The organism is Pseudoxanthomonas sp. SL93, from assembly GCF_026625825.1.
Taxonomy (GTDB): domain Bacteria; phylum Pseudomonadota; class Gammaproteobacteria; order Xanthomonadales; family Xanthomonadaceae; genus Pseudoxanthomonas_A.
In genome coordinates, this window is record NZ_CP113065.1 from 3,053,756 (window position 1) to 3,110,028 (window position 56,273).

At 67.8% G+C, this 56,273-nt stretch carries 50 protein-coding genes (2 of these 50 running past the window's edge); 28 read left to right on the forward strand and 22 right to left on the reverse strand.

Annotated elements, in window-relative coordinates; translation table 11 throughout:
* Positions 1-797, reverse strand: the 5' portion of a protein-coding gene (locus OVA13_RS14310) for a hypothetical protein (RefSeq protein WP_267791136.1). The gene continues 91 nt to the left of window position 1, outside the view; 797 of the gene's 888 nt are visible here — the first part of the coding sequence; its start codon is at positions 795-797; its stop codon lies beyond the left edge, outside the window.
* A 97-nt stretch (positions 798-894) separates the two neighbouring features.
* Here OVA13_RS14310 and OVA13_RS14315 point away from each other — a divergent pair, with 97 nt between their 5' ends.
* A complete protein-coding gene (locus OVA13_RS14315) occupies positions 895-2,175 on the forward strand; it encodes an acetyl-CoA C-acetyltransferase (RefSeq protein WP_267791137.1) in 1,281 nt (426 codons plus the stop codon).
* A 64-nt stretch (positions 2,176-2,239) separates the two neighbouring features.
* On the opposite strand, the gene ggt is transcribed toward OVA13_RS14315, so the two are convergent.
* The gene (gene ggt, locus OVA13_RS14320; RefSeq protein WP_267791138.1) at positions 2,240-3,985 is read right to left on the reverse strand and encodes a gamma-glutamyltransferase; all 1,746 of its coding nucleotides are present in this window, start codon (positions 3,983-3,985) and stop codon (positions 2,240-2,242) included.
* Positions 3,986-4,172: 187 nt separating this feature from the next.
* Between ggt and OVA13_RS14325 the strand changes: the two genes are divergently transcribed.
* Entirely contained in the window at positions 4,173-5,183 is a 1,011-nt protein-coding gene (locus tag OVA13_RS14325; RefSeq protein ID WP_267791139.1) for a DUF4349 domain-containing protein, read from the forward strand.
* A gap of 70 nt (positions 5,184-5,253) precedes the next feature.
* Here the strand turns inward: OVA13_RS14325 and OVA13_RS14330 are convergent, their stop codons facing one another.
* The 3 genes from OVA13_RS14330 to OVA13_RS14340 are packed head-to-tail and all read right to left on the reverse strand — an operon-like array spanning position 5,254 to position 8,368.
* Positions 5,254-6,513, reverse strand: coding sequence for a heme biosynthesis HemY N-terminal domain-containing protein (locus OVA13_RS14330; RefSeq protein ID WP_267791140.1), 1,260 nt, complete (start codon positions 6,511-6,513; stop codon positions 5,254-5,256).
* Positions 6,510-7,550 carry a hypothetical protein gene (locus tag OVA13_RS14335; protein WP_267791141.1) on the reverse strand — a complete coding sequence of 347 codons (1,041 nt, stop codon included), beginning with the start codon at positions 7,548-7,550 and terminating at the stop codon, positions 6,510-6,512. Before OVA13_RS14335 ends, OVA13_RS14330 begins: the two co-directional genes overlap by 4 nt.
* 47 nt (positions 7,551-7,597) lie before the next feature.
* On the reverse strand, positions 7,598-8,368 hold the full coding sequence (locus tag OVA13_RS14340) for a uroporphyrinogen-III synthase (protein WP_267791142.1): 771 nt from the start codon (positions 8,366-8,368) through the stop codon (positions 7,598-7,600).
* Positions 8,369-8,384: 16 nt separating this feature from the next.
* Here OVA13_RS14340 and OVA13_RS14345 point away from each other — a divergent pair, with 16 nt between their 5' ends.
* The 5 genes from OVA13_RS14345 (at position 8,385) to OVA13_RS14365 (ending at position 11,521) form a co-directional block, all read left to right on the forward strand.
* Positions 8,385-8,843 carry a YiiD C-terminal domain-containing protein gene (locus tag OVA13_RS14345; protein WP_267791143.1) on the forward strand — a complete coding sequence of 153 codons (459 nt, stop codon included), beginning with the start codon at positions 8,385-8,387 and terminating at the stop codon, positions 8,841-8,843.
* A gap of 27 nt (positions 8,844-8,870) precedes the next feature.
* Positions 8,871-9,293, forward strand: a complete 423-nt coding sequence (locus OVA13_RS14350) for a hypothetical protein (protein ID WP_267791144.1) — start codon at positions 8,871-8,873, stop codon at positions 9,291-9,293.
* Positions 9,294-9,372: 79 nt separating this feature from the next.
* On the forward strand, positions 9,373-9,816 hold the full coding sequence (locus OVA13_RS14355; protein ID WP_267793542.1) for a rhodanese-like domain-containing protein: 444 nt from the start codon (positions 9,373-9,375) through the stop codon (positions 9,814-9,816).
* Positions 9,817-9,913: 97 nt separating this feature from the next.
* Positions 9,914-10,435 (forward strand): protein-export chaperone SecB, encoded by a 522-nt coding sequence (gene secB, locus OVA13_RS14360; RefSeq protein WP_267791145.1) that lies wholly within the window; start codon positions 9,914-9,916, stop codon positions 10,433-10,435.
* A gap of 48 nt (positions 10,436-10,483) precedes the next feature.
* Positions 10,484-11,521, forward strand: a complete 1,038-nt coding sequence (locus OVA13_RS14365; protein ID WP_267791146.1) for an NAD(P)H-dependent glycerol-3-phosphate dehydrogenase — start codon at positions 10,484-10,486, stop codon at positions 11,519-11,521.
* A 154-nt stretch (positions 11,522-11,675) separates the two neighbouring features.
* Here the strand turns inward: OVA13_RS14365 and OVA13_RS14370 are convergent, their stop codons facing one another.
* Positions 11,676-12,233 (reverse strand): OmpO family porin, encoded by a 558-nt coding sequence (locus tag OVA13_RS14370; RefSeq protein ID WP_267791147.1) that lies wholly within the window; start codon positions 12,231-12,233, stop codon positions 11,676-11,678.
* 326 nt (positions 12,234-12,559) lie between these two features.
* On the opposite strand from OVA13_RS14370, the gene OVA13_RS14375 reads away from it, so the two are divergent.
* Positions 12,560-12,970, forward strand: a complete 411-nt coding sequence (locus OVA13_RS14375; protein ID WP_267791148.1) for a transposase — start codon at positions 12,560-12,562, stop codon at positions 12,968-12,970.
* A 144-nt stretch (positions 12,971-13,114) separates the two neighbouring features.
* Here OVA13_RS14375 and OVA13_RS14380 read toward each other — a convergent pair whose 3' ends face one another.
* From OVA13_RS14380 to OVA13_RS14400, 5 genes are all read right to left on the reverse strand, one after another.
* Positions 13,115-14,422: an APC family permease gene (locus tag OVA13_RS14380; RefSeq protein ID WP_267791149.1), complete on the reverse strand. Its 1,308-nt coding sequence runs from the start codon at positions 14,420-14,422 to the stop codon at positions 13,115-13,117.
* Positions 14,419-15,126 (reverse strand): L,D-transpeptidase family protein, encoded by a 708-nt coding sequence (locus OVA13_RS14385; protein ID WP_267793543.1) that lies wholly within the window; start codon positions 15,124-15,126, stop codon positions 14,419-14,421. The genes OVA13_RS14380 and OVA13_RS14385 overlap by 4 nt, the downstream gene beginning before the upstream one ends.
* A gap of 161 nt (positions 15,127-15,287) precedes the next feature.
* Entirely contained in the window at positions 15,288-16,136 is an 849-nt protein-coding gene (locus tag OVA13_RS14390; protein WP_267791150.1) for a MurR/RpiR family transcriptional regulator, read from the reverse strand.
* Positions 16,137-16,151: 15 nt separating this feature from the next.
* Positions 16,152-17,249, reverse strand: coding sequence for a dipeptide epimerase (locus OVA13_RS14395; RefSeq protein ID WP_267791151.1), 1,098 nt, complete (start codon positions 17,247-17,249; stop codon positions 16,152-16,154).
* A 7-nt stretch (positions 17,250-17,256) separates the two neighbouring features.
* Entirely contained in the window at positions 17,257-18,684 is a 1,428-nt protein-coding gene (locus tag OVA13_RS14400) for a C40 family peptidase (RefSeq protein WP_267791152.1), read from the reverse strand.
* A 278-nt stretch (positions 18,685-18,962) separates the two neighbouring features.
* On the opposite strand from OVA13_RS14400, the gene OVA13_RS14405 reads away from it, so the two are divergent.
* The 7 genes from OVA13_RS14405 (at position 18,963) to OVA13_RS14435 (ending at position 31,433) form a co-directional block, all read left to right on the forward strand.
* A complete protein-coding gene (locus OVA13_RS14405) occupies positions 18,963-20,384 on the forward strand; it encodes a transglutaminase domain-containing protein (RefSeq protein ID WP_267791153.1) in 1,422 nt (473 codons plus the stop codon).
* Between the two features lie 46 nt (positions 20,385-20,430).
* Complete coding sequence (locus tag OVA13_RS14410; protein WP_267791154.1) at positions 20,431-23,466, forward strand: TonB-dependent receptor; 3,036 nt, start codon at positions 20,431-20,433, stop codon at positions 23,464-23,466.
* 193 nt (positions 23,467-23,659) lie between these two features.
* Positions 23,660-24,484, forward strand: a complete 825-nt coding sequence (locus OVA13_RS14415) for an N-acetylmuramoyl-L-alanine amidase (RefSeq protein ID WP_267791155.1) — start codon at positions 23,660-23,662, stop codon at positions 24,482-24,484.
* A 336-nt stretch (positions 24,485-24,820) separates the two neighbouring features.
* Positions 24,821-27,745, forward strand: coding sequence for a TonB-dependent receptor domain-containing protein (locus OVA13_RS14420; RefSeq protein WP_267791156.1), 2,925 nt, complete (start codon positions 24,821-24,823; stop codon positions 27,743-27,745).
* A 94-nt stretch (positions 27,746-27,839) separates the two neighbouring features.
* Positions 27,840-29,459 carry a serine hydrolase gene (locus OVA13_RS14425; RefSeq protein ID WP_267791157.1) on the forward strand — a complete coding sequence of 540 codons (1,620 nt, stop codon included), beginning with the start codon at positions 27,840-27,842 and terminating at the stop codon, positions 29,457-29,459.
* 1 nt (position 29,460) lies between these two features.
* The gene (locus tag OVA13_RS14430) at positions 29,461-30,171 is read left to right on the forward strand and encodes a M15 family metallopeptidase (RefSeq protein ID WP_267791158.1); all 711 of its coding nucleotides are present in this window, start codon (positions 29,461-29,463) and stop codon (positions 30,169-30,171) included.
* Positions 30,168-31,433, forward strand: a complete 1,266-nt coding sequence (locus OVA13_RS14435) for an NAD(P)/FAD-dependent oxidoreductase (protein WP_267791159.1) — start codon at positions 30,168-30,170, stop codon at positions 31,431-31,433. The genes OVA13_RS14430 and OVA13_RS14435 overlap by 4 nt, the downstream gene beginning before the upstream one ends.
* A 15-nt stretch (positions 31,434-31,448) precedes the next feature.
* Here the strand turns inward: OVA13_RS14435 and OVA13_RS14440 are convergent, their stop codons facing one another.
* The 5 genes from OVA13_RS14440 to OVA13_RS14460 all read right to left on the reverse strand — a co-directional run bounded on the left by OVA13_RS14440 (position 31,449) and on the right by OVA13_RS14460 (position 34,614).
* Complete coding sequence (locus OVA13_RS14440) at positions 31,449-31,589, reverse strand: hypothetical protein (RefSeq protein ID WP_267791160.1); 141 nt, start codon at positions 31,587-31,589, stop codon at positions 31,449-31,451.
* Between the two features lie 96 nt (positions 31,590-31,685).
* The gene (locus tag OVA13_RS14445) at positions 31,686-32,531 is read right to left on the reverse strand and encodes a helix-turn-helix transcriptional regulator (RefSeq protein ID WP_267791161.1); all 846 of its coding nucleotides are present in this window, start codon (positions 32,529-32,531) and stop codon (positions 31,686-31,688) included.
* 19 nt (positions 32,532-32,550) lie between these two features.
* Positions 32,551-33,030: a tRNA (uridine(34)/cytosine(34)/5-carboxymethylaminomethyluridine(34)-2'-O)-methyltransferase TrmL gene (gene trmL, locus OVA13_RS14450; protein ID WP_267791162.1), complete on the reverse strand. Its 480-nt coding sequence runs from the start codon at positions 33,028-33,030 to the stop codon at positions 32,551-32,553.
* A 104-nt stretch (positions 33,031-33,134) separates the two neighbouring features.
* Positions 33,135-33,512, reverse strand: a complete 378-nt coding sequence (locus OVA13_RS14455) for a hypothetical protein (RefSeq protein WP_267791163.1) — start codon at positions 33,510-33,512, stop codon at positions 33,135-33,137.
* 397 nt (positions 33,513-33,909) lie between these two features.
* Positions 33,910-34,614: an SDR family oxidoreductase gene (locus OVA13_RS14460; protein WP_267791164.1), complete on the reverse strand. Its 705-nt coding sequence runs from the start codon at positions 34,612-34,614 to the stop codon at positions 33,910-33,912.
* Between the two features lie 156 nt (positions 34,615-34,770).
* Here OVA13_RS14460 and OVA13_RS14465 point away from each other — a divergent pair, with 156 nt between their 5' ends.
* The 4 genes from OVA13_RS14465 to OVA13_RS14480 all read left to right on the forward strand — a co-directional run bounded on the left by OVA13_RS14465 (position 34,771) and on the right by OVA13_RS14480 (position 40,181).
* Positions 34,771-37,641 carry a M16 family metallopeptidase gene (locus OVA13_RS14465; protein ID WP_267791165.1) on the forward strand — a complete coding sequence of 957 codons (2,871 nt, stop codon included), beginning with the start codon at positions 34,771-34,773 and terminating at the stop codon, positions 37,639-37,641.
* A gap of 104 nt (positions 37,642-37,745) precedes the next feature.
* A complete protein-coding gene (locus OVA13_RS14470) occupies positions 37,746-38,063 on the forward strand; it encodes a DUF4156 domain-containing protein (RefSeq protein WP_267791166.1) in 318 nt (105 codons plus the stop codon).
* Between the two features lie 131 nt (positions 38,064-38,194).
* Positions 38,195-39,211, forward strand: coding sequence for a 3-oxoacyl-ACP synthase III (locus OVA13_RS14475; protein WP_267791167.1), 1,017 nt, complete (start codon positions 38,195-38,197; stop codon positions 39,209-39,211).
* Positions 39,212-39,278: 67 nt separating this feature from the next.
* Positions 39,279-40,181, forward strand: coding sequence for an alpha/beta fold hydrolase (locus tag OVA13_RS14480; protein ID WP_267791168.1), 903 nt, complete (start codon positions 39,279-39,281; stop codon positions 40,179-40,181).
* 15 nt (positions 40,182-40,196) lie between these two features.
* Here OVA13_RS14480 and OVA13_RS14485 read toward each other — a convergent pair whose 3' ends face one another.
* Positions 40,197-40,532 (reverse strand): YkgJ family cysteine cluster protein, encoded by a 336-nt coding sequence (locus OVA13_RS14485; protein WP_267791169.1) that lies wholly within the window; start codon positions 40,530-40,532, stop codon positions 40,197-40,199.
* 89 nt (positions 40,533-40,621) lie between these two features.
* Between OVA13_RS14485 and oleC the strand changes: the two genes are divergently transcribed.
* From oleC to OVA13_RS14515, 6 genes are all read left to right on the forward strand, one after another.
* Positions 40,622-42,268 (forward strand): olefin beta-lactone synthetase, encoded by a 1,647-nt coding sequence (gene oleC, locus OVA13_RS14490; RefSeq protein ID WP_267791170.1) that lies wholly within the window; start codon positions 40,622-40,624, stop codon positions 42,266-42,268.
* The gene (oleD, locus tag OVA13_RS14495) at positions 42,265-43,266 is read left to right on the forward strand and encodes a 2-alkyl-3-oxoalkanoate reductase (protein WP_267791171.1); all 1,002 of its coding nucleotides are present in this window, start codon (positions 42,265-42,267) and stop codon (positions 43,264-43,266) included. The genes oleC and oleD overlap by 4 nt, the downstream gene beginning before the upstream one ends.
* 205 nt (positions 43,267-43,471) lie before the next feature.
* Entirely contained in the window at positions 43,472-43,630 is a 159-nt protein-coding gene (locus tag OVA13_RS14500; RefSeq protein ID WP_082563134.1) for a DUF1328 domain-containing protein, read from the forward strand.
* A gap of 82 nt (positions 43,631-43,712) precedes the next feature.
* Complete coding sequence (locus OVA13_RS14505; RefSeq protein ID WP_267791172.1) at positions 43,713-44,369, forward strand: ubiquinone biosynthesis accessory factor UbiJ; 657 nt, start codon at positions 43,713-43,715, stop codon at positions 44,367-44,369.
* Entirely contained in the window at positions 44,366-46,024 is a 1,659-nt protein-coding gene (gene ubiB, locus OVA13_RS14510; protein WP_267791173.1) for a ubiquinone biosynthesis regulatory protein kinase UbiB, read from the forward strand. Before OVA13_RS14505 ends, ubiB begins: the two co-directional genes overlap by 4 nt.
* Positions 46,025-46,135: 111 nt before the next feature.
* A complete protein-coding gene (locus OVA13_RS14515) occupies positions 46,136-46,702 on the forward strand; it encodes a type 1 glutamine amidotransferase domain-containing protein (protein WP_267791174.1) in 567 nt (188 codons plus the stop codon).
* 21 nt (positions 46,703-46,723) lie between these two features.
* On the opposite strand, the gene OVA13_RS14520 is transcribed toward OVA13_RS14515, so the two are convergent.
* The gene (locus OVA13_RS14520) at positions 46,724-47,125 is read right to left on the reverse strand and encodes a hypothetical protein (protein WP_267791175.1); all 402 of its coding nucleotides are present in this window, start codon (positions 47,123-47,125) and stop codon (positions 46,724-46,726) included.
* A gap of 85 nt (positions 47,126-47,210) precedes the next feature.
* On the opposite strand from OVA13_RS14520, the gene OVA13_RS14525 reads away from it, so the two are divergent.
* Positions 47,211-48,062, forward strand: coding sequence for an endonuclease/exonuclease/phosphatase family protein (locus tag OVA13_RS14525; RefSeq protein WP_267791176.1), 852 nt, complete (start codon positions 47,211-47,213; stop codon positions 48,060-48,062).
* Between the two features lie 842 nt (positions 48,063-48,904).
* On the opposite strand, the gene OVA13_RS14530 is transcribed toward OVA13_RS14525, so the two are convergent.
* Positions 48,905-51,691: a M16 family metallopeptidase gene (locus OVA13_RS14530; RefSeq protein WP_267791177.1), complete on the reverse strand. Its 2,787-nt coding sequence runs from the start codon at positions 51,689-51,691 to the stop codon at positions 48,905-48,907.
* A gap of 83 nt (positions 51,692-51,774) precedes the next feature.
* Here OVA13_RS14530 and OVA13_RS14535 point away from each other — a divergent pair, with 83 nt between their 5' ends.
* Positions 51,775-52,506 (forward strand): pseudouridine synthase, encoded by a 732-nt coding sequence (locus OVA13_RS14535; RefSeq protein ID WP_267791178.1) that lies wholly within the window; start codon positions 51,775-51,777, stop codon positions 52,504-52,506.
* Positions 52,507-52,667: 161 nt separating this feature from the next.
* Here OVA13_RS14535 and OVA13_RS14540 read toward each other — a convergent pair whose 3' ends face one another.
* The 3 genes from OVA13_RS14540 to OVA13_RS14550 form a co-directional block, all read right to left on the reverse strand.
* On the reverse strand, positions 52,668-53,060 hold the full coding sequence (locus OVA13_RS14540; RefSeq protein ID WP_267791179.1) for an MAPEG family protein: 393 nt from the start codon (positions 53,058-53,060) through the stop codon (positions 52,668-52,670).
* Between the two features lie 182 nt (positions 53,061-53,242).
* Positions 53,243-54,958, reverse strand: coding sequence for a M28 family metallopeptidase (locus OVA13_RS14545; RefSeq protein WP_267791180.1), 1,716 nt, complete (start codon positions 54,956-54,958; stop codon positions 53,243-53,245).
* A 79-nt stretch (positions 54,959-55,037) separates the two neighbouring features.
* Positions 55,038-55,703: a DUF4097 family beta strand repeat-containing protein gene (locus tag OVA13_RS14550; protein WP_267791181.1), complete on the reverse strand. Its 666-nt coding sequence runs from the start codon at positions 55,701-55,703 to the stop codon at positions 55,038-55,040.
* 160 nt (positions 55,704-55,863) lie between these two features.
* Between OVA13_RS14550 and gpmI the strand changes: the two genes are divergently transcribed.
* A protein-coding gene (gene gpmI / locus OVA13_RS14555) for a 2,3-bisphosphoglycerate-independent phosphoglycerate mutase (protein ID WP_267791182.1) crosses the window boundary here: on the forward strand, positions 55,864-56,273 show its 5' end (the start). Its footprint extends 1,132 nt past the window's final position; 410 of the gene's 1,542 nt are visible here — the first part of the coding sequence; the start codon lies at positions 55,864-55,866; its stop codon lies off the right edge, out of view.

Below are 56,273 nucleotides of genomic sequence, written 5' to 3' on the forward strand. Positions count from 1 at the left end.
TGCTGCTGCCGTGCCTGGAAGTGGCCGTAGGCGCGTTCGAGCCGTTCGTCGGTCGCGTCCTGCGGTGCGTAGCGCGCACGCCAGGCGGCGGGTTCGAACAGGGCGATATGCGCTTCACCATCGGCGTAGCGCACCAGCGGTTCCGGCGGCGCATCCAGCCACTGCTCCGATGCCGGTGCCAGCAGCGCGGTCTCGATAAGCGGCCATAGCGCGCCGAGGCCGCCGTGTTCGTATTGCAGCGCGGTCATCGCGGCCAGGTCGTGCAGGGTCAGGTAGCGCGCGTGTTCGATGTCCGCACCGAAGGCCTGCTGCGCCAGCAGGGCGGTGTCGGGCGCGGCCATGCCGGTTTCCAGCAGCACGGCCTCCAACCGTTCGGCAACCTCGCCAACCGTATGGGCATCCTCACCGCTCAGCAGGAACGGCAGCACGCGCAGCTGGCCGCCGCCCAGCGTCGCGTCGGCCTGGAACGGCAGCGGCACGTCACCCGCCTCATCCGCCCCGAAGGCGATCACGCGCGCGCCCTCATTGCGGCCCGGCGCACGCAGCTGCAACTCGCGCAGGCGCTGGTGCAGCGGCCAGCCGGGGCGCAGGGCCTCGGCCGGATCGAAATGCGCCGCGACGAATACCAGGTCCAGCCCGCGCACCTGCGGCACCAGCCTGGCCAGATCGCGGCCCAGCCGTTCGGCCAGTTCGCTGGCCTGTGAAGGCCGCAGCGCCGCGTGCTGCGGCGGGCGGCCTGCCGACAGTTCCAGCGCCATCACGCCCATCACCGTGGTGTCTGTTGTGGATCGAGTCATGTCAGCGTTTGGCGGTCGTGGAGGGTGGCATTACACTGGCATTATGCCTGCCGCCGCGGCGGCGACTCATCCGTCCCACCCCCAGAGAGGTTCCCTCATGCCAGCAGCCCGCCCCGTCGCCATCCTCGGCGGCGTCCGCATTCCGTTTTGTCGGCAGAACACGGCCTACGCGGATGTCGGCAACCTGGGCATGTCGGTGCGCACGCTGGGTGCGCTGGTCGAGCGCTTCGGCCTGCATGGGCAGCAGCTGGGTGAAGTGGCCATGGGTGCGGTGATCAAGCATTCGTCCGACTGGAACCTGGGCCGCGAAGCCGCCCTGTCGTCGGGGCTGTCGCCGCTCACGCCGGGCATCACCCTGCAGCGCGCCTGCGGCACCAGCCTGGATTCCATCATCACCATCGCCAACAAGATCGCGCTGGGCCAGATCGATTCCGGCATCGGCGGCGGTTCCGACACGACGTCGGAGGTGCCGATCGTCTATGGCAAGAAGCTGCGCGCGCGCCTGCTGGCGGCCAATCGCGCCAAGACCACGCAGGACAAGTTGAAGGCGCTGGTCAGCGGCTTCAAGTTCGGCGAGCTCAAGCCCGAATTCCCCGGCGTAGCCGAACCGCGCACTGGCAAGAGCATGGGCGATCACTGTGAGGACATGGCCAAGCAGTGGAACATTTCCCGCGATTCGCAGGACGAACTGGCCGTGGCCTCGCACAAGAAACTGGCCGCTGCCTACGAGCGCGGTTTCTTCAACGACCTGATCGCGCCGTTCCGCGGCCTGGAACGCGACAACATCCTGCGTCCCGATACGTCGCTTGAGAAACTGGCCACGCTGAAGCCGGCCTTCGACAAGACCTCCGGCCGCGGCACGCTGACGGCCGCCAACTCCACGCCGCTGACCGATGGCGCCGCCGCGGTGCTGCTTGCCTCGGACGCGTGGGCGCAGGCGCACGGCCATGAACCGCTGGCGTACCTGCGCGATGCGCAGGTGTCGGCGGTGGACTTTGTGCATGGCGAAGGCCTGCTGATGGCGCCGACCATCGCGGTGCCGGAGATGCTCAAGCGCCACGGCCTGACCCTGCAGGACTTCGACATCTACGAAATCCACGAGGCCTTCGCCGCGCAGGTGCTGTGCACGCTGCGTGCCTGGGAAAGCGAAGACTACTGCCGCAATCGCCTGGGGCTGGACGCCCCGCTGGGTCGGATCGATCCGGACAAGATGAACCCCAACGGCTCCTCGCTGGCAACGGGCCACCCGTTCGCCGCCACCGGCGCGCGCATCGTCGCCACCGTCGCCAAGGAACTGAAGGAGCGCGGCGGCGGCCGTGCACTGGTGTCGATCTGCACCGCCGGCGGCATGGGCGTGGTGGCGATCATCGAGCGTTGAGCCGTCGCGGCGTGGATGCCGCGATGCGTGCCTTCATCGTTTTCTTCCCGTAGCAGGCGCCGCTTCACCGCGACGGCGTCTGCACCTGCGCGCTTCCGATGCCGTGGCGGCGGCCTTCACTGACCGCCGTCACCGTGCCGTCCGGGTTGAATACCAGCGCGTTGGCGGCGCCGATTTCCTCCGCACGGGCCGACCAGCGTTGCCCGCGCTGCGCAAGCGCGTCCGCCTGCGCGCTGTCCGCATAGCCAGGCTCGATGTCCGTCGTGGCGCCGTTGCGCTGCGACAGCCGCGGCGCATCCACGGCCTGGTCCATGCGCATGCCCAGGTCCACGTGGTTGACGATCGTCTGCAGCACCGTGGTGATGATGGTGGACCCGCCCGGGCTGCCGATCGAGAACGCTGGCTTGCCGTCCTTCAGCGCGAGCGTCGGCGTCATGCTGCTGCGCGGCCGCTTGCCGGCCTCGGGCACATTGGGGTGCGGTCCGGTGAAGTCGAAATCGGTCAGCTCGTTGTTGAGCAGGAAACCGTAACCCGGCACGACCATGCCGCTGCCGCCCCAGTCCTCGATGGTGAAGGTGTAGGCGACGACATTGCCGTCCTTGTCGGAGACGGTCAGGTGCGTGGTGTGCGTGCTCTCGGGCTGCAACGCGCGGGGGGCGGGGCGCAGCGGGTAGCTGGCATCCTGCTGGAAGGCGAAGGGATCACCGGCGGCGACCGGGCCCTGGGCGGCGCGTGCGGGGTCGATCAGCGCGCGTCGCCGGGCTGCGTAGTCCTTGTCGAGCAGGCCCATGACGGGCGCGTCCACGTACTCGGGATCGGCCAGGTAGGCGTCGCGATCGGCGAAGGCGAGGCGGCTCGCCTCCAGATAGAGATGCTCCACCTGCGCGCGCGGCAGCGACTTCAGCTCGTAGCCTTCAAGGATGTTCAGCGCTTCGAACACGGTCACGCCGCCGCTGCTCGGCAGTGGCATGCCATACAGCGCGTAGCCGCGATACGTGGAGCGCAAAGGCGCGCGCACGCGGGCTTCGTAATCGGCCAGGTCCGTCAGCGTCATGCGTCCGCCGCGCACGGAAATGCCGGTGGCCGTCGGTGGACGGTTGACCGCCTCGACGATCGCGTGCGCCAGCGGGCCTTCGTAGAACGCGTCCACGCCCCCGCGCGCCAGCAGGCGATACGTTTGTGCGAGGTCGGGATTGCGCAACGTCGTACCTGCAGGAACTGCCCTGCCTTCCCGCAGGTATAGCGCAGCGGTAGCGGGGAAGCGACGGAACTTGCCTTCATTCCGTGTCACCAGGCTCGAGAAGTTCGCATCCACCGTGAAGCCCTGCTCCGCTACCGCGATCGCCGGCGCCAGGACCTGTTCGAACGACATCGTGCCGTAGCGCTGCAACGCCTCGTGCCAGCCGCGCACGGTGCCCGGCACGCCGACCGACAGGCCGCTGGCGACGGCGGTATCGAAGTCCATCGCGTGTCCGTCTTCGCTGAAGAGCGTGGACGTGACCGCGGCGGGCGCCGTCTCGCGATGGTCGAGCGCGACCACGCGTTTCTCTTTCGCCAGGTACACCACCATGAAGCCGCCCCCGCCGATCCCGCAGCTGAAGGGATCGGTGATGCCCAGCGTGGCCGCCGCCGCGACGGCGGCATCGACCGCATTGCCGCCGCGGTCGAGGACCGCGATCGCGGATTGCGTGGCCTGTTCGCTGATCGTCGCGGCCCCCCCACCAGTGCCCGTGGCGACCGGCGTCCCGGCATTCGCCGCTGATGCGGTCAGCAGGACGAGGAGCAAAGCGACTTGCAGGAGTCGGGTCATCGCGGATCACCGAGGGCAGGCGATCCGATTGTCACATGGTCCAGGCGGGTCTCGGCGGGCCACGCCGAGACCTGCGCCACACTGCATCCAGGCGTGGAATGATGCCGGCCAACCCCGGTGGGCCGCGCCATGCGTTGGTAGTCGGGCCGGCCCCCCGGCCACCGCCCTCCCTGCCCTTGGAGTTTTCATGCGCTTGCACAGGATGTACTGCGTCATTCCGTTGTTGGCCTTCTCGATCCTCATCGTTGCCTGCAGCAAGCGCGAGATAGCCGAAGCCGATGCCACCGCTGCGGCCGAGTCGAGTGCCGACGCCGGCGTTGCGATCATGGCCGAAGCGGCGTCGGACAATGCCGCCGCGGCTGCACCTCAGAAGAGTGTCGAGGCCCCCGCGATGCAGGGGCCCGGCGTCGACCCTTCGCAGATGGCCTCGGAGGTGGCGAGCCAGGTCGATCCGCAGCGTCGCTTCATCCGCACTGCGCAGGCGCAGTTCCAGGTGGTGGACGTCTACCGCACGGCGCTGGCGATCGAGGACGAGGTCGCCGCGCAGGGCGGGTTCGTCGTCGACAACGAGATCGCCTCGCAGGTGCAGCGCGTGCTGAGCCGTCCGCTGGGGCAGGGCAAGCGGCTGGAGCTGGCCGAGTACACGCTGCACGGCGAGCTGACCGTGCGCGTGCCCAGTGAACGCACGCAGGCGTTCCTGCGTGCCGTCGCCGCGCAGATGGAATTCCTGGACCGACGCAGCTTCTCGGCACGCGATGCGCAGTTCGACCTGCTGCGGCAGCAGCTGGCGCGCCAGCGCGCGCAGGACGAACAGCGGGAACTGGGCGACGCCGTGCAGGCGGGCGGCAAGCTGGGCGACAAGACCGATGCGATCCAGTCGCGCGGCACGGCGCGCGCCAGCCGCGACGAAGCGCTGATCGCGCAGAAGGAGTTCGAGGATCGTGTCGCCTTCAGCACCATCACGCTGTCGTTGCGGCAGGATGCGCAGGTGCGCCGGGCCGAGCGGGTGGACGTGGACGCCGTGTTCCGCGACAACGGGCCTGGCTTCTTCAGCCGCGTGGGCGAGGCCTTGCAGGCGGGCTGGCGGGGTTGCCTGGAGCTGGTCATCGCATTGATGACGGTATGGCCGCTGTGGCTGCTGGTGCTGGGCGCGGCCATCCTGTGGCGACGCTGGCGGAAGAAGCCCGCGAATCCGTGACGCCGAGGTTCACGCGCGACGGCAAACCCTTCCGTTTGCCGGCCGCGCGCTGATCTCCTGCACTGCCCTCTTATCCGCGCAGGCGCGGCAGTCCATGTTCGTCGCGCTCTTCCACGACGGCTTCGTCGTGGATCTTCTGCCTGAGGTCGCGGCCGGGCAGCGCACGGGTGCTTTCGCCACGGGCGGCCTTCAACGCATTGCCGTAGCACTGCTGTGCGAGCGCATCGTCGCCCGCAGCGGCGAAGCCATCGCCCATTTCCTCCCAGGCCTCCGCGCCCGCACCCTGCGCCAGGGCACGATGCAGGAATTCCTGTGCCTGCATCCACTGCCCCTGCTGCCGGGCCAGGCGGGCTAGCGTGACGAGCACCGCCGGGCTGGCGGGATGGGTCTGCAGCCAGCGCTGCGCGCTGGCGCGACGGGAATCGAGCTTGCCGATCGGCAGGCGCCCGTAGAGCGCCGCCAGCGACTCGTCCCAGTGCACGTCAAGCGCATTCTCGATGCTGCGCGCGGCGGCATCTTCCCAGCGCAGCGACGCGGCGCGTTCGGCATACGCGGCGACCACGGGGGGCTGGTTGCGCAAGGGCTTGGTCAGGGTTTCCCAGCGATCGGCCAGCACGTTCGCATCGGCCGCCTCGCGCAACGACTGCGTGGCGAGACGTATCTCCAGCGCGTCCAGTGCCGGCGCGGTTAGCGCCTGCTGCTGCCTGAGCGCACCCAGCAGGCCATAGGCCTCGCCCGCGTGCGCGGTGGCGGCAAGCGCTTCGGCGCGCAGCGCCAGGCCGCGTGGCGGAAGCGGCTGCACGGCGGGGGCGTCCAGCACGGACAAGGCCTGCGCCGGCTGCCCCGAGGCCAGCGCGCGCTCGGCCACGACCAGCGCATGCGACGCCGGTGCGCGCACCGCCAGGGCATCCAGGTGGCGTGTCGCGGTGGCGGTGTCACCGGCCGCGTCGGCCGCGCGGATGGCCGCCACCCGCGCGATGGTGCCGACTTCCTCGTCTTCGGCTGCACGTTCCAACACCTTGCCCGCCTTCTGCCAGTGGCCGGCATGCAGGGCTTCCAGGCCTTCGATCAATCGCGCACGCGCCTGCTTGCGGCGATACCGGCCCCATGCGCGGAACGGCAGGGACAGCAGCCGCCACGCCACCCAGAAGGCCGCGCCCAGCAGGGCCAGCGACAGCAGCGCGCGCGGCACGTTGGTGTGCAGGTCGTAGCCGGCGAAACGGACGAACACTTCGCCAAGATCGCGGTTGGTGGTGGCCAGCCATTGCGAGGCCAACACGCCCAGCAACAGCAGCACCAGCAGGATCACCACGGTGCGGAAGGGTTTCATGGCATCACCTCCGTGCTTTCAGGGCCGGGCGCGGACGGGGCCGGCAGTGGGCGAAGCTGCAGGCCCGCACTGCGCAGCGCGCGCAACTGCTGCAAGGTGCTGCCGAGGACCGCCGGCTCCGCGACAGCGTCCGTCCGCCCAAGGGCCTGCAGCTGCACCCGACCTTGGCGCAGTGCGGGTGAATCCGGCCACAACCGCGTCATCCAGCCATCGATGCGGCCCAGCGCGGCGCGGAAACCGGCCGCATCGCCGCGTTCCAGTGCGGCCCGCGCCAGCGATAGCTCGATCTGCAGCGCTGCCTCCGCTGCCGTGCGTTCGCTGGGCGCGATGATCGTGCTGTCGCGCGAGGGCGTTACGTCCACCAGCGGCGACAGTAGGCGCTGCCAGCGGGTGCGTTCGCCAGTGGCGGGGGCCACGGGGCGTTCGCGTCCGAGGGCTGCCAGCGAGGTGGCGAACTTGTCCAGTTGCGCGATCTTCGCGGCCTGCGGTCCGGTTCCCAGTGCATCCAGCGCGATGCGTTCCTGCGCCAGTGTCTGCTTCAGGTTGAGCAGGCGGTGGTCGTCCACGCCATCCAGCGCACCGGCGGCAAGTGCGTAGGCGCGTCGCGCGCCTTCCAAGTCGCGGGCGATGTCGAGGCGTTGCGAGGCCTGCGACAGCAGCAGTTCCACTTCGTCCAGACGCAGGGCCTGCGCGCCATGGCGGTTGGGGTCGGTCAGCTTGGCGACGCTCTCTTCCAGCAGCGCGCCGCGCTGGCCCAGGCCGAGCACTTCATCGCGCAGCACGCGGTTGGTGGCAGCGGCATCCTGCAGGCGCTGGGTCTGTGCACGCTGGTCGCGACGCAGGGCTTCCACGCGCGCTTCCAGTGCGGCGACACGTTGTTCCGCATCGTCGACCACGGCCTGCTCCTGCGCGTGCCGGGCCTGCCACCACACCCAGCCACGCCAGCCCACCAGCGACGCGACGGCGACTGCCAGCAGCAGGATGACCAGCCCGCGGCGGCGGCCGGAGCGGGGGGTGGAAGGGTGTTCCTGATTCACGCAAGCATCCTTGTCGACAGGCAGAACCGTGATGGGTTGCGCAAATGCTAACGGATGCGCGTGGCGATGGCCGTGCACGCCGCGTTCACCAGCTGCGCCGGGCGTGGACCAGCGGCTTCGACGACATGCTCGAAACCGGCACGGCGCGCGGCCTCTGCCAGTCTGGGGCTGGCGGCCACGACGGTGGCCTGTCGCAGGCGGTCGGCCAGGTCGGCGGGCAGCTGCGACATGACAAGGTCCAGCGCGCCGCCACTGCTGAGCAGCAGGCATGCGGGTGCATCCAGTGCGCGCAGCCGCTGCAGGGCACGGGACGGCAACGGCAGCGTTTCGCGTCGATAGACCTCGGCGCGGAGCACGGTCGCTCCCCGCGCCTCCAGCGTTGGCGCCAGCAGGTTGCGGCCATCGGGCGCGGTGACGAAACCGATGCGTGTGCCCGCTACGTCCTGCAGCGCGGGCAACGCCAGCAGGCCTTCGCTGTCCATGCGGGCGGGCGCATCGACCCCGGCAATGCCGGCGCGCCGCAACGCCGCGGCAGTACCGCTGCCGACCGCCAGCCACGTCTGCCCGGGCAACGCCGCCAGCGGCTGCAGGCGCGCTGCGGCGTCTACGGCGGCAGGACTGGTGAACAGGACGCTTTCGGCCGACAGCGCGGCACGCAGATCGGCGCGCGTGCCGGCATCCGCGTTGTCGCGGATGCGCCACGGGGACAGCGCCAACAGCGCCGCGCCGTGTCGTCGCGCCGCACCGCGCAGGCCGGCGTGGCCGCCTTGTGGCCGCAACGAGATGACGTACCATGCCGGCGGCGTTGGATGTCCCATGCGCGGATTATGAGTGATGAGTCTGGAAGAAGCCCTGCAGGAACTGCGCGACTATTGCCGCGGCATGCCACCGGTCGCCGCCATGCAGGTGGACGTGGACGGCTACAGCGACGGTACCCTGCAGCTGTCCGCGCCGCTGTCGGCCAACGTCAACGACAAGGGCACCGCTTTCGGCGGCAGCCTGACCTCGCTGATGACGGTCGCGGGCTGGGGACTGGTCACGCTGAACCTGCGCCTGGCCGGGTTGAAGGCCGACGTCTTCGTCGCCGACAGCCAGGTCCGCTACCTTGCTCCACTCTATGCGGACCTGGTGGCCGGGGCCGCGTTTGCCGAGGGCCAGTCCTGGGATACGTTCCTCGACACCCTGCGGCAGCGCGGCCGGGCACGCATCCAGGTCGATGCCCGGGTGCAGCTGCCTGAAGGCGGGCTGGCGACGACGCTCAGCGGGCGCTACGTCGCCCTGCTGAAACAGTAGGATGCCGGGACGAACAGGGGAACGACGATGCGCGTACTACTCAAGATGCTGGTCCTGGTGGGGCTGATGACCGCATGGCTGTCGGCGGATGCGCAGAGCTTCCGCCAGCGCGGCAAGCTGACCGAAGTGCAGGACGCCTATGCCGCGTCCGTCCGCTGGGGCGATTTCGAGAACGCGTGGCAGGCGGTCGATCCCGCCTACCGCCAAGAGCACCCCATGACCGACCTGGAGTTCGAGCGCTACCAGCAGGTGAAGATCTCCGGCTATCGCGACATCAGCCGGCGGAGCGGCCCCGAGGGCACCGTCGAGCGCCAGATCGAACTGCGCGTGATCAACAAGCACACCATGGCGGAACGGACGCTGCGCTACCTGGAGCGCTGGCGCTGGGACCCGGAAGCCAAGCGCTGGTGGCTGGTGGTGGGGCTGCCGGACCTGTGGAACGGCGAATAAGGCGTCGGCCCGGCATGCCGGGCGCCCGCAACGGCGTCCTGTGCGACAATCGCCGCCCGCTCCAACGCTGCCAATGCCTGTGAACTTCGACGAATTGCTGGCCTTCGCCGGCCGCAACCAATTCAACACGATCCTGCTGGTGGCACTGGCCGGCCTGACCGTCGCCATCCTCTACACCGAGATCGCCCGTCTGTTCCGTGGCTACAAGGCCCTGCGCCCGGCCGAACTGACCCATCTCATCAACAGCGAGAACGCACTGGTCATCGACCTGTCGGCCAGCAACGACTTCGAGAAAGGCCACATCGCCGGCAGCCGCAACGTGCTGCCCAGCAGCTTCGACCCCGAGAACAAGCTGGTCGCCCAGGCCAAGTCGCTGCCGGTCGTGATGGTCTGCCGCAACGGCCAGGCCTCGGCATCCGCCGCCAAGCGCCTGAAGAAGGCCGGCTTCGAGAAGGTCTACTGGCTGGACGGCGGCATTGCCGCCTGGCAGCAGGCCGACCTGCCGCTGGTCAAGGGCCGCTGATCCCATCAGGCCGCCGCGCTGCCCTTGAACAGGGCCGCGCGCGCCGCCATGACATAATCCTCCATTCACCGAAACAACCCAGATTCCGGAGTTCGAAATGTCCGACGAAACCACCAACGGCGCGGTCGCGCCTGCCGCCGAAGCCGCTGGCCCCGCTTTCACCGTCGAGAAGATCTACGTCAAGGATGTTTCCTTCGAGGTCCCCGGCGCACCCGGCATCTTTGCCGAGAACGTGCAGCCGGAACTGCAGCTCAACCTCAACCAGCGCGTGCAGCGCCTGGGCGAGAACGCGTTCGAAGTGGTCCTGGGCGTGACCCTGACCTGCAAGGCCGGCGACAAGACCGCGTACGTGGCGGAAGTGCAGCAGGCCGGCATCTTCGGCCTGATGGGCCTGGAGCCGCAGGCGATCGACGTGCTGCTCGGCACGCAGTGCCCGAACATCCTGTTTCCGTACGTGCGCCAGCTGGTCAGCGACCTGGTCCAGGCCGGCGGTTTCCCGCCGTTCTTCCTGCAGCCGATCAACTTCGAAGCGCTGTACTCGGAATCGCTGCGCCAGCGCGCCGCGCAGGCCGGTGCCGAAGGCCAGCTGGCCAATTCGGAACCCGTCGGCAACGCCTGATTGGCCGTGCAACCGCCGGACACGGCGACGCAACACGCAGGGGGACGGATGGCCGAGTCAACGCCGGATAATCCACTGAAGATCGCGGTCCTCGGTGCCGGTTCCTGGGGCACCGCGCTGGCGGCACTGATGGCCCGTCACGGGCACGCGGTCACCCTGTGGGGCCGCGATCCCGTGGTGTCCGCCGCCATCGACCGGCAGCACGAGAACACCCGCTATCTGCCGGGCATTCCACTGCCGGAGACCCTGCGCGCCACCACCGACCTGGCCGCGTCGCTCGCCGACGCGGACCAGGTACTGGTCGTGGTGCCTTCCCATGCCTTCACCGAGACCCTGAAGCTGGTTGCTCCGTTGCGCCCGGCGCGTGCCGGCGTGGCCTGGGCCACCAAGGGTTTCGAAACCGGCTCCGGCCGTTTCCTGCATGAAGTGGCCGAGGACATCCTGGGCCCGGACGTGCCGTTGGCGGTGGTGACGGGTCCCTCGTTCGCCAAGGAAGTCGCGCTGGGCCTGCCCACGGCGGTGACCGTGCACGGTGCCGATCCGGTGTTTGCCCAGGCCGTCGCCGACGTGATGCACGGTCCTGCATTCCGCGCCTATACCGGCGACGACATGGTCGGCGCCGAGCTTGGCGGTGCAATGAAGAACGTGCTGGCGGTCGCCACCGGCGTGGCCGACGGCATGCAGCTGGGCCTGAATGCCCGCGCCGGCCTGATCACCCGCGGCCTCAACGAAATGCTGCGCCTGTCCGCCGTGATCGGTGCCAAGCCGGAAACACTGATGGGCTTGGCGGGGCTGGGCGACCTGGTACTGACCTGTACCGGCGATCTCTCGCGCAACCGTCGCCTGGGCCTGGCGCTCGGGCGTGGACAGAGCTTGAACGATGCGGTCCGCGAAATCGGCCAGGTGGTCGAATCCGTGCAGACCGCCGATGAAGTCATGCGCCAGGCGGAGCGGCACGGCATCGACCTGCCGATCTCCAGCGCCGTGCGTTCGGTGCTGCACGGGGACCTGACGCCCGCCGCAGGCCTGCAGCAGCTGCTGGCGCGCGAACAGAAGCCGGAATACCCCGAGACGCTGTTCCGCTAGTCGCGGCAGTGGCCATTGAACATGCGATGAAAGAGCCCGGCCACGCGCCGGGCTTTTTCATGTGCGTCCGGGCAAAGAAAAGCCCGGCGCAAGGCCGGGCTTTGGGTGCGACGCGGGGAGAGAGGGGACGCGTCGCGGGGGAACGTGTTGCCGATTACCAGGTGAAGCGCGGACCGACGAACCACTGGGTGTCGTTGTCGGCGAACTTCACGTCACCGCTCAAACCCCAGTTCTGGTTGAACTTCACCTGCGCGCCCAGTCGGCCGTAGAAGTCGCCGTCGAAGTCGCTGCCGTCTTCGTAGCCGACGGTGGCATAGCCTTCGAACTTCGGCGCGATGGCGCCGCGCACGCCGACTTCGGCGCTGTAGCCGTTGAAGTCATCCACCGGCGTCTCGTAGCGCTCGTAGGCCACGCGGGTGATCAGGTCGGCACGCTGGCTGATCTCGTGGTTGTAACCCACGCCCAGGCGCCAGTTGTCGATATCGAAGTTGGTGTTGTCGATTTCCTGCGTGGTGTAGTCGCCGAAGATGCTGAAGTTCGGCGCGATGGCGACCGAACCCTTCACACCCCAACCATCGGCATCGGGCAGCCCGTCGCTCAGGTTGGAAGCGACATAACCGCCTTCCACGTAGTTGTAGGAAACGCCCTCGGCCGCGGAAGCGGCGAACGGCAGGGCGGCCAGCAGGGTCAGGGCAAGCAAGGACTTCTTCATAGGAACAGGGGCCTCTTCTTCTCTTGTTGTTTTGTGGTGCGGACGCCGCAAGCGCGACGACCGGCCGATGAAGTATCCGTTTCAGATCACAACAAGCCCTGAATACCAAACTGACCAGTACATGAATTCACCGGAGGTCCCGGGAACTTTGCGCAGTAGACATCGACGCGTGCGTGTGCGCTTGCGGATCCGTGTCCGCTTTCAGTCACGCGCGGCGATGTGCCCAACAACGGACGGAATCCGCAAGACGTCATGCATCACGGCGTCTCTGACCAGGGAACTGCACTCGAGGGCACTCGATGATGGAAGACAGCAGGCAATCGCGCGTGGACATTCCCACGACGCAAGACAATGGCGTGCAATCGCCCCCGCATTTGACGACACGGCTGGACGACGCGCGTTGGCGCCTGATCGTGGAACACCTGCCACCGCTGATACGCGCGCGTGCCATCAATGGCGGGCGCACGCGCGGCTTTCTCGAAGCGGTGATGTGGGTCGCCACGACGCAGCAGCCCTGGGCCAGGCTGCCCAAGGACTGCGGTGCGTGGCACAGCATCTACGTGCGCTTCACGCGTTGGGCACAGGACGGCGTCTGGGACCAGATCATCACGTCCCTGCAGGCGCAGGGCGACGTGGCCGAACCGCTGCGCCGGTTGGTCACGGCCTATCTGCGCGCGAGCCATCCGCATCGGCATCGTCCCTTCGTGCAACCACCGAACGGCGCCGTTACCGACTGATCGCCCCACGGATGACCGCGTTCCCGGTCATCTGGCGGCCCGTGCCGCCGCGGCCATCATCACGAACCGCCCTTCGGAGTGCCGCCACGTTGATCGACGACTTCCGAATCAAGCTGGATGACAACGCGGTTCACCCGCTGGTTTTCAGGAAGCGTCGCGCCGCCGCATCAGGTAGATCACGGCTCCCAGCAGCAGCGCACACGCACCTGCGATCAGGTTGTTGAGCGTCGCACTGGCCAGCAGTCCTATCGACAGCACCAAGGCACCCAGTGGAATGAGCGGGCCGCCAGGCAGCTTCAACGCATCCTCCCGATGACCATGGCGCTTGCGCAGCACGAGGACCGCCAGGGTGGTGCCGATGTATGCGCACAGGCGTGCGACCACGCTCAGCATCGCCAGCTGCACGAAAGAGCCGGACAGTGCGAGCAACAGCGCCAGCGTGCCCTGGGTGACGATGGCCCACGCCGGGGTGCGGAAGCGCGGGTGGATGCGCGCCAGCACGCGCGGGCCGAACCCGTCCTGCGCCAGCGAATACAGCACGCGCGGACCGAACAACATGGTGTTGCTGTTGGTGCCCAGGATGGAGATCGTCGCGCCGACGGTCAGGATCAGCGCGAGGGTTTCGCCGCTGAAACGCGAAGCCGCATCGGCCAGCGGGGTGGCGGATTGCGCGAGGCCGGGCAATGTACCCTGCGCCACCAGCTGCACGGCGGCGTAGACCAGGGTGACGACCGCGATCATGGTCAGCAGCGCGAAGGGAACGTCGCGGCGCGGATTCTTGAATTCACCGGCCGCGGCGGGGATGTTCTCGAAACCGGCATAAGCGAACAGCAGCAGCAAGGCCGCTTCGCCCAGCTTGTCCACGCGGGGCGGCTCGCCCGCCACCAGGGCGGCAGGGTCGATGTAGAAGGCGCCGATGGCGATGAACAGCAGCAACGGCACCAGCTTGCCGATCACCAGCGCGATGCCCGTGCGCGCAGCCGACTTGATGCCGATGACATTGATCAGCGTCAGCAGGCCCAGTGAACCGACGACGATCGCCAGGCGTCCGCCGCCACCGGACGCCGCAGGCCAGAATCGCGCCACCGCATCGGCCAGCCCGTTGCTGAGTGCGGCGGCGGACGCGATGCGCGTCAGCCAGACCATCCAGCCGATCTCGAAGCCCACGAACGGCCCGAACGCCTCGCGCGCATACAGGTAACTGCCGCCTGGCTGGTCGAAGTAGCTCGCGGCCTGCGCATAGCACAGCACCAGCAGCGCCACCGCCAGCCCGGCCAGCAGCACCGCCCACAGGCTGGCAGGGCCGAGCAGCAGTGCCGTCGCGGCCGGCAACAGGTAGATGCCACTGCCGATCACGTCATTGATCGCAAGCCCGACGATCTGCCAACGGCTGACGGCACGGACCATCTGGCCGCCACTGGCGTTGGCATCAGGAACCGTCGTATCGCTCATCGTGCTTTCCCCTCGATCGTGGGCAGCCGCCATGATGTGCGCAGCCGTTGATACTCGGCTTCGGGCAACAGGACGAAGACGGGGCGTGCGTCCTGGCGCAGCCAGGCCAACAGATGTTGCATGTGCGGCCCCGCCATCGCGGTGCAGCCGGCGGTGGGTTCACCCGGCTTGCGCCACAGGTGGGCGAAGATGCAGCTGCCGCCTCGGGGCGTGTTGCCGGGGTTGTGCCGGATGACGAAACCTTCCCGGTAGCGCACATCGCCATTGCCATGCAGGTCCAGTCGCATCGGTTCGGTGGAACCCTCGACGGCGGCCTCACCGACTTCGCGGGCATCGACGATCTGGTTGTACAGCGGCGAGGCAACCACGTCGATGCAATAGCTGCTGACCTGCATGGCCTGGTAGGTCAAACCGGTCTCGGTGGTGGGCGCATAGCCGAACGCCTGGGCGATCTCGAACGCACCTGCTGGGCTGCGTCCGTCGCCCTCCACCTTCTGCGGTCCGTCGGCCTGCGCCGGGTGCAGGCCGGTGCCCCAGGCCGACCCCGAGCGCCCCAGGCTGACATCGATCGCCGGCTGTGCCGCTGTCCACCTCGAACCACCGTCCACACGCTCGAACGTGTGCAGCCTCCCCTGCGTGCTGTCCCAGCCGTCGCTCGTCACCAGCACCAGCTGCGTGGTCTCGTCGGGAATCGGCACGGACATGTTCGCGGCGAACGCCGTCGACGCCGCCCACAAGACCAGGGGGAACGCCACGGCGCGTGCCACGCGTTGCGACATCGTCGGCGGGAGGGATTCAATGGGTCGGCGCACGGCGTTCCTCGATGGTGGGTGGCAGCGGCGCGCCTGCGCACCGCGGGTGCAGCTCAGGAATGGATCATGTGCTGCATGCGCTCGAGATTGAGATCGAACTGCTCGCGCCGGCCCGTGCTGCGATGGCAGAGCAGCACGAACACCAGATCAAGCAGCGTCTGCAGCGCGGCGCGGTATAGCACCTGCTCCACATGCGGCCGCGCATCGTGCGCGGACACCAGCAGCGTGGCATCGGCGTGCGCGCGCAGCGGGTTGGCGGTATGCCGGGTCACCGAGACCACCCGGCCACGGAAATCCTGGAACTGCCGGCTGATCTGCGACAGCTGCGGCAGCGTGCCGTGCTCGGAGAACACGAGCAGCACGTCGTCCGCCTGCACGGCGGACATGCCGGCCATCATCAGCACCGGGTCCGCATGATGCACCGTCACCATGCCGAGCAGCGACAGCTTGAGCGCGAACTCGCGCGCATACAGGGCGTCCTCGCCCAGGCCGCAGACGTAGACCTTGCCGGCCCTGTCCAGCCGGTCGGCGATGCCTTCGAGCGATTCGCGCGGATTGATCAGGCGCGTCTCTTCGTCCGCCTCGGCCTTGCTGCGGCGGAGCTGTTCCGAGAGCTGGGCGAAATCGTCCTGCGCCACCGGTGCCACCGGTGCCGCGTCCTCGGCCACGCCGTTGCGGGCAACCGCGGCGCCCACCGAATACTTCAGGTCCGGGTAGCCCTTGAAGCCGAACTTCTGCGCGAACTTGACCACGCTGGACTGGCTGATGCCCAGTGCGTTGGCGAGCTGCTGCGACGAGTAGTCGCGCAGCAGGTGCGAATTCTCCAGGATGAAATCCGCGATGCGGCGTTCGATGGCCGACATCTGGTCGCGTTCGGATCGGATTTTCACCAGGGGCGGCATCGGGATGACTTTACCTCAGCCGGGGATCAGTTCCAGCCCGCGGATCTCGCGGATGCCCAGGCCGGGGGCATCGGTGATGGAAATCTCCGATTCGTTGAACACCACCCCGCCCTCGACCGGGTTGAACTGGCACAGCGAAGGGCCGTCCAGGTCCACTTTGGTGATGACGTTGGCCTTGGCCACCGCCACGTGCACGGCCGCGGCCACGCTGATGCTGGTCTCGATCATGCAGCCGATCATGCAATCGACGCCGTAGACGGACGCAATGTCGGCGATGCGGATGGCGTTGGAGATGCCGCCGGTCTTCATCAGCTTGATGTTGATGATGTCGGCTGCGCGCATCCTGATCAGGTCGATGACCTCGGCCGGGCCGAAGACGCTTTCATCCGCCATCACCGGCGTGTGCACCCGGTCGGTGACGTACTTCAGGCCTTCGATGTCGCGCGCCTTGACCGGTTGCTCCAGCAGTTCCAGCACCACGCCGGCTTCCTCGAGGTGCTGCATGGCGAACACGGCCTGCTTGGCGGTCCATCCCTGGTTGGCATCCAGGCGCAGCAGCGCACGGCCTTCGACGGCGGAATAGATCGCCTTCACCCGCTCGATGTCCAGCCCGATGTCCTTGCCGACCTTGATCTTCAGCGACTCGAAACCGCGCTCCACCGCGCTGATCGAATCCGCCACCATCTTGTCGATGTAGTCCACGCTGATGGTGATGTCGGTGGTGATGACGGGGTCGCCGCCGCCCAGCATCTTGTACAGCGGCGCATCGTACAGCTGGCCGAACAGGTCGTAGACGGCGATCTCGACCGCCGCCTTCGCGCTGGTGTTGCGCTCCAGCGCGGTCTGGATGAGTTGCGTGATGTGGTTGAGGTTGGCGATTTCCTGGCCGACCAGCCGCGGGCGGATGAACCGGCTGATCGCTTCGATGATGGAGCCGTGCGTGTCGCCGGTGATCACCGCGGTGGCCGGGGCCTCGCCGTAGCCGACATGGCCGGTATCGGTGTGCACGAGCACCACGATGTCCTCCACCGTGTCGACGGTGCGCAACGCGGTCTTGAACGGTGTCTTCAGCGGCACGCGCAGCATGCCGAAGCGGATGTCGGTGATCTTCATAAGGTCCTTAGGGACGGATTCTCTGGATGCTGGTGATGCGGTCGATGGTGGGCTGCTCGCTGTTGAACATCAGCGGCTCCAGCGGCGTCACCGCGACCGAATTGAGGCGCGCGCGCACCAGCTTGCCCCCGGCATCGCGGTAGGTGATGCCGGTGGTGTCGTGGATCATGTAGGTGGTGCCGTTCTCCTGGCCGATCACCATCATCACGTGGCCGGGGATGTACACCAGGTCGCCGACCTGCAGCGTGCGGAGCACGGCCATGCGCTGTTCACGGGTGTCCTCCGGATTGAAGGCGATGCGGTTCAGCGCCGGGCTGACCGCCTGGTCGCTGGTGTTGCGCGGCAGGGTGACGCCGAAGCTGCGATAGACCTCGGAGACGAAACCGCTGCAGTCGCGCGTGTTGTAGCTGTGGCCCCAGCCGTAACGTTCGCCGAGGAACTTGAAGCTCTGCCGCAGCAGCTGCGTCGGCGTCAGCGGCAGGTAATCGGTGGCCACGTCCGCGGTGCGGGGCAACAGCGCGGGCAACAAGGCGAGGGTGCCGTCCTCGCGTCGTACCGGCAGCTCGATGACGTACGAGGTATAGGGATGCTGGCCGTTGACGGGCGCGTCCGCCGGCCAGTCGGCCAGCAGCGGCACGCGCACGCCCATGTCCAGCTGCAGTTGCGACAGGCCCGGCTCTTCCGGGTTGTAGACGGTGCGCGCGGTGGCGCCGGTGACGACCAGCGAAGGCGACTTGCTGCCATACGCGAGCACGGTGTCGCGGTTGCCTTCGGCGATGGCGCTGGCTTCGATCCACGCCGCATACAGCGGACTGATCACGAACCGCCACTGCCCGTCGGCGCTGGCATGCAGCACGGCGACCGGCGTGCCGGGGAACAGCGCGCTTTCCTGGAAGCGGTCGATGTCCGTGTCGCCGGCTGTACTGAACACGCGCAGCCGGGTCGGGAAGGTGCGCAGGTCGGCGCGGTGGACGACCAGCCCGAAGCGGGGAGTGACCTGGTCCGGGATGGCAGCGATCGCCGCGTTGTCGATGATCGTGGCCAGCGCCGCCGCTGTCACCGCGGTGCCTTTCACGTCGTAGAGCGTGCGGGTCGGCGGAGACGACAGCTTGCCCACCTGCGCACGCACCTGCTCGCCGGCCAGCGTGGCCGGCAGCGCCGCGACGTCGTGCACCGAACGGTCGCTGGCCTGCAGCCGCTGGTTCTGCGCGGCGATGGCGGCGTCATCCAGGATGACGCGGTCCGGTGCAGGCTGCCGGCCGATCCAGTAGTCCGGCTGGAGGTGGCGGTCTTCCACGCCGATGACCGCATGCGGCGGCACCGACGGTGCCGGCGTCCGCGCGGCGGCATGGCTGGCGACCCCGGCCAGCAGTGCCAGCAGCAGCGCGGTCAGGCGGACGGGAAGCGCCCGCGGGCGTCCACTGCATTCACTCATTTCAGCCTCCCCTTGCGGGATTCCGTGCCCCTGGCATCCGTATGCCAGAACAGATCCCGGTCCCGCCAAGAATATTTACTTCTTATCATGCAAGAATCAAGAATAAATTATTGACCAGTGATTCCGGCCGTGTTACACCAACATGACGGGGCGACTGGGGGTGGTTTGACGTGCAAGCCGACACGGGCCAGCACAGGTGGGCATCGAAGCGTGGGGACCTTGGTCCGCGCGCGCTGCCCCGCTGGCTGGGCCGGACGATGCTTTCGATGGTACTCCTGATGCCCGTCCTGACGACCGCCACCCCGACGACCGACCCGCTGCTGGACCGCGTCATCGCCCAGGTCGACCAGGGCCGTTTCGCCGACGCCCGGCAGGCCATTGCCGAGGCGTTGCGCCAGCCCGCGCTGGATCCTGCGGTGCGCCAGGCGCTGGTCTTCGAACAGGAACGCATGCGCCGCATCCGGCTGGACTTCGGCCTGGACGAGGCACAGGTGCGCGAACGCATCCGCACGCAGGTCCCCGACCTGAGCGATGACGAATTCCGGCGCTGGGACGCCGCCGGCCTGATCGAGCGCATGACCATCGATGGCGAGAAGCGCTACTTCAACCGTTCGGCGTCCAACCTGTTCCGGCTGAGCCCGGAAGCCGCCGCGCGCCGGGCGCCGCCGGTCAAACCCTTCGCGGAGGGCCCGTTCGAAAGCCTGCACCCGCATCACCGCGAGATCGTCGCGGCGTCGCGCGCGCAGCACGCCACCAGCGTCGCACCGCGGCGCCTGCAGGTGACGCAGTCGCTGGTGGTGGAGGCCGACGCGGTTCCGGCCGGCGAAACCGTGCGTGCGTGGATCCCGTACCCGCGCGCGATCGCGGGGCAGCAGGAAGACATCGTGCTGGTCGCCAGCCAGCCGACAGGCGCCCGCCTCGCGCCGGAAACCGCGCTGCAGCGCACCGCCTATCTCGAGAAACCCGCGCGTGCGGGTGAGCCCACCGCGTTCTCGGTGACCTACGAGATGACCGTCTACGCGCGTCATTTCGACATCGACCCGGAAAAGGTGGTGCCGGCCATCATCACCCCGGAGCTGGCGCCTTTCGTGGCCGAACGTGCACCGCATGTCGTCTACACCGACGCGCTGCGCAGGTTCAACGCCCAGGTGGTGGGCGGGGAGACGCATCCGTATCGCATCGCGCAGAAGCTGTTCGCGGCGGTGGACCGCATCCCCTGGGCGGGGGCGCGCGAGTATTCGACCCTCTCCAACATCAGCGACTACGCGCTGCACGCCGGGCATGCCGACTGCGGCCAGCAGACCCTGCTGCTGATGACCCTGCTGCGCATGAACGGCATTCCCGCGCGCTGGCAGTCGGGGTGGGTGTACTCCGATGAGGCCGTCGGCTACGACAACATGCACGACTGGGGTTGGCTGTACCTGGCCCCGTACGGCTGGGTGCCGATGGACGTCACGACCGGCCAGCTCGCTTCCGACGATCCGGCGCTGAAGTGGTTCTACCTCGGCGGCCTGGATGCGTACCGGATCGCCTTCAACGACGACTATTCGCGTGAATTCGTGCCCGCCAAGCAGCATGTCCGTTCCGAAACGGTGGACCTGCAACGCGGTGAAGCGGAGTGGAGCGGGGGCAACCTCTACTTTGACCAATGGGACTACAGCTTCGACTGGAAGATGCTGCCGATGAAGAGCAGCGACTGAACACCGGGCGGGAATCAACCAACACCTTCAGCAGGAGAGAGCGGGGATGAACGGTAGAGTTTTACGGAAAGCGGCGCTGTGCATGGCGCTGGGTGCGTGCCTGGGTTCGATGGCGCCGCTGGCCATGGCGCAGAGCGCCACCGGTGCGGTGGCGGGTCGCGCCAGCGCGGGCGACCAGATCATGGTCGTCAACAAGGCCACGGGCGCCAGCCGTACGGCGACGGTCGGTGCGGATGGCGTCTATCGCCTGACCCAGCTGCCGGTCGGTGACTACGAGCTGCGGGTGGTGCGGGGTGGGCAGCCGGTAGGCCAGAGCGTCACCGTCAACGTGGCGCTGGGCGGCACCACGGCGGTGAACCTTGGTGCCGAGGGCAACCTGGTCAATCTGGATGCGGTGGAAGTGGTGGGTTCGCGCGTCGTCAATCGCGTGGACGTGTACTCCACCGAAGTGGCCACCAACATCAACCGCGAGGAGATCGCGCGCCTGCCGATCGACCAGAGCCTGACCTCGGTCGCCCTGGTCGCGCCGGGCGTGGTCGGCGGCAACTCGTCGTTCGGTGGCATTTCGTTCGGCGGCTCGTCGGTCGCCGAGAACTCGGTCTTCATCAACGGACTGAACGTCACCGACTTCTACCGGCGCCAGAGCTTTTCCACCGCGCCGTTCGACTTCTTCCAGGAGTTCCAGGTCAAGACCGGTGGATACTCGGTGGAGTTCGGGCGTGCCACCGGCGGTGTCATCAACGCGGTCACACGCCGTGGCAGCAACGAGCTCGATGGAGGCGTGACTTTCACCTTCGAACCCTCGGCGTGGGAGTCCAGCGCCGACGATCATGAATTCACCGATGTGAGCGCCACGGGTGTCCCCTCGCCGGTCTACTATCGCGCCAGCCGCGACCGGTCCAGCTTCACGAAGGCCAATGTCTGGGCCTCCGGCGCGCTGGTACAGGACCGGTTGTTCCTGTTCGCCATGTATGAGCAACGCGAGACTGACGCCCGTTACACGAGCACCAATGGCGCGATCTGGAACACGGCCGAGAATGGCGACGGCTTCTGGGGCGCCAAGCTCGACTGGAACATCACCGACAACCACATGCTGGAGTTGCTGGCGTTCTCCGACGAAACGGAAACGCTCTCTGATGCGTATTCGTACAACTGGAACGATGCGGTCATCAACAGCTACATCGGCGGCAACACCGTCGAGGGCGGAGGAAACAGCGGCTCGCTTACCTACACGGGCCACTTCGGTGAGAACTTCACCGCCAAGGCCATGTACGGCATCAACGAGAGCAAGGCGATCACTTTCTCGTCCGCCGATCCGCTGTGCTCGCAGGTCATCATCGATTCCAGCTACAACGCGACCTACAACGCGATGGGGCGCCCCGCGGTGAGTTGCCATCCGAGCACCAGTTCGTCGGTCGTGGACCACAATGACGAACGCAAGGTCGGCCGCCTGGACTTCGAATGGACGCTCGGTGACCACCTGCTGCGCTTCGGCGTGGACAGTGAAGAGATGACCACCGACCGCACGACCTTCTATCCGGGTCCCGAGGGAACGCGTTACACCGTGTACTCGCGCGCCCCGGGCTCACCACTGGACAACGGGGCGACGGTGCCTGCCGGCGTCAATGCCATCGTCATGGGTCGCAGGCGCGCCGACGGCGGCACGTTCGAAACCACCGCGAACGCCTTGTACGTGGAAGACACCTGGAACATCACGCCCAGCCTGATGCTGAACCTGGGCCTGCGCGTGGACGCATTCGAGAACAAGACCGCCGCCGGTGGCAGCTTCATCAAGATGGACGACCTGGTGTCGCCGCGCGTGGGCTTTTCCTGGGACATGAAGGATGATGGCAGGATGAAGCTGTTCGGCAATGCCGGCCGCTACTACCTGCCCGTCACCAACAACATCAACTACACCTTCGCCGGTGGCCTCACCGACGAGTACACGTACTGGGCACTGGGCGGCTGGACGCCTGCCACCAACCCGGTGACCGGCGCGTCGTACATGGCACCGGTGCTGGGCGCCCAGATCGGCCCGGTGGACGACGACATGAACATCACCGTCGGCGACCTGCGCCAGAGCGTGGACCGCGACCTGGATGCGGTGTACCAGGACGAGTTCATCCTCGGCTTCCAGGGCATGCTCAGCCAGACGTGGTCGTGGGGCATCAACGGCACCTACCGCAAGATGGAGAACGCGCTGGACGACGTGCGCATCAACGCCCTGTGCGGCGTACGCCACGGCACCCTGTTCCCGATCGCCAACCCCGGTGAGGACCTGACCTTGTGGGGCACCACCGCGATGGGCTGCGCCCAGGACGGCTGGGTCACCATCGACACCTCCAAGGAAGGCTACATCACGGTCGGCAGCAACCGAATCATCGGTTACAAGGAGCCGCGCCGTACGTACAAGGCGGTGGAACTTCAGATCGACCGTGCGTGGGACGACAAGTGGGCGTTCAATGCGTCGTACCTCTGGTCGAAGCTGGAAGGCAACCACGAAGGCCCGGTCAATTCCGACACCAACTACGGCGACACCGGCATGGTCCAGCACTGGGATCATCCGGCCATCAACGAGCGTTACGGCGTCCTGTTCAACGACCACGAGCACCAGATCAAGCTGCGCGGCAGCTACAAGCTCAACGAGATGTGGACGTTCGGCGGCACCTTCACCGCCCTCTCCGGCGCGCCGATCACCGCACATGGCGTGACCTGGCCGGATGAGAACTTCGCGGTGGGCAGTTTCACCAGCGAGGGCAGCGGCGGCGGCAGCGGCTGGATCTGCGTGTCCAACTGTTCCGGTGTCTGGAACCAGCGCGTGCACGAGTACACCGAACGCGGCGCGTTCGGCCGCATGCCATGGACCTACAACCTGGGCACCAGTGTCACCTGGACCCTGCCGGTGGAAGGCATCGACCTGAAGGCCCGTTTCTCGATCTACAACCTGCTCAACGACCAGGAAGTCATCAACGTGCGGCAACGCTACGAAAGAGGCCCCGGCGACTACAGGACCACCTTCGGCACCGGTACCCGCTGGCAGTCGCCGCGTTATGCGCAACTGGTCGTGAGCTGGAACTTCTGAGTACCTGCTCCTTGCCTGCCCGTGCCGGCAAGGGGCGCCGCTTGCCCCTCCATGGATTTCCCTCCGGCCCGCCCCTGGTGGCGGGCCTTTCTTTTGAATGCATCCCGCAGAAACCGCACGTGCCCGGCGCGGCGACGTGTCCGCAACCTTCATTCGTGGTATCCCTCTCTCCGTCGTTATCCAAGGAGGTCGCATGTCCACACTGCTGCCTGCAACACGCTGGCGCCGTACCGTTCGCGAGGTGTCGCGCGTCGCCGCGGTGCTGGCCATCGTGCTGCTCACGGCGTGTGCCCACACCGGAAAACGCAATCCGCTGGCCACCTGGGTGCCGTCGGACAATTTCAATGAACGCGGCGCCATCCTGATCGTCCTGCATTTCACCGACCAGGAATCCGTGCAGCAGTCACTGGATACCCTGCGCGGCCGCAACAGCGGCGGCCGCGTGAGTTCGCACTACCTGATCGGCAAGGACGGCCATCGTTACCAGCTGGTTTCCGACGACAAGCGCGCCTGGCATGCCGGCGCGGGAAGCTGGGGCAGGATCACCGACGTCAACGCCGCGTCCATCGGCATCGAGATCGACAACGACGGCCACACGCCGTTTCCCGACGCGCAGATCGACAGCCTGATCGTGCTGTTGCGTGACCTCACCGAACGCCTCGACATTCCACCCTCGCAGATCATCGGCCATTCGGATCTCGCACCGGCGCGCAAGGTCGATCCGGGCCCGTTGTTCCCCTGGAAGCGATTGGCCGACGCCGGTTTCGGCATCTGGCCTGCCGCGGATGCCGGCGAACCCCCTGCGGGCTTTGATCCCTGGATGGCCCTGCAGGCGATCGGCTATCCGCTCAAGGACAGGCCGGCGGCCGTGCGCGCGTTCCATCACCGCTTTCGCGGCATCGATACGCACGAACTGGACGCGGAGGATCTGCGCATCCTGCATGCATTGACGCGCACTTCGAATGTGAGTTCGACATCGCCCCTCCGTGCCGACGACGTCAAACAGGATGCTCGGTGAAGAATAATCCGGTCAGTCGATGAGAGTGTGCGGAATAGTTTATTGACTGCCCTGGAGTGCCGTGCTACATCGAATCACAGGGGTGTTGCATGACGGGTGATGCGCGGCTGCGCGGGTGAAGACCGGTGCGGTTTCCGCAGGGACAGGCGGAGTGGATGCAGAAGGTCACGTCGTGCCGGGGATGCATGCATCCGCCCGGAGGATGGCGTGGTGGGTGCGGTGACAGCGTGCGCCGGCAGCGTGAAGCCGGTGGCTGGTACCAACCGCGGGATACAGGGTTCGTTTCCCATCATGACTGTCGCGTGTCGCCATGCTCTTTCATCGAGGAGGTCTCGCATGCCCGTTCGACGTCGTTCCCCCCAGGCCGCCCATCTTGCCGCCGCCATCGTGCTGGGCCTGGCCACGCCGGGCATCGCATCCGCCCAGGCCGATGCACCCGCCGCGCTGACGCCGGCGAACGAATCCGTCTCGCGCACGCTGGACACCGTCTCGGTCACCGGCTCACGCATCAAGCGCACGGACATCGAGACGCAGCTGCCGATCACCGTGTTCAAGAAGGAGCAGATCGACGCGCTGGGCATCACGTCGGCAGAACAGCTGCTGATGCACATGAACATCGCCGGCAATTCGTCCGACAACCTCGCCAGCAACGGCGGCATCGTGTCGGAGGAACAGCGCGGCAACAACGGCGTGTCCGGCGCGAACCTGCGTGGCCAGGGCGCCGATGCCACGCTGGTGCTGCTGAACGGCCGTCGCGTCGCCACGCACGGCCTGAAAGGGCGCGCGGTGGACCTGAACTCCATTCCGTTCGCGGCCATCGATCGCGTCGAGGTACTGCGTGACGGCGCATCGGCCGTCTACGGTACGGACGCCATCGGTGGCGTGATCAACTTCATCACCAAGACCGACTACACCGGCGTGGAAGCCTCGGCCTTCGCCGATGTCACCGAAGCCGGCGGCGGCAACATCTACCGCGCCAACCTGCTGGCCGGCTGGGGTGACCTGGATGTGGACCGGTGGAATGTCTTCGGTACCGTGACGTTCAAGAAGAACGAGGTGCTGCGGGGCACCGACCGCGATTTCTCCAACACCTTCCAGGCCAGCCGCGGGCTGTCGCCGGATACGCGCGGCACGCCATTCGCCACGGTCTTCAGCCTGGGCACGACGGGCGTGGGTGCGAGCAGCCTGATCCGCAACGGCCTGGTCGACCCGGCCGATCCGCCCAGTGCCACGCCGTTGCGGCAGACCGGCATCAACATCCTCGACCTGCCCGGCGGTGCCGGCTGCGAGAACGGCGGCGACATGATGGGGCCGTACGACCATCGCCTGTGGAACGTGCCGGCATCACGGTTCGCGTGCGCCTGGGATTACCCGGCCGCGGCGATCATCCAGCAGCCGCAGGAAAGCGTGGACTTCATCGGCCGTGCGACGTTCAGGATCGCCGACAACCACCGCGTGTTCGTCGAGTTCATGGGCTCCGAGGTCGATGTCGAAAAGACCTTCGAACCCAACCAGATCTCCTCCAGCACGTCCACCGCGACCACCGCGCTGGGCCCCAGCACCTGGTATCCGCTCAACGCGGTGACGCAGGGCACCTACGACATGGTCTACAACGCTCTGGCCGGCTACTTCGGCGCGGGCAACCTGAACTATGGCGCGCCCATTGCCTACCGGTGGCGCTGCATCGCGTGCGGTCCGCGACGGATCGAGACGAACACCACCTCGTACCGGTTGCTGACCGCATTCGAAGGCGCGCTCGGCACCTGGGACTACAACGTGGGCCTGTCGCGGGCATCCAGCAAATCCGATTCCACCCTGCGCGGCGGTTTCCATTACACCGATGCCCTGCGCACGGCACTGGGAAGCGGGCTGATCAATCCCTTCCTGATGCCTGGCCAGAGCCAGAGCCCGGAGGCCATGGCCGCGCTGGAAGCGGCGTCGGCCACCGGCGTGATGCTGTACGGCGGAGAATCGATCATGACCCAGATCGATGCCACGTTCTCCGGCAGCCTGGGTTTCTCGCTGCCGGGTGGCGAGGTGCTGGCCGCGACCGGCTTCGACCTGCGGCGCGAGGAGTTCAAGTTCGACGGAGACTCGCGCGTGGACAAGCGGCCCATCTTCAATGCGCCGTTCGACGAATCCAACATCCTGCAGGACGTCAGCCGCGACATCAAAGCCGTGTTCGCGGAAGTCTACCTGCCCATCCTCGACAACCTGGACGTCACGCTGGCCGGTCGCTACGACGAATACGACGGCTTCGGCAGCACCACCAATCCCAAGGTGTCCTTCAGCTACCAGCCGATCGAGGCATTGCTGTTCCGCGGCGCGTACAGCACGGGTTTCAAGGTGCCTTCGTTCAACCAGCTGTTCAACGGCGTGACCGAGACGCAGTACACCGGCCTGGACCTGGCGGACCCCGCCACCTGTCCCAGCGGCGTCGCGAATGCCGCCGTGCCGGGCTGCGAGGCGATCCGCCCGGTGATCCTGACCGGCGGCAAGGAAGACCTGGAGCCGGAAGAATCCAGGCAGAAGAGCCTGGGTGTGGTGATCGCGCCGGTGGACTGGTTCAACGTCAGCCTCGACTGGTGGGAAATCGAGCGCGAGAACACCATCCGCTCGGCGCCGCAGGAGGTGCTGGTCCAGTACTACGACGTGTTCACCGCCAACTGGATCCGCGACGCCAGTGGCGAAGTGGTCGCGATCGACCGCCGCTACATCAACTCGGGCGGCAGCCTGATGGAAGGCATCGAGCTGGATGCCAACCTGATGGGTGAACTGGCCGGCGGCAACTGGCGCGTCAACCTCAACGGCAGTTACATCGACACCTTCAAGACCAAGGCACTGGAGACGCTGCCGTACACCGACAACCTGGTGGGCGACTACGTCCGCTACTACAACCTGCCGATCAAGTGGAAGCACACGCTGAGCTTCAGCTGGCAGCGTGGCGACTGGGGCCACAGCCTCACCCAGATCTACCGCGACGGCTACAACGACGAACTGCCGGTCAGCGTGCGCAACGGCAGCTATGTGCCGGAAGACTGGAACCCGTCCGTCTCCAGCTACACCACGTACAACTACAGCGTCAGCTACGCAGGCTTCGACAGGATGAAGCTGACGTTCGGCATCAAGAACCTGCTGGACGAGGATCCGCCGTTCACCGCGCACCAGAATGACTATGCCGCCGGCGCCGGTTGGGAAACCCGCATCGCCGACCCACGTGGCCGTGCCTACAGCCTGCTGATGGAATACAGGTTCCACTGACCCGGCGAAACGCCGCGCATGGGCGGGTGGTCCGGCAGGGCCATCCCTCGCTCGGCCTGTTCGCCCATCCCGCCGACACCACCGATACCGAATGATGACCTCCCACGTCGATACCCCTCCCCACCCGCACAGCGGAAGCAGGACCTCCAGGCGCTCCGTCGCCCAACGCGCGTGCGTGCTGCTGGGCGCGTTGCTGTTCGCTGGCCAGGCGTCGGCCGATGACCTGGCGCCGCGCACCGCGATGGATGCGGCGTTCGAGCAGGCGATGGCGCGCTACCAGTTGCCGGGCCTGGCGGTCGGGGTCGTGCAGGACGGGCGCGTGGTGTATTCGCGCACCGCGGGCGAACTCGAGGCCGGCACAGGCCAGCCCATCGATGCCGATACGCTGTTCAAGATCGCATCGAACAGCAAGGCCATGACCGCAGGCGTGCTGGCGCGGCTGGTCGATGCCGGCAAGCTGCGCTGGGACGATCCCGTCACCAGGTACCTGCCGGACTTCCGCATGCACGACCCGTGGGTCACGCAGCAGATGCAGGTGCGCGACCTGCTGATCCACAACAGCGGACTGGGCCTGGGCGCCGGTGACCTGATGCTGTGGCCGGAGCCCAACCGCTTCACGCGGAAGGACATCATCGCCGGGCTTGCGCACCTGAAGCCCACGCACAGCTTCCGTTCGCACTATGCCTACGACAACCTGCTGTACGTGGTCGCCGGCGAAGTCGCCGCGGCCGCGGGCGGCGCACCCTACGATGTCCTGATGAAGCGCGAGCTGTTCCAGCCGCTCGGGCTGAAGCGCTGCCAGGTGGGCGAGTGGAATCGCAGGCAGGTCGGCAATGTCGCGCAGCCGCACATGCGGACAGCGCAGGGCAACCGTGTCATCCGTGAAGATGGCGAGGTGATACCCGACATCACCTCGATGGCGGCCGGGGGCATCCGCTGCAGTCTCAATGACATGCTGACGTGGATGACGATGTGGCTGTCGCCCGACGCCACACCGGCCTGGTTGTCGCCGGCGCAGCGCAAGGCAGTCTGGACGCCGCACATGCCGATGCCCGTCAGCGCGCGCATGCGGGCATGGGACAACAGCCACGTCTCTGCCTATGGCTACGGATGGCGCCTGTCCGACGTGAATGGGGTCTGGAAGGTCGCGCATACCGGCACGCTGGCGGGCATGTACTCCTCGGTGATCCTGCTGCCCGACCAGCGCACCGGCATCGTCATCCTGATCAATGGCGAAGGCGGACAGGCGCGTACCGCACTGGGACAGGTATTGACCGATCGCTTCACCGCGCCGGGCAAGCAGACCTCCATCGACCACTACGCGGCCCTGCTGGAGGCGGAGCGCAGCGCGGAACGCACCGCCAATCCCGCCGCGGATACGTCCGCGCGCAGACCTGCACGGCCTGCGGGCCTGCAGGACAGGCTGGGTCGTTACCGTGACCCCTGGTTCGGCGAGGTATCCATCTGCGCCACGGAGGGGCGCGTGCGCTTCGCTTCCGCGCGCTCACCGATGCTCACGGGCACCGTGATGCAGGTGGGCGAGCGCTGGCTGGTGGACTGGGACGAGGACAGCGTGGATGCCGAGCCGTGGCTGCATTTCGCGGCGGAGACCGGCAACGCAGCGACGCTCACGCTGTCGCACGTCGATCCCGACGCCGACTTCAGCTACGACTATGCCGACCTGGCGTTCACCCGAACGCAGGCGTGTGAATGACATGCGGGTCGCGTGGCTGCTGCCGCTGTTGATGGCATGCATGCTGCCGGCATGCGCCACGTCGCCGCCTTCGGTGCGCGTCTCGCCGGCAGCGACCCCGGCGGAGGCCGGACTGGTGGACATGGCGAGCCTGTCCGCCGACATGCGCTTCGACATCCGCTATGCGGGCAGCCACAACTTCGTCGGCGCGCCGGTGACCGGCTACGACGCTCCCAGATGCCTGTTGCTGAAGCCCGTGGCCGAGGCACTCGCGCGCGTCCAGCAGGACGTGCAAGGCGATGGCCTGGCATTGAAGGTATTCGACTGCTACCGGCCCGTGCGGGCGGTCAGGCACTTCGTGCGCTGGGCGCGCGATGCCGCGGACCAGCGGACCAAGGCCGAGTACTACCCCGTGCTGGACAAGTCGACGCTGCTGGACGGCTACATCGCCGAGACCTCAGGCCACAGCCGTGGCGCCACGCTGGATCTGACACTGGTGCGTTGCGAAGGCGATGCCTGCACCGAACTGGACATGGGCACGGCCTTCGATTTCTTCGATCCGCGCGCCAACACCGCGCATGCCGACCTGTCGCCCGAGCAGAAAGCCAATCGCGCGCGTCTGGTTGAAGCGATGGCGCGTCACGGCTTCCACAATTACCCGATGGAATGGTGGCACTTCACCTTCCGGCCGGAACCTTCCCCCCAGACTGCCTACGACGTCCCGATCCAATGACCTCCTCCCCCTCCGCACGGCCGCCGCTCACCACCGATGTCGCGGTGATCGGCAGCGGCATCGTCGGCCTGTCGACGGCCCACCACCTGCTCGACCGCGGGCTGTCCTGCATGCTGATCGATCCGAAAGGACCGGCCGGCGAGACGTCGTTCGGCAACGCGGGTTCGATCTCGGTCGGCAACGTGATGCCGCAGTCGACGCCGGGCATCGTCGTGAAGGCACTGCGCATGCTGGCCAATCCGCTGGCGCCGCTGAAGCTGGACTGGGGCGTCAGCCCTTCCTACGCGAGCTGGCTGTTGCAGTTCCTGGTGCAGGGACGGCTGCAGCACGTGCTGCGGATCATCGACGCATTGAGTGCCATCAACCGCGCGTCGCGCGAGGCCTGGCTCGATCTCGGCGAGCGCATCCAGGCGCAGGACCTGATCGCGCACACCGGGTACCTGCACGTGTACTCCGAACGGGAGACGTTCGCGAAGGGCGAATGGGAGCGCGGCCTGATGCGCGACCGTGGCGTCGCGTTCGACGTGCTGGACGCCGCCCAGTTGCGCGAGCTGGAGCCGGGCATCGGCGAAGGCTTCCAGCGCGCCGTCTTCCAGCGCGAATCGCTGGCGATGCGCGATCCCGGTGCCTTCTGCAGGCGACTGTTCAACCATCTCAGCGCACGCGGCGCCATGCCGCTGACGGCCAGCGTGTCTGCCATCGCGCGTCGCGACGGCGGTTACCGGGTCGACACCGACCACGGTCCGGTGCACGCCGGCCGCGTGGTGGTGGCGGCGGGCGCGTGGAGCAATGCGCTGCTGCAGCCGTTCGGCCTGAAGGTCCCGGTGATCCCGGCACGCGGCTACCACCTGATGTATCCGCAGGCCGAAGCGGTCGTGCGGCGGCCGACGCTGTGGGCCGAGCGCTACATGGTGGTGTCGCCGATGCAGTCCGGCATCCGCATGACCAGCATCAAGGAGCTGACCGCGCTCGGCCGCGATCCGCACTACCACCTGATCCGCCGGCTCGATCCCGAAGCGCGGAAGCTGTTCCCCGGCATCACCGGCCAGCCGGTGTCGGAGTGGGCCGGCAACCGTCCCTGCACGCCGGATTCGCTGCCCATCATCGACCGGGTGCCGGGCGAGGAGATCTTCGTGGCGACCGGCCACGGCCACCTGGGGTTGACCCAGGGGCCGGTGACCGGCCGCCTGCTCGACCAGTTGATGGCGGGTGCGGCAACGGACATTCCGCTGGCGCCGTATGCGCTGGCGCGCTTCGGCTGAGGAATTCGCCGCGGCTCAGGTCGCGGCGTTGTTCGCTTCGCGCAGTTTCTCCGCGCATTCCTCGCAGCAGACTTCGACGGTGCGACCACCAAGGGTCACCTTGATCGCGTTGCCGTCCAGCGGGTAGTCGCAGGCGGCGCAGGTTTGTTCGGACATGACACGCTCCAGTGGGAAGCCCGGGCTTGGGCAGCCACAGGAGACCATGCGTCCCTGTGCGGCGCTGTCGGAATCTTTAGCGGTTTGCGCACGCGCTCAGGAGGCGCGGAACGTGCTGGGCGAGCGGCCGTAAGCCTGGCGGAACGCGGAAGCGAAATGACTGTGGCTGGAGAAGCCGAGATCGTGCGCCAGCGTGGACACATCCGTCGCGGTGGCGAGCAGGTCCAGCGCGCGGGCCAGCCGCAGCTGCAGCTGGTAGCGGTACAGCGGCATGCCTTCGACCTGGCGGAAGACCTGGGTGAGGTAGACCGGCGAGCCGCCGACCTCCTGCGCGATCTCCGCCAGCGTCCAGCGCCGCCCGGGATCGCTTGCGAGCAGCAGCTTGACCCGGTCAACCAGCCGTTGCCGCCCGCGCGTCGCGCCCGGCACATGCGCGGTGCGCGCGCCCAGGCTGCGCGAGGCCAGCGTCAGGGCAAGGCCTTCGGCTTCCAGCGGTTCGCAGCTGCCGCGCCGCAATGCGTGCCCGAGCAGCGCGACCAGCGCCTGCGTGCGCGCATCGATGCGCAGCGCCTGGTGGCGGAAGGCAACCGCTGCGTCCTTGCGTCGCAACGGCGCCGGCGCGAGTTCATCGAGCAGGGCGTCGGCCAGCTGCAGGACCAGGTTGGCGTCGCCGCCTTCGACGGGATGGCTGACCTGGTAGCCCTCGCCGGCATTGAACAGCAGCACGTGGTTGGCATCCGCCACGGCCTGCGCCTGGCCGACATGCCGCAGGTAGGTGCCGCGGTAGGGGAACACCAGATGCGTCGCGCCGACGCATTCCTCATCGCTGCGGTGCCGGCATTCGCCGCGGCAGCACACGTCACGCACCGACACGGTGGCCGTGTCGAGCAACCGCGCGACATCGAACTGCGAAGCGGAGGGCGGGCGCGCCGGGGAGGCCATGGCGCCAGCCTACGCGCAATCACGCACCGCCGGGAAACCCGGCCTGGCGCCAGACTTCGAACACCACCACGGCGACGGTGTTGGAAAGATTGAGGCTGCGGTTGTCGGGGCGCATCGGCAGGCGCAGGCGCTGGTCCGGCGGCAGCGCATCCAGCACGTCCTGGGGCAGGCCGCGGGTTTCCGGGCCGAACAGGAACGCATCGCCCGGCTGGTAGCGGGGCTGGTCATAGCGCTGGGTGCCGCGCGTGCTGAGTGCGAACACGCGGGAAGGACGCACATGCTGCAGGGCCGCTTCGAGGGAAGCGTGGACCTGCAGCGATGCGTACTCGTGGTAGTCCAGGCCGGCGCGCTTGAGCTGCTTGTCTTCCAGGTCGAAACCGAGCGGTTCGATCAGGTGCAGCCGCGCGCCGGTATTCGCGCAGAGGCGGATGGCATTGCCGGTATTCGGGGGAATTTCCGGCTGGTACAGCAGGACGTCGATGTCCAGGGTGTCGGTCATGGCGCGCATTCTACGCGGCGCTGCGTGACCTGCTGGGCGTGTGGTGCGGTGGAACTCCGGCCGCAGCCGGCTTGCGTGTTACGCGTGTTGCGGTTGCCTGCGTATCAACGCGAAGCCAGCTGGCTGGCCAGCACGCCTGCCTGTACGGCGATCTGCTGCATGTCATCGGCCGAGGGACGCACGGTGACCACCGGCATGTCGACGATGCGGACGGCCTGGTTGGCGACGTAGTACGCCATGTCCTGGGCGGACGGCGTCACCGTGATGGTGGCCAGGTCGACGATCTTGGCGTCCTTGTAGGTGTTGTAGTGGGCCAGGTCGGCCGCATCCGGCGTGACGCTGACGGTCGGCAGGGTGACGATGCGGTCGGCAGACGCGGCGTTGCGGTTGTTGTCGGCGTGGGTGGCGGAGATGACCATGGAGCCGGCGCACAGGGCGAACACGGCGGCGGCGGTCAGCGGGAGGAGGTTCTTGGCGTTCATTGTGATGCCTCTGTAGTGACGTTGTGGGGTGGTGTGGTAGTAAGGTAGTACACCTAGACAGAACGGTCAAGCGAAACCTTTCGTTTCGGTGAGTTGATTCAGGATTCAGTCAGGATTGGTCCGGAACGTCTGTTGTGCTTGTTATACGTAGAGCAGGAACCGTGCCAACTTCAAGTTGTTGATCTAATTGATAAAAATGATTCAGTTGCAGTGTCCGGTGTCCGTGTCGGGTGTCCGTCCGGGGTGCGGTCCTGCACGAAGCAAGACGCCATAGGGGCGGATTTGTGACTACGAACACGCCACATCAGTCCACGCCCGGTCATTTCCGGCCTTGCTGGTTTGGATGCCGTTTAGGCGGCAACGGTTGCAAGGCACGGCGTTGCACCGTGCAGTGGGTTCACCAGGGCAGCGGCTGGCCCAGCCAGTCGAGGAAGACGCCACTGTCTTCCGCGCGCAGGTGATCGATCACCTGCAGCAGCCCGGTCACCGAATCCTGGACGGTCACGGCGGCGTTCGCGCCACCCATGTCGGTCTGGACCCAACCGGGATGCAGGGCCACCACCTTGATGCCACGCGGGGCCAGCGCCTGCGACAGCAGCGACGTGGCCATGTTCTGCGCGGCCTTGCCGATGGCATAGCTGGGGGTGCGGAATTCCTGTCGCAGCGCGATGGAGCCGATCTCGGAGGAAAGGTTGGCCACGGTGCCGCCGTCGGCCAGCTGCGCGGCCAGCGCCTGCACCAGCAGGAACGGACCGGCCGCGTTGGTATGGAAGCTCGCATCCAGGTCGGCCGGACTGATCTGGCCGAACCGCTCGCCGCCGCGCAGCACGCCGGCATTGTTGACCAGCAGGTGCAGTGGTTCGTCGTCGGTGACCAGCGGCAGCTCGCGCGCGAGCTCGGCGCGGCTGCGTGCGTCGGTCACGTCCAGCGGCAGCACGTGCAGTCGCCCGGGGTACTCGCCTGCCAGCAGGTTCAGCGCCACCGCCTTCCCCGGCTGGCGGCAGGTGGCGACCACATGGCAGCGGCGCGCGAGCAGCTGGCGGGTGAACTCCAGTCCCAGGCCGCGATTGGCGCCGGTGACGAGGCAATGCTTCCGGTCCATGGTGTCTCCCTGCAGGGTGGCGGGACAACGGAGGGGCCTGGCGGGGCGGGTGCCGCGGACGGCCCGGCATGCCTTGTGGCCTAGTGTAATGACCGGGGGCGGCGGTTAGCATCGGGAGCTCTCCAGGCCTGCATCCCCTTCTACAAGGAGTATTCGATGACTGTTTCCCGCCGGCCCCGTGCCGCCCTGCTCGCCGTCGCCCTGTCCGCCGCCCTAGGCGGTCTGGCCTATTCGCCGGCTCCGTTGCAGGCCAAACCGGCCGCCGGTTCGGACATCGTCATTCCCTACGACGAATTCACCCTGCCCAACGGCCTGCGGGTGATCGTGCACACCGATCGCAAGGCGCCCATCGTCGCGGTCAACGTCTGGTACCACGTGGGCAGCAAGAACGAGACCCCGGGCCGCACCGGCTTCGCGCACCTGTTCGAGCACCTGATGTTCCAGGGCTCGGAGAACCACGACAACGAGTTCTTCGCGCCGTTCGAGCTGGTCGGCGCCACCGACCAGAACGGCACCACCAACCAGGACCGCACCAACTACTTCCAGAACGTGCCGACCACCGCGCTGGACATGGCGCTGTGGATGGAATCCGACCGCATGGGCCACCTGCTGGGCGCCATCGACCAGAAGAGCCTGGACGAACAGCGCGGCGTGGTGCAGAACGAGAAGCGCCAGGGCGAGAACCAGCCCTACGGCCGCCGCATCAACGCGCGGATCTTCGAAGCGCTCTATCCGGCCGGCCATCCCTACAGCTGGCAGACCATCGGCTCGATGGCCGACCTCGATGCCGCCACGCTGGATGACGTGAAGACGTGGTTCAAGAGCTGGTACGGCCCCAACAACGCCGTGCTGGTGCTGGCCGGTGACATCGACGTGGCCACCGCCAAGGAGAAGGTCACCCGCTACTTCGGCGACATCCCGGCCAGCGCCACGCTGGCGGACATGAAGACCAACATCCCCAGGCGCGCCCAAGACACGCGCGAGACCGTGCCGGACCGCGTGCCGCAGGTGCGCATCTACCGCGCCTGGCCGGTGGCCGAGCTCGGCAGCAAGGACGCCACCCTGCTGGACATGTACGCCCAGGTGCTGGGCGGCAGCGCGTCCTCGCGCCTGGACAGCCGGCTTGTGCATGGCGACAAGCTGGCCGACCAGGTCAGTGCCTACAGCTGGAGCAGCGAGATCAGCGGCACCTTCTTCGTCACCGCCACGGTGAAGGAAGGCGTCGATCCGGCGAGGGTCGAGAAGATCCTGGACGAGGAAATCCAGCGCCTGATCAACGAAGGCCCGACCGCGCAGGAAGTCGAGCAGGCCCGCACCGTGACCCGTGCCGGCTTCGTGCGAGGCATCGAGCGCATCGGCGGGTTCGGCGGCAAGTCCGACGTGCTGGCCTCGTGCGCCGTGTACCAGGGCAAGCCCGACTGCTACCAGGACGAGCTGAAGGACATCGCCAGCGCCACCCCGGCCAGCATCCGCGCCGCCGCGAAGAAGTGGCTGGGCGTGGGATCGCACACGTTGATCGTGCAGCCGAGCGAAACCCCGGCCTCGTCGCTGCCGGAAACCGCGCAGGCCGCACCGGCGACCACGCCGGCGGCGTTGCCGGCGGTGGATCCGAAGTTCAGGACGGTCAAGACCGACGTGGACCGCCGCGCCGGCGTGCCGAAACCCGCCACCTTCCCCGACCTGAAGTTCCCGGCGGTGCAGCGCGCCACCCTGTCCAACGGCATGCAGGTGGCGCTGGCCGAGCGCCACGAGACGCCGGTGGTGCAGATCAACATCGAGTTCCCGGGCGGCTACGCGGCCGACGTGGGCAAGAAGCTGGGCACCGCGAGCTTCGCGCTGCAGATGATGGACGAGGGCGCGGGCGACTACAGTGCCCTGGCCTTCGCAGCGCGCAAGGAGGCACTGGGTGCCGAGCTGACCACCGGCGCCGGCCTGGACAGCGCCTCGGTCGGCCTGTCGGCCCTGACCGACAAGCTGGAGCCGTCGCTGGACCTGCTGGCCGACGTGCTCCGCCGCCCCACCTTCGACCCCGCTGAAATCGAGCGCGTGCGCGCCACCTGGATCGCCGGCATCAAGCAGGAGAAGGCGCGCCCGCAGACCGCCGCGCTGCGCACGCTGCCGCCGCTGCTATATGGCACCGGCCATCCCTACGCCATCCCGTTCACCGGTTCCGGCACGGAAGCCTCGATTGCCTCGCTGACCCGCGACGATCTGGTCGCCTTCCATCGCGACTGGCTGCAGCCCGGCCAGGCCCGCATCACCATCGTCGGCGACACCACGCTGGCGCAGATCGTGCCGCTGCTGGAGGCCCGCCTGGGCGAATGGAAGACGCCGGCCAATGCGCCCCAGCTGTCCGCGGTGCCCACGGTGGCCAATCCGTCCAAGCCACGCGTCTTCCTGATCGACCAGCCGGGTGCCATCCAGTCGAATGTCTATGCCGCGCAGCTGGTCCCCCCGACCGGCGCCGACAGCACCATCGATTTCGACTTCGCCAACGGCGTACTGGGCGGGCAGTTCACCTCGCGCCTGAATTCCAACCTGCGCGAGGACAAGCACTGGGCGTACGGGTCGTACAGCGGCGCGCGCAACGCCCTGGGGCAGCGCCCGTGGTGGGCCAGCGCCGCGGTGCAGAGCGATCGCACGGCGGACTCGATGAAGGAGCTGCAGAAGGAAATCAGCCAGTTCGCCACCGGCCAGGCGCCGGCCAAGCCGGACGAGATCGCCAAGATCCGTGCCGCCAACACGCTGGAGCTGCCGGGCGCGTACGAAACCGCCTCGGCCGTGCTCGGCCAGATCGCCTCCAACCAGCGCTACGGCCGGCCGGACGACTACATCGTGCAGTACAAGGCCCGCAACGAGGCCATCGGCGCCGCCGACGTGGCCAAGGCCGCCAGCGTGCTGTCGCCGGCTGCGCTGACCTGGGTGGTGGTCGGCGACCTGTCCAAGGTCGGCGAATCGGTACGCGCGCTGCAGCTGGGCGAGGCCGTGGAACTGGACGCCGACGGCAAGCCGCGCGGCGCCAAATAAGCGGATGCCATGCCCGGGCGCGGTGCCGCGCCCGGGCATGCCTACGCACGTCCGTTCATCCTGCATCGGCCAGAATGGCCGCGACTCCCCTCCAGGTGATTCCCATGCGACTTGTCCTGCTTGCCGCCGCGTCCACCCTGCTGCTGTCCGCCTGCACCTGGGTGCAGCTGGCCCCCGGCGCGAAGAACGTCCGCGTGCTCGCGGGCGGGGCGGCCCCAGCCGGCTGCGAGAAGCGCGGCGAGGTGTCGGTGTCGGTGAAGGACAGCGTGGCGTTCTACGAGCGCAACACCCTGCGCGTACGCGACGAACTGGAGACCCTGGCCCGCAACGAGGCGCCCGGCCTGCAGGCCGATACCCTGCAGCCGCTGGGCGATCCGTCCAATGGCGAGCAGCGTTTCGCCGCCTACCGCTGCGGCCGCTGACTTCCGCAGCGTGACGCGGGTCACACTTAGTCTGAAGCGCAGGCCGGGGCCGGACATTCATAAAGGTGCGGTGAAGACCGGAAGCCGGTACCCTTGTCGCCCCCTCCGCCTGAGCCTTGGCGCTAACTTCGATGCTCTTCAAGAATGTCTCCATCGCGGGACTGGCGCATATTGATGCGCCGCACACGCTGACGTCCGATGAAATCAACACCCGCCTCCAGCCCACGCTGGACCGGTTGGGGATCAAGACCGATGTGCTGAACGACATCGCCGGCGTGCGCGAGCGTCGCCTCTGGGACGACGACTTCCAGGCGTCCGATGCCGCCACCCTGGCGGCGAAGAAGGCCTTGCTCGACGCCGGCATCGGTGCCGACAAGATCGGCCTGGTGGTCAACACCTCGGTCAGCCGCGACTACCTGGAGCCGTCCACCGCCAGCATCGTCTGTGGCAACCTGGGCGTGAGCGACCATTGCCAGACCTTCGACGTCGCCAACGCGTGCCTGGCCTTCATCAACGGCATGGACATCGCCGCCCGCATGCTGGAACGCGGCGAGATCGACTACGCGCTGGTCGTCGACGGCGAGACCGCCAACCTGGTCTACGAAAAGACCATCGAACGCCTGAACGCCCCGGACATCACCGAACAGCAGTTCCGCGACGAACTCGCCGCACTGACCCTCGGCTGCGGTGCCGCCGCGATGGTGCTGTCGCGCGTTGAGCTGACGCCCGACGCGCCGCGCTACAAGGGTGGCGTGACCCGTTCGGCGACCGAATGGAACAAGCTCTGCCGCGGCAACCTGGACCGCATGGTCACCGACACCCGCATGCTGCTGATCGAGGGCATGAAGCTGGCCACCAAGACCTTCGCCGCCGCGAAGATCGCGCTGGGCTGGGCCGTGGACGAGCTGGACCAGTTCGTCATCCACCAGGTCAGCCGCCCGCACACCCAGGCCTTCATCAAGTCCTTCGGCATCGACCCGAAGAAGGTCCTGACCATCTTCGCCGAGCATGGCAACATCGGCCCGGCCAGCGTGCCGATCGTGCTGAGCAAGCTCAAGGAACTGGGCAAGCTGAAGAAGGGCGATCGCATCGCGCTGCTCGGCATCGGCTCCGGCCTGAACTGTTCGATGGCGGAAGTGGTTTGGTAAGACCGCGGCAGCACTCGCATCCAGGGGCCGGTTCGCCGGCCCTTTTCTTTGACGGCGGCAACGCACCATGAACCTACCCGGCTATCCCTTCACCCCGCATCGCCTCGAAGTGCGCCCCGGCGTGTCGATGAGCTATCTCGACGAAGGCCCGCGCGACGGCGACGTGGTGGTGATGCTGCACGGCAACCCCTCGTGGAGCTATTACTGGCGCACGCTGGTGTCGGGCCTATCCCGCCCGGCCTCGGGCAAGGCGTACCGCTGCATCGTGCCGGACCACGTGGGCATGGGGCTGTCGGACAAGCCGGACGACGACCACTACGACTACACCCTGCAGTGGCGCGTCGACGACGTGGCCAAGCTGCTGAACCACCTGGGCATCACCGGCCCGGTGACGCTGGCGGTGCACGACTGGGGCGGCATGGTCGGTTTCGGCTGGGCGCTGACGCATGCCGCGCAGGTCAAGCGGCTGGTGATCACCAACACCGCCGCGTTCCCGATGCCCCAGGCGAAGAAGATGCCGTGGCAGATCGCGCTGGGGCGCGACTCGCGGTTCGGCGCCTTCATCATCCGCGCGTTCAATGCGTTTTCCAGTGGCGCTTCCTGGCTGGGCGTGGAGCGGCGCATGCCGGCCGACGTGCGCCGCGCCTACGTGTCGCCGTACAACAGCTGGAAGAACCGCATCAGCACGGTGCGCTTCATGCAGGACATCCCGCTGGGGCCGCAGGACCGCGCATGGGCGCTGCTCGACGAAGCCGGGCGCCGCCTGCACGACTTCGCCGACCGGCCCGCGTTCCTGGCGTGGGGGTTGAAGGACTTCGTGTTCGACCACCACTTCCTGGCCGGTTTCCGCGCGGCGCTGCCGCAGGCCGAAGTGCATGCGTATGAAGATGCCGGCCATTACGTGCTGGAAGACAAGCACGAACTGCTGGTGCCGCTGATCCGCGATTTCCTGCAGCGCCATCCGCTGTAGCGCGCCGCGCGCGGGCTACGTCCGCCAGTCCTCCGGCGTCAGCGGCCGCAGTCCGTACGCGGCGCGCGCGCGATCGCACTGCGGGCTGGCTTCGCCATGTTCCCAGGCGGCGTCCAGGTCGCGGCAGGCCGACGGCCGCTGCGGATAGATGCCGCAATGCGCGTCACGTCCCACCTCGCCCTGCAGCGCCACGCAGCGTGGCTGCGCGGCCCAGGTGCCGCGCATGACCAGCCGGTGCGGGCCGAAGGGCTCGGTGAACGCCTCCGGCGTGCCGTACACCTCCGTCTCCGACCAGTGCAGGCTGACACGGTAGTGCGCGCAGCAGGCGCCGCAGGACAGGCAGGGATGCATGGGCGCAGGCGCGGCGCTGACGAGGGAAGGGACGCATTCTGCCAACGTCGTTGGCTGACGCAAGCCCATCCAGCAGCGACAATGGGCGGATGAGTGAACCCTGCAACATCGCCGCCAGCCTGCCGCGCCTCGCCCGGGAACAGCCCGACCGCGTCGCCATGCATTGCCCCGACGGCGCCGGCCGCTACACCAGCGCGCTGACCTACGCCCAGCTGGATGCGCGCAGCGATGCCATCGCCGCCGGGCTGGCCCGGTACGGCATCGTGCGCGGCACGCGCACCGTGGTGATGGTGCGGCCTTCGCCGGCGTTCTTCCTGCTGATGTTCGCGTTGTTCAAGGCCGGTGCCGTGCCGGTGCTGGTGGACCCCGGCATCGACCGGCGCGCGCTGAAGCAGTGCCTGGACGAAGCCGAGCCGGACGCCTTCATCGGCATCCCGCTGGCGCAGCTGGCACGCGTGCTGCTGGGCTGGGCGCGCAGCGCGACCAAGCTCGTCACCGTCGGCACGCGCTACGCCTGGGGCGGCACCACGTTGGCGAAGATCGAAGCGCGCGGCGCCGGTGCCGGTCCGCAGCTGGCGGCCACCGCGCCGGATGACATCGCCAGCATCCTGTTCACCAGCGGCTCCACCGGCGTGCCGAAGGGCGTGGTCTACCGGCAGCGCCACTTCGTCGCCCAGATCGACCTGCTGCGCGACGCGTTCGGCATGCAGCCGGGCGGCGTCGACCTGCCCACGTTTCCGCCGTTCGCGCTGTTCGATCCGGCGCTGGGGCTGACGTCGGTCATTCCCGACATGGATCCCACGCGACCGGCCAGGGCCCATCCGAACAAGCTGCATGCGGCCATCGCACAGTTCGGCGTGACCCAGCTGTTCGGCTCGCCGGCGTTGATGAAGGTGCTCGCCGACCACGGCGCGCCGTTGCCCACCGTGCAGCGCGTGACGTCGGCCGGCGCGCCGGTGCCGCCCGACGTCGTCGCGACGATCCGCGCGCTGCTGCCTGAGACCGCGCAGTTCTGGACGCCGTACGGCGCCACCGAATGCCTGCCCGTGGCCGTCATCGAAGGCCGCGAACTGCAGGACACGCGCGCGGCGACGGAAGCCGGCGCCGGCACCTGCGTGGGCCGTGCGGTACCGCCCAACGAGGTGCGCATCATCCGCATCGACGACGCGCCCCTTCCCGACTGGTCGGGCGTGCAGGTGCTGCCCGCGGGCGAAGTGGGCGAGATCACCGTCGCCGGTCCCACCGCCACCGATGCCTACTTCCGCCGCGATGCCGCCACGCGCGCGGCGAAGATCCGCGAGACGGGCCCCGATGGCGTCGAGCGCATCGTGCACCGCATGGGCGACGTCGGTTACTTCGATGGCGACGGCCGCCTCTGGTTCTGTGGCCGCAAGACGCAGCGCGTCGAAACGGCGGACGGCCCGCTGTACACCGAACAGGTCGAGCCCGTGTTCAACACGCATCCTGCGATCCGCCGCACCGCGCTGGTCGGCGTGGGCGAACCCGGACGGCGACGCCCCGTGCTCTGCTACGAACTGCAGCCGGCGGCGTCGGCCGCGGATCGCCAGGGCATCGTGGCCGCGCTGGCCGCCATCGCCGCGGCGCACGCGCATACCGCGCGCATCGATACCTTCCTGTGCCACCCGGCATTCCCCGTGGACATCCGCCACAACGCCAAGATCGGCCGCGAGAAGCTGGCCGCCTGGGCAACGCACCAACTGGAGAAGCGCGCGTGAAGATCCTCGTGACCGGCGGCGGTGGTTTCCTGGGGCAGGCGCTGTGCCGCGGACTGGTCGAGCGCGGGCACCACGTCATCAGTTTCAACCGTGGCCACTACCCGGCGCTCGGCGAGCTGGGCGTCGGGCAGGTGCAGGGCGACCTGGCCGATGCGCACGCGGTGATGCACGCCGCGGACGGCGTCGATGCGATCTTCCACAACGCCGCCAAGGCCGGCGCGTGGGGCAGCTACCGCAGTTACCACGACGCCAACGTGGTGGGCACGCAGAACGTGCTGGACGCCTGCCATCGCCACGGCATCGGCCGCCTGGTGTACACCTCCACGCCCAGCGTGACGCATCGCGCGACGTATCCGGTGGAAGGCGGCACGGCCGACAGCGTGCCGTATGGCGAAGGCTTCAAGGCGCCGTATGCCACCACCAAGACGATCGCCGAAAAGGCCGTGCTGGCCGCCAACGGCGCGGCCCTCGCCACCGTCGCGCTGCGGCCGCGCCTGATCTGGGGTCCCGGCGACCACCAGATCCTGCCGCGCCTGGTGTCGCGCGCCCGCGCCGGACGCCTGCGCATCGTCGGCAGCGGCGAGAACCACGTGGACACCACCTATATCGACAACGCCGCGCAGGCGCACTTCGATGCGTTCGACCATCTGGTGCCGGGCGCGGCCTGCGCGGGCAAGGCGTATTTCATCTCCAACGGCCAGCCCTGGCCGATGCGCAGGTTGTTGAACGCGCTGCTGGAAACCGCCGGCGTGCCACCGGTGGAGCGCCACCTGTCGTTCAAGGCCGCGTTCCGCATCGGCGCCGTGTGCGAAGCGTTGTGGACCGTGCTGCCGTTGAAGGGCGAGCCGCCGATGACGCGCTTCCTGGCCGAACAGCTCAGCACGGCGCACTGGTACGACATGGGGCCGGCGCGTCGCGATTTCGGCTACCAGCCGCGCGTGACGATGGAAGCAGGCCTCGAGCGCCTGCGCGCCTGGCTGCGCGATCACCCGCTGTAGGGCGGGCTTCGCCCCGCATCGCGCGCAGCCACTGCCCGCGTGCCGCCGTGCAGCGGCAGCCCGCGTGTTCTTCACGCATGGCTCACGACGCTTAAGCGCATCCATCTGGCGGAGTACGACACTCACGCCGTCATGACTTGATTCCTCCCAGCATGGGCCACGTCAATCCCGGCCGACCCCTGGCCACCTGCCACAAGGAGTTCCCATGCTGCGCTACGCCATCATCTTCTTCGTCATCGCCCTGATCGCCGCCGTGCTCGGTTTCAGCGGTATCGCCGGCGCCGCCACCAACATCGCGTGGGTGCTGTTCGTCGTCTTCGTGATCCTGGCGATCATTTCCCTGCTGCGCGGCAAGCGGGTCTGACGTCACCGACCTGTACTGACCGTCCCGCGCCCCTCGCGATCTCCGCGGAAGGGGCGCGGGCCTTTGCCGCTAGAATGGCGGCATGAACCCGCCCCTGTTCGATCTGTCCCCGTTCGATGCCCTGAAGCCCGTTGCGGGTCGCGCGCTGGAAACCGCGCTCAACCATGCACTGACGCTGGACCCGGACACGCAGGCGGCACTCGCGGCGATGGAAGGCCGGCGCATCCAGCTGAAGATCGACGCCCCGGCGCTGGCGATGGACATCATCGTCGGCGGCGGCCAGCTGCAGGTGGGCCCTGCCAGCGAAGTCGCCGAACCCGACCTGGCCGTGCACAGCACGCTCGGGGGATTGCTGGGCCAGCTTCCTTTCTTCCGCCGCGACCACGCCACCCCCGTGGGGCGTGTGCGCGTGTCCGGCGATGCCGAGCTGGCGCGCCGCCTGCAGACGCTGGCGACGCGGTTCGATCCCGACTGGTCGCTGCCTTTCACGCGCGTGTTCGGCGACGTGATCGGCGTGCAGCTGGCCAACGCCGCGCGCAGCGCGCTGCAGCAGGCGCAGGTCGCCGCGGCCAACCTGGCGGAAAGCGCCGCCGAGTACGTCACCGAGGAATCACGCGACGTGGTGGGGCGCGCCGAACTCAACGCCTTCCATGACGACGTGGACGCCATCCGCGACGACGTGGAGCGCCTCGCCGTGCGCGTCGGCCGCCTGGCCGCGCGCGTGGAGCACGCCGCATGAGGCCGGTCCTGCGGGCCAGCAAGATCGGCCGCGTGCTGCTGCGTTACCGGCTGGACGACCTGCTGGACGGCACCCCCGCCGAGCGCTGGCTGAAACTGGCGCGGCCGTTCGTGCCGCGCGCCTCGGCCGAGATCGCGGCGCAACCGCGCGGCGCGCGCCTGCGCCTGGCGCTGCAGGACCTGGGGCCGATCTTCGTCAAATTCGGGCAGATCCTGTCCACCCGCCGCGACCTGATCCCGCCCGACGTGGCGGTGGAACTGGCGCTGCTGCAGGACCGGGTGAAACCGTTCGACGGCGAGGCCGCGCGCCGCATCGTCGAACAGGCGCTCGGTCAGCCGATCGGCACGTCCTTCGAATCGTTCGACACCACGCCGCTGGCCTCGGCATCCATCGCGCAGGTGCACGGGGCCACGCTGCCCGGTGGCCGCGAAGTGGTGGTGAAGGTGCTGCGGCCCGACATCGAGAAGCAGATCGCCGCCGACATCTCGCTGCTCAATTCCGTGGCGGCCCTGGTCGACCGCGCGCATCCCAGCGCCGACAAGATCCGCCCGCGCGAGATCGTCGCCGAGATCGAATCCACCCTCGCCGCCGAGCTGGACCTGCAGCGCGAGGGCGCCAACGCCAGCGTCATGCGGCGCTTCTGGAAGGATTCGCCCGACCTGTACGTGCCGGAAGTGATCTGGTCGCACACGGCCGAACGCGCGTTGACGATGGAACGCGTGCACGGCATTCCGTCCGACGACATCGCCGCGCTGGACGCCGCCGGCATCGACCGCAAGGCGCTGGCCGCCAAGGGCGTGCGCGTGTTCTACACGCAGGTTTTCCGCGACAACTTCTTCCACGCCGACGCGCACGCCGGCAACATCTGGGTGGACAGCGACCCGGCGCGCCGGGCCGATCCACGCTTCATCGCGCTGGATTTCGGCATCACCGGCCAGCTGTCGCAGGAAGACCAGTACTACCTGGCCGAGAACTTCATGGCCATCTTCAACAAGGACTACCGGCGCATCGCCGAGCTGCACGTGGAGGCGGGCTGGATGCCGGCCACGGTGCGCATCGACGAACTCGAAGCGGCGGCGCGCTCGGTCTGCGAGCCGTACTTCACCCGTCCGCTGTCGGAGATCTCGCTGGCCGAGGTGCTGCTCAAGCTTTTCCGCACCGCGCAGAAGTACGAACTGACCCTGCAGCCGCAGCTGATCCTGCTGCAGAAGACCCTGCTCAACATCGAAGGCGTCGGCCGGCTGATGGACCCGCAGCTGGACATCTGGGCGGTGGCCAAGCCGGTGCTCGAGCGCATCCTGATCGAACGCTACAGCCCGCAGCGCGCCGTGCTGGAACTGCGCAAGCGCCTGCCCGAGATCATGACCCATGCGCCCGACATGCCGCGCCTGGTGCACGCGTGGCTGACGCAGCAGGTCAACGGCAAGCACGAGCTGGCGATGCGCTCGCGCGACCTGGCCGAGCTCACCCAGATCATGAACGGCATGCAGCGCCGCGTGGTCGCCGCCATCCTGGGCGTGGGCCTGCTGATCGTCGCGGCGGTGCTGTACGGCTTCGAAGCCGGCGGCCCGCGCATCTTGTCCATTCCCGCGTCCTCGTGGATCGCCGGCATCGGTGGCCTGTGGGCACTGCTGGCGGCGTGGCCGCGACGCTGAGCGCAGCGCGCTGTTTCACGGCCGCGCGTTGACACGACGGCAACGTTTCCTTCGCGCCGCGTGCGCGCATGCCACGCTACGGTGAAGGCTCATCCGCACGGAGCCTCCCCCATGACCCATCTCACCGGCAAGCGCATCGCCATCCTCGCCACCGACGGCTTCGAACAGTCCGAACTTCTGGAACCCCTGCACGCATTGCGCGCACACGGCGCGCAGGTCGATGTGGTGGCGCCGCAGCCGGGCGCCATCCAGGGATTCAAGCATTTCGAGAAGGGCGACCGCGTCGACGTCGACTACGTGCTGTCGGACGTCAATGCGAAAGCGTACGACGCGCTGGTGATTCCCGGCGGCCTGTTCAATCCCGATGCATTGCGCGTGGACGAGCAGGCGCTGGCGTTCACCCGTGGTTTCTTCCAGGCGGGCAAGCCGGTCGGCGCGATCTGCCACGGGCCCTGGGTGCTGGCCAACGCCGACGTGCTGCAGGGCCGCACCGTCACCTCGGTGCCCAACATCCGCAAAGACCTGGAAAACGCCGGCGCCCAGTGGAAGGACGACGAGGTCATCGTCGACAAGGGCCTGGTCACCAGCCGCACGCCGAAGGACCTGCCGGCGTTCTGCGCCAAGCTGGTGGAAGAGATCGCGGAAGGTCAGCACGGCGGGCAACGCCGGTCGGCGTAACCCGCGGTCCCGCGTCGTTCTTCAGCGTGGCGATGCGCGGCCGGCGGACCTGCCGTCCGCCGGCGCACAGCGCGGCAGCGGCAGCGGCCCGTACACCTTCGTCGTGCCCGCGAAGCCGCCCTGTTCCACCACGTGCACCGTGCGCGCCACTTCATCCACGTGGAGGAACTGCTGGTAGCCATCGGCGATGATGCCGTTGTCCGACAGCAACGCACCCATCGCGTCCTGCTGACCCGCAGGCAACGCGGCGCTCACCGGCCACGGCTGCCGGATGCCGTAGGGACTGACGAAGGGCTTCAGCCGGCGCGCCACGCAGTCGATCACCGGTGCGCTGGCGCCGACCGAGCGGTCCAGATAGTTCGGGTCGCGTGCCTGGCCCTGGCCGGAGGCCAGCGCGAATGCGACGGTGATGATCAACGACATGGCGATCTCTTTTGAGAAGGGGCGGATGACGTCTGCTGCAATGACCGGATCCTATACTGGGGGTCCAACCATCGGGTGGTCATGCATGACGAGGATTGCACGCGGGGCGATGTGGACGCTGCTGGTGGCGGTGCTCTGCTTCAGTGGCGGTTTGGCTGCCGCCGAAACCTCCTCCCTGCGCATCATGAGCTTCAACATCCGCCTGCCGGCGGAAAGCGATGGCGTGGACTACTGGGAAACGCGCAAGCCGTTGGCCGTGCGCATGCTGCGCGAGCAGGCGCCCGACGTGATCGGCCTGCAGGAACTGGTCAAGGCCCAGGCGGACTACCTGGCGCGCGAGCTGCCCGGATACGCGTGGCTGGGCCGCGGGCGCAATGCCGACGGCAGCGGCGAACACATGGGCGTGTTCTACCGGAAGGACCTGCTGCAGGTCGTCGAGTCCGGCGACTTCTGGCTGTCCGACACGCCCGACGTGCCGGGCAGCATCACCTGGAACCACCTGCATCCGCGCATGGTGACGTGGGCGTTGTTCCAGCGCCGCGCCGACGGCAAGCGCTTCTACCTGTTCAACACGCACCTGCCGTACCGCGACCAGGACGAGGCCGCGCGCGTGAAGGGCGCGCAGGCCATCGCGCAGCGACTGGCGCGGCTGCCCGCGGACGTGCCGGTGGTGCTGACCGGCGACTTCAACACCACGCCGGACAGCCAGGTGCACGCCGTGCTGACGCGCACCCTGCATGATGCGTGGACGACCGCGCCACGTGTGGAAGGCATCGACGCGACGTTCCACGGATTCACCGGCAGAGCGGACAAGCGCATCGACTGGATCTTCGTCAGGGGCGTTCAGCTGGAATCGATCACCTCGGTGACCACCCGTTGGAACAACCGCTATCCCTCCGACCACTTCCCGCTGGTGGCGACACTGCGGTTGCCGTGACGCCGGCCGCAGGCAATCGCATCCGGAAGCCCACCGATGGGGGTCCGAAGGCCATCGATCGCACTCGGACACCCATCGATGGCTTTCGGCGCCTTGCGTGCGGGGCTCGATGTGGGGAGAGACGGGTTTCCAGGCGCCATCGATGGGGCTCCGAAAGCCATCCCATCGCTTCCGGAAACCCATCGATGGCCCTCAGCGCCTTGCGCGCGGGTCTCGATGTGAGAGAGATGGATTTCCGAAAGCCATCAATGGCTTTCCGAATGCCATCCCATCGCCTCCGGAGGCCCATCGCTGGCATTCAGCGCCTTGCATGCAGGGCTTCATGTGAGAGAGATGGGATTCCAAGCGCCATCGATCGCTTTCGAAGCACCCTCGATGACCTCTTCCGCCTTGCAGGCAAGCCTCAACGTGAGACAGATCGGCGCTGGATGCGGACGAGTACAGCGTGAGGGCGATAGCTGGCGCTCCCTTCTCCCTGCGCAAGCGGGGAGAAGGTGCCCGGAGGGCGGATGAGGGGCGCGCGCGGTGCTGGCGTCCATGTGATGGGTCGGCGTCCGTGTCGCCTCGGGTGCCGTCACGCGTGCGATGCGGATCGCCTCTCCGTTCGCCCCTCACCCGCCGTCGGAACGATGTCGGGCCTCGCGGAGGCACGGAAAGGTTGTCGATCTGCACCCCGCGGACGGTGGAGGACGCCGCGGTGCCGGCTCCTGGGCGTATTGCCTGAGGAAAGCCACGGCTTGTCGGGACAGGTCGGCTCCCATGGGCCCGGGTGCGGCCGCCGGATTCCTCGTGCAACGAAAACGGCCCCTTGCGGGGCCGTTACGCAACACGCTGCAGGCGACCTACTTCGCCGGCGCTGCCGTCGCCGGAGCGCCCGCCGCCTTGGCGAAATCGCCGGCCAGGTAGACGCTCAGCTGCTCCGGTTTGAAGTGCCTGCGGATGGCGGCGTTGACCTGGTCCAGCGTCAGCGCCTGGTACTTCGCATCCAGGTCGGCGGTGAACTGCATGGTGCGGCCGTAGTAAAGCTGGTCGCTGAGCATGCCGGCGACGCTGCCGTCTTCGGCGCGGCCCTGCTGGCGCTCGGTCAGCGTGCCGCTCACCGCGTCGCGCAGTTCCTCGGCGGTGATGCCGTCCCTGACCAGCTTTTCCAGTTCCTCGCGCACCAGGGCCTCGACCCGGGCCATGTTTTCCGGCGCGGCGATGGCCTGGATGCTCAGGCTGCCGGCATCGTCCTGGCCGCTGCGGCTGTCGTCGGCACGCACGCCGCTGGACACGCCGTAGCTGAGGCCTTCCTTCTGCCGGATGCGGTCGCCCAGGCGCGATTTCAGCGCGCCGCCGCCGAAGATGCGGTTGGCCACCACCAGCGCGGGATAGTCCGCATCGGTCACGCGCAACGACAGGTTGTGGCGGGCCAGCAGCACCGCGTTGGGCTTGTCGGGCGTCTCGAAACGCTCGCGCTTGGCGGGCACCGCGTTGAAGCGCGTATCGATGGGCGCATACGCGCGGCCCGCGGTCCAGCCGGCGAACAGCGTTTCCAGCTGCTGGCGCACCGCGACGGGGTCAAAGTCGCCGACGATGGCGATCTCGCCCATCGACGTGCCGTAGAAATCGCGATGGAACGCGCGCACGTCCTCCAGCTTCAGGGCCTTCAGCTGCGCCAGCGATTCGTCCAGCGTGCGCGTGCGCAGCGGATGGCCGGCCGGCCACGGGTCGAAGTACCGCGCCAGCGCCATGCCGGCGATGCTGCCAGGCTCCTTGCGCGAGGCTTCCATGCCGGTGATGGCCTGCACGCGCAGCTGTTCGAATTCGTCCGCCGGGAAGCTGGGGTTGCGCAGCACGTCGGCCGCCAGCGCCAGCGCGTCGGCCAGGTGCGCGCGCCGCGTCTGCAGGCCGATGCCGGCGCCCTGCAGGTTGCCGCTGACGCTGCCCTGCGTCTTCAGCTGCTCCAGGCGCTGGTCGATCTGCTCGCGCGTCATGGTCTTGCTGCCACGCATCAGCATGGCGCCGGCCATGCCGGCAGCGCCTTCGCGCCCGGTGAGTGAGGCCACGTTGCCGAAGCGGAAGTTGGCATCGACGATGACGGTCTCGCCGCGCGTCTTCTTCGGCAGCAGCGACACCTTCAGGCCGTTGCCCAGGGTGAACGTCTGCGTGCGCGCCTGGATGTTCTGCGGCGACGGGTCGAAGTTCTCGCCGGCGCTGACCGCGGCGCGGCCGGTGTAGCCATCGACCAGCGAGGCCACGGCGGGCGCGGCGCCGATCTCGGCACGGTCGGGCTTCTCGGTGGGCACGAAGCGGCCCAGCGTGCGGTTGCTGGATTTCAGGTAGGCGGCGGCGACGCGGTTGACGTCGGCGGCGGTGACCTTCTCGATGGCATCGCGGCTGGTGAACAGCAGGCGCCAGTCGCCAGCGGCCTGGAATTCGGACAGGCCCATGCCCACGGCGTTGACGTCGGTGAAGTAGAGCTCGTAGCCGTTGCCGATGCGCTGCTTGGCTTCGTCCACTTCCTGCGGGGTGATCGGGCGCGCGGCGACCTGTTCGACCTGCCGGAGCAGTTCGGCTTCGGCTTTGGCGGGGTCGCCGTCGTTGGGCACCACCGCGATGACGCTCAGCAGGCCGGGGTCGCGCATGGCCTCGCCACTGGAACCGGCCGCCGCGGCCAGCTTGGCTTCCACCAGCGCCTTGTGCAGCCGGCCGCCGGGCGTGTGGCCCAGCACGTTGGCCAGCACGGTGAGCGGCGCGCTGTCCGGATGCGCCAGCGCCGGCACGTGGTAGGCCGCGGCCACCAGCTTCAGGTCGCCGACGCGACGCACGGTGATCTCGCGTTCGCCGTCCTGGGTGGGCTCGGCGGTGTAGAAGCGGGGCAGGGGGCGGGTGGGTTTCTTCAGCTTGCCGAAGTGGCGGCCGATGCGGGCGAGCACGTCGGCGCTGTCGATGCGGCCGGCGACGATCAGCGTGGCGTTGTCGGGCTGGTACCACTGGCGGTAGAACGCCTGCAGCTTCTCGATCGGCACGCCTTCCACGTCGCTGCGCGCGCCGATGGTGGTGTTGCCGTAGTTGTGCCACAGGAACGCGGTGGAACGGATGCGCTGGAACAGCACGCCGCCGGGGTTGTTCTCGTTGCGTTCCAGCTCGTTGCGGACCACGGTCATCTCGCTGTCCAGGTCCTTCCTGGCAACGTTGGCATTGATCATGCGGTCCGCCTCCATCGCCAGCACCCAGTCCAGGGTGTCGGCGTTGGCCGGGAACGAAGCGAAGTAGTTGGTGCGGTCCAGGCTGGTGGTGGCATTGAAGTCGATGCCGCGCTTCTTCATCTCGCCGCTGATGTCGGCCTGCGTGGGCGTGCCCTTGAACAGCAGGTGCTCCAGCAGGTGCGCCATGCCGGTCTCGCCGTAGTTCTCGTGCACCGAGCCCACGCCGTACACCAGGTTCACGGTGACGGTGGGTTTGGTGGCATCGGGGAACAGCAGCACGCGCAGGCCGTTGGCCAGCGTGTATTCGCTGATGCCTTCGATGCTGGGGCCGGCGGTGATGCCTTTCGGCAGCGGCGACTGCGCCTGCAGGGTGGCGGGCTGGCCCAGGCCCAGCGTCAATGCCAGGCCCAGTGCGACAATGAAACGCGGTGACTTCATCCACAATCCTCCATTCATGCCGTCCGCGTCCATCGCAGGCGGCGTGCGGCGAGTTTCGCAGATTTCAGCAGGTACGATGATTCATGGACTACCGTGACACGATGATGGACGCCGGCATGGCGTTGCCGGTGCTGCATGCCGATGCGCAGCTCGCGGTGGTGGACAAGCCGGCCGGCGTGATGGCGCACGACAGCAAGCTGGCGGGCGGGGAGACGGATTTCGTCGCCGATCGGCTGCGCGCGCAGTTTGGCCGTCCGATCTTCCTGATCCACCGGCTGGACCGCGCGACCAGTGGCTGCCTGCTGGTGGCGTTCGACCGCGACACGGCATCGGCGCTGGGCAAGGTGTTCATGTCGCGCGAGGTGGAGAAGGATTACCTGGCGGTGTGCCGCGGCTGGCCCGAGCCGGACTTCGTGGTGGACCATCCGCTGGACGGCGGTCCGGGCAAACCGGAGAAGAAGACGGCGGTGACGCGCTTCATGCGCCTGGCGACCGGTGAGTTGCCGGTGCCGTCGGCGGGCTTCGAGACATCGCGCTACGCCTTGCTGCGTTGCCAGCCGGAGACGGGTCGCTTCCGCCAGATCCGCCGGAACCTGAAACACGCGTTCCACCACCTGATCGGCGACACCAGCCATGGCGAAGGACGCCACAACCGCCAGTTCCGCATGCGTGGCGTGCACCGCATGCTGCTGCACGCGTCGCGGCTGTCGTTCCTGCATCCGGCCACCGGCGAGCGCATCGAAGCGGTGGCGCCGCTGGATGCTGAGTTCCGCAAGGCGTTCGCGTTGTTCGGGTGGGAAGAAGACCTGCGGTAGTTGTGCTCCCTGTAGGAGCGACGTAAGTCGCGACCGCAGAGGTGAACTGCCGGAATGGTCAGACCAGGAACGGCCATATCGGCGAGGCTCCTTGCCCTGAAGCGTCAGCGAACTTTCGTGGCGTGCGGTCGCGACTTACGTCGCTCCTACAGAGAGCGACATCACCCCACCCGCATCGCCGCCAGCACCATCAGCGCGATCGCGCACAGCATGCCCGCCAGCCAGACCAGGCTGCGCAGGTGCTGCCTGTCGGCCAGGTAGAACACGCCGTGCAGGATGCGCGCGGCGACGAAGCCCAGCGCCAGCGGCGTGATGGTGTCCGTGGGCACACCCGCCAACTGTGCCATCAGCACGCCGGCCACGAACGCCGGGAACGCTTCGAAGCCGTTGAGGTGCGCGGCATTGGCGCGCTGCACCTTGTAGTTGCCTTCCTGCTTGCTGATCCACGCCCGTGGGTTGCGGTTGTTGTAGCGCTCGCCCGACCGCTTGGCGATGAAGACCCACAGGTAGGGCAGCAATGCGGTGACCAGGATGCACCAGTACGCGATGGACATGAGCGGTTTACCTCCGGGGATGGCGCAGGGTAGTGCGTGCTGATGGCAGGCGTCTACGGCAAGCGTCCTTCCCCCGCACGCGGGGAGAGGGGACAGGCAGCGCATGCGTGGTCGCGGTGGCATGCGCAAAAGAAAACGGCGCCCGAAGGCGCCGTTTTCGTACTGCGTGCCGGATGCGCGGCTTACTTCGCCGCGGGAGTCGCCGGCGCGGCCTGCATCATCCTGTCGCGTGCGGCCTTGAACGGGTTGCCGTCGTACCAGTTGGGCCACTTGCCGGCGGTGGCCAGCTCCCTGCCCACGCCGTACAGCGCCTGCAGGTCCTGCACGGTGCCGTCCAGCTTCCACGTTTCCGGGTAGTACTGGTCGCTGGGGCCATGGTAGTGGCCGGCATAGTCCTCGGCCGCCTTCTTGCCGGCATCGGTACCGCCTTCCACCAGGTCTTCGCCGCCATCGGCATACAGCGCGGGCACGCCGGCCTTGGCGAAGTTGAAGTGATCCGAGCGGAAGTAGAAACCGCTCTGCACCGAGGTCTCGCCGCGCAGCGTGCGGCCCTGCTGGGCGGCGATCGGCTTCAGGATGTCTTCCAGTTCCGAGCTGCCGAAACCGGTGACCACCATGTCCTTGGCCTTGCCGGCCACCGACATCGCGTCGATGTTGATCACGCCGGCGATCTTGGCGTGCGGGAAGGTCGGGTGCGCCACGTAGTACTTGGAGCCCAGCAGGCCGGATTCCTCCAGCGTCACCGCCAGGAACACCACCGAGCGCGCCGGCTTGGGATCCTGGTGGACGAAGGCTTCGGCGATCTCCAGGATGCCGGCCACGCCGGTGGCGTTGTCGATGGCACCGTTGTAGATGTTGTCGCCTTCCTCGCCCTCGTGCTTGCCCAGGTGGTCCCAGTGGGCCATGTAGACGACGGCCTCATCGGGATTCGTGCTGCCGGGCAGCACGCCGACCACGTTGCGCGAGGTCTTCTCGGTGATGGTGCTCTTCAGGTCCACCGACAGCTTGCTCTTCAGCGCCACCGGCTTGAAGCCACGCTGGCCCGCGGCCTTGTAGGCGGCGTCCAGGTCCAGGCCGGCGTCGGCGAACAGCTGCTTGGCGGCCTCGGCGCTCAGCCAGCCCTGCAGCGGCACGCGCGGTTCGGGATCGTCCTTGGCGGGCAGGTCGTACTGCGGGCCGGCCCAGGAGTTCTTCACCACGTCCCAGCCGTAGCTGGCGCCCGGCGTGTCGTGGATGATCAGCGCGGCGGCGGCGCCCTTGCGCGCGGCTTCCTCGTACTTGTACGTCCAGCGGCCGTAGTACGTCATGCGCTTGCCGTCGAACAGCTTCTCGTCGTTGCCGTGGAAGCCCGGGTCGTTGACGAACATCACGACCGTCTTGCCCTTCCAGTCCTGGCCGGCGTAGTCGTTCCAGTCCTGCTCCGGCGCATCGACGCCGTAGCCGACGAAGATCATCTCGCTGCCTTCGACCTTCACTTCCGGCTGGCCGGTGCGGGTGCCGACGACGAAGTCGGTGCCGAACTTCAGGTCGCGCGGCTTGCCGGCGACGTCGAGCTTCATCACGGTGGAGGCGTCGGCGGTGGTTTCCACCATCGGCACGTCCTGGAAGTAGCTGCCATTGTTGCCCGGCTGCAGGCCGATGCGCTTCATCTGCGCTTCCAGGTAGGCGACGGTCTTCTCTTCGCCCACCGAACCGGGCGCGCGGCCTTCGAACTCGTCCGAGGCCAGCGTCTTCACCAGCTCGGCGAAATCGCCCTCGCTGATGTCGGCGGTGAAGGCGTGGGCCGCGGCGGGCGGCGGCGTGGCGGCGACCGGCGCGGCCGGGGCCTCCGTGGATTCGCGCTTGCACGCTGCCAGTGCGGCAGTGGCGGCAAGCACCAGCATCAACTTGCGGGACATCGGGATTCCTCAACGGAAGGAATCCCGATTCTAGCGGCATTGGCCGGGGCGGGCCTGTGCCGCTTTCCGCCTCTTGCGCTTATTCCGCCGGGGCGGTGTCTGTGCTGAACGGCTTGGCGGTGGCGCCGGTGATGGGGCCGGTCTTGGCGCTGGTGTGCACGTACAGCACCACCGGGCGCTCGAACACCAGCGGGCCTTCCACAGTGGCGTTGGGGCCGATGATGATGCGCGGGGGCTTCCTGGCGCTGTCGGTGTTGAAGAAGCCGGTGGACTTCTGCACGCGCAGGCCGCCGCGCACGTGCGAGCCGACGCCGACGGTGACGTCGCCACGCACGGTCTCGATGCTGCCGCCGACCTGGGTGGAGACCAGGCCGATGGCGCCATTGACCGTTTCGACGTCGCCGCCGATCACGCCGCCGCGATCGAAGAAGATGCTGCCGTTGACGGTTTCCACGCTCTTGCCGACCTGCACGTCCTTGCCGGCGCGGATGGCGCCGTTGACGGTTTCCAGCGAATCGGCGCGGACCTTGTCGCCCACGTTGATGCTGCCGTTGACGGTGCTGGCGTCGCCGGCGGTGACGCCGTCGTCGATGCGGATGCTGCCGTTGACGGTGTCCAGGTCACCGTAGGTCTGGCCGGCTTCGGCGGTCACGCTGCCGTTGACCTTCGAGATTTCCTGCTGGGCCAGCGCAGGGGTGGCGGCCAGGGCCAGGGTCAGCAGCAGCACGGTACGGGTACGGATCATGGGGTCGTCCTTCGGGTGGTGTCGATGACTGGGATGCGCATTCGCGGAGAAAGGTTTAACCGTCTCGTGCATCCGGGGTGCCATGGCACCATGCTTCGCTACAATCGTCACCTGCCTGAAGTCACTGGAAACCCCCACCGTGTCCGCATCTCTCCCGTCCGTGAAGCGTCCCAAGCCCGTCGTGCTGCTGATCCTGGATGGCTGGGGGCATCGCGAGGACCCCACCGACAACGCCCTGGCACAGGCCACCCTGCCCAACTGGCACCGCCTGCTGAAGTCCGCGCCACATACGCTGATCCACACCGAAGGCCGCCACGTGGGCCTGCCGGACGGGCAGATGGGCAATTCGGAAGTGGGCCACATGAACCTGGGCGCGGGACGCATCGTCTACCAGGACCTGACCCGCATCGATGCCGCCATCGAGGATGGCAGCTTCTTCGCCAACGCCGAGCTGCTGGCCGCATGCGATGCCGCCAGGGCCGACGGCAAGACCCTGCATGTGTTCGGCCTGCTGTCGCCGGGTGGCGTGCACAGCCACGAACTGCACATCTTCGCGATGCTGGACCTGGC

What these genes read in the sequence shown, in the direction of transcription:
- OVA13_RS14390 (WP_267791150.1), bottom strand. Translation starts at nt 16,136, where the DNA reads ATGCCGCCCCTGGTGAAAATCCGATCCGAACGCGACCAGATGTCGGCC.
- OVA13_RS14525 (WP_267791176.1), top strand. Translation starts at nt 47,211, where the DNA reads ATGACGAGGATTGCACGCGGGGCGATGTGGACGCTGCTGGTGGCGGTG.
- OVA13_RS14405 (WP_267791153.1), top strand. Translation starts at nt 18,963, where the DNA reads ATGCCCGTCCTGACGACCGCCACCCCGACGACCGACCCGCTGCTGGAC.
- OVA13_RS14460 (WP_267791164.1), bottom strand. Translation starts at nt 34,614, where the DNA reads ATGGACCGGAAGCATTGCCTCGTCACCGGCGCCAATCGCGGCCTGGGA.
- ubiB (WP_267791173.1), top strand. Translation starts at nt 44,366, where the DNA reads ATGAGGCCGGTCCTGCGGGCCAGCAAGATCGGCCGCGTGCTGCTGCGT.
- OVA13_RS14445 (WP_267791161.1), bottom strand. Translation starts at nt 32,531, where the DNA reads ATGGCCTCCCCGGCGCGCCCGCCCTCCGCTTCGCAGTTCGATGTCGCG.
- OVA13_RS14440 (WP_267791160.1), bottom strand. Translation starts at nt 31,589, where the DNA reads ATGTCCGAACAAACCTGCGCCGCCTGCGACTACCCGCTGGACGGCAAC.
- OVA13_RS14345 (WP_267791143.1), top strand. Translation starts at nt 8,385, where the DNA reads ATGAGTCTGGAAGAAGCCCTGCAGGAACTGCGCGACTATTGCCGCGGC.
- OVA13_RS14395 (WP_267791151.1), bottom strand. Translation starts at nt 17,249, where the DNA reads ATGAAGATCACCGACATCCGCTTCGGCATGCTGCGCGTGCCGCTGAAG.
- OVA13_RS14340 (WP_267791142.1), bottom strand. Translation starts at nt 8,368, where the DNA reads ATGGGACATCCAACGCCGCCGGCATGGTACGTCATCTCGTTGCGGCCA.
- OVA13_RS14315 (WP_267791137.1), top strand. Translation starts at nt 895, where the DNA reads ATGCCAGCAGCCCGCCCCGTCGCCATCCTCGGCGGCGTCCGCATTCCG.
- OVA13_RS14365 (WP_267791146.1), top strand. Translation starts at nt 10,484, where the DNA reads ATGGCCGAGTCAACGCCGGATAATCCACTGAAGATCGCGGTCCTCGGT.
- OVA13_RS14480 (WP_267791168.1), top strand. Translation starts at nt 39,279, where the DNA reads ATGAACCTACCCGGCTATCCCTTCACCCCGCATCGCCTCGAAGTGCGC.
- OVA13_RS14485 (WP_267791169.1), bottom strand. Translation starts at nt 40,532, where the DNA reads ATGCATCCCTGCCTGTCCTGCGGCGCCTGCTGCGCGCACTACCGTGTC.
- OVA13_RS14535 (WP_267791178.1), top strand. Translation starts at nt 51,775, where the DNA reads ATGGACTACCGTGACACGATGATGGACGCCGGCATGGCGTTGCCGGTG.
- OVA13_RS14385 (WP_267793543.1), bottom strand. Translation starts at nt 15,126, where the DNA reads ATGTCCGTGCCGATTCCCGACGAGACCACGCAGCTGGTGCTGGTGACG.
- OVA13_RS14420 (WP_267791156.1), top strand. Translation starts at nt 24,821, where the DNA reads ATGCCCGTTCGACGTCGTTCCCCCCAGGCCGCCCATCTTGCCGCCGCC.
- OVA13_RS14520 (WP_267791175.1), bottom strand. Translation starts at nt 47,125, where the DNA reads ATGTCGTTGATCATCACCGTCGCATTCGCGCTGGCCTCCGGCCAGGGC.
- OVA13_RS14400 (WP_267791152.1), bottom strand. Translation starts at nt 18,684, where the DNA reads ATGAGTGAATGCAGTGGACGCCCGCGGGCGCTTCCCGTCCGCCTGACC.
- OVA13_RS14330 (WP_267791140.1), bottom strand. Translation starts at nt 6,513, where the DNA reads ATGAAACCCTTCCGCACCGTGGTGATCCTGCTGGTGCTGCTGTTGCTG.
- OVA13_RS14470 (WP_267791166.1), top strand. Translation starts at nt 37,746, where the DNA reads ATGCGACTTGTCCTGCTTGCCGCCGCGTCCACCCTGCTGCTGTCCGCC.
- OVA13_RS14380 (WP_267791149.1), bottom strand. Translation starts at nt 14,422, where the DNA reads ATGAGCGATACGACGGTTCCTGATGCCAACGCCAGTGGCGGCCAGATG.
- trmL (WP_267791162.1), bottom strand. Translation starts at nt 33,030, where the DNA reads ATGACCGACACCCTGGACATCGACGTCCTGCTGTACCAGCCGGAAATT.
- OVA13_RS14425 (WP_267791157.1), top strand. Translation starts at nt 27,840, where the DNA reads ATGACCTCCCACGTCGATACCCCTCCCCACCCGCACAGCGGAAGCAGG.
- OVA13_RS14550 (WP_267791181.1), bottom strand. Translation starts at nt 55,703, where the DNA reads ATGATCCGTACCCGTACCGTGCTGCTGCTGACCCTGGCCCTGGCCGCC.
- OVA13_RS14545 (WP_267791180.1), bottom strand. Translation starts at nt 54,958, where the DNA reads ATGTCCCGCAAGTTGATGCTGGTGCTTGCCGCCACTGCCGCACTGGCA.
- OVA13_RS14465 (WP_267791165.1), top strand. Translation starts at nt 34,771, where the DNA reads ATGACTGTTTCCCGCCGGCCCCGTGCCGCCCTGCTCGCCGTCGCCCTG.
- OVA13_RS14455 (WP_267791163.1), bottom strand. Translation starts at nt 33,512, where the DNA reads ATGAACGCCAAGAACCTCCTCCCGCTGACCGCCGCCGCCGTGTTCGCC.
- OVA13_RS14435 (WP_267791159.1), top strand. Translation starts at nt 30,168, where the DNA reads ATGACCTCCTCCCCCTCCGCACGGCCGCCGCTCACCACCGATGTCGCG.
- secB (WP_267791145.1), top strand. Translation starts at nt 9,914, where the DNA reads ATGTCCGACGAAACCACCAACGGCGCGGTCGCGCCTGCCGCCGAAGCC.
- OVA13_RS14515 (WP_267791174.1), top strand. Translation starts at nt 46,136, where the DNA reads ATGACCCATCTCACCGGCAAGCGCATCGCCATCCTCGCCACCGACGGC.
- OVA13_RS14475 (WP_267791167.1), top strand. Translation starts at nt 38,195, where the DNA reads ATGCTCTTCAAGAATGTCTCCATCGCGGGACTGGCGCATATTGATGCG.
- OVA13_RS14410 (WP_267791154.1), top strand. Translation starts at nt 20,431, where the DNA reads ATGAACGGTAGAGTTTTACGGAAAGCGGCGCTGTGCATGGCGCTGGGT.
- OVA13_RS14500 (WP_082563134.1), top strand. Translation starts at nt 43,472, where the DNA reads ATGCTGCGCTACGCCATCATCTTCTTCGTCATCGCCCTGATCGCCGCC.
- OVA13_RS14415 (WP_267791155.1), top strand. Translation starts at nt 23,660, where the DNA reads ATGTCCACACTGCTGCCTGCAACACGCTGGCGCCGTACCGTTCGCGAG.
- oleC (WP_267791170.1), top strand. Translation starts at nt 40,622, where the DNA reads ATGAGTGAACCCTGCAACATCGCCGCCAGCCTGCCGCGCCTCGCCCGG.
- OVA13_RS14430 (WP_267791158.1), top strand. Translation starts at nt 29,461, where the DNA reads ATGCGGGTCGCGTGGCTGCTGCCGCTGTTGATGGCATGCATGCTGCCG.
- OVA13_RS14325 (WP_267791139.1), top strand. Translation starts at nt 4,173, where the DNA reads ATGCGCTTGCACAGGATGTACTGCGTCATTCCGTTGTTGGCCTTCTCG.
- OVA13_RS14370 (WP_267791147.1), bottom strand. Translation starts at nt 12,233, where the DNA reads ATGAAGAAGTCCTTGCTTGCCCTGACCCTGCTGGCCGCCCTGCCGTTC.
- ggt (WP_267791138.1), bottom strand. Translation starts at nt 3,985, where the DNA reads ATGACCCGACTCCTGCAAGTCGCTTTGCTCCTCGTCCTGCTGACCGCA.
- OVA13_RS14350 (WP_267791144.1), top strand. Translation starts at nt 8,871, where the DNA reads ATGCGCGTACTACTCAAGATGCTGGTCCTGGTGGGGCTGATGACCGCA.
- OVA13_RS14505 (WP_267791172.1), top strand. Translation starts at nt 43,713, where the DNA reads ATGAACCCGCCCCTGTTCGATCTGTCCCCGTTCGATGCCCTGAAGCCC.
- OVA13_RS14540 (WP_267791179.1), bottom strand. Translation starts at nt 53,060, where the DNA reads ATGTCCATCGCGTACTGGTGCATCCTGGTCACCGCATTGCTGCCCTAC.
- OVA13_RS14530 (WP_267791177.1), bottom strand. Translation starts at nt 51,691, where the DNA reads ATGAAGTCACCGCGTTTCATTGTCGCACTGGGCCTGGCATTGACGCTG.